General features: G+C 62.8%; 39 protein-coding genes and 1 tRNA gene. 21 read left to right on the top strand and 19 right to left on the bottom strand.

Annotated features, from left to right (window positions below):
* From AB4Z20_RS06740 to AB4Z20_RS06750, 3 genes are all read left to right on the top strand, one after another.
* The coding region (locus tag AB4Z20_RS06740; protein ID WP_442089583.1) for a condensation domain-containing protein at positions 1-3,882 on the top strand (3,882 nt) is incomplete at its 5' end.
* Entirely contained in the window at positions 3,879-7,103 is a 3,225-nt protein-coding gene (locus tag AB4Z20_RS06745) for a non-ribosomal peptide synthetase (RefSeq protein ID WP_442089584.1), read from the top strand. The genes AB4Z20_RS06740 and AB4Z20_RS06745, both read left to right, overlap by 4 nt.
* Positions 7,104-7,435: 332 nt before the next feature.
* Positions 7,436-9,907 carry a TonB-dependent siderophore receptor gene (locus AB4Z20_RS06750; RefSeq protein ID WP_442089585.1) on the top strand — a complete coding sequence of 824 codons (2,472 nt, stop codon included), beginning with the start codon at positions 7,436-7,438 and terminating at the stop codon, positions 9,905-9,907.
* A gap of 1,421 nt (positions 9,908-11,328) precedes the next feature.
* Here AB4Z20_RS06750 and AB4Z20_RS06755 read toward each other — a convergent pair.
* From AB4Z20_RS06755 to pvdM, 5 genes are all read right to left on the bottom strand, one after another.
* Positions 11,329-15,474, bottom strand: coding sequence for an amino acid adenylation domain-containing protein (locus AB4Z20_RS06755; RefSeq protein ID WP_442089586.1), 4,146 nt, complete (start codon positions 15,472-15,474; stop codon positions 11,329-11,331).
* A gap of 35 nt (positions 15,475-15,509) precedes the next feature.
* Complete coding sequence (locus tag AB4Z20_RS06760) at positions 15,510-17,168, bottom strand: cyclic peptide export ABC transporter (protein WP_253476644.1); 1,659 nt, start codon at positions 17,166-17,168, stop codon at positions 15,510-15,512.
* A gap of 168 nt (positions 17,169-17,336) precedes the next feature.
* A complete protein-coding gene (pvdO, locus tag AB4Z20_RS06765; protein ID WP_442089587.1) occupies positions 17,337-18,212 on the bottom strand; it encodes a dihydropyoverdine dehydrogenase in 876 nt (291 codons plus the stop codon).
* 23 nt (positions 18,213-18,235) lie between these two features.
* Complete coding sequence (gene pvdN / locus AB4Z20_RS06770; protein ID WP_442089588.1) at positions 18,236-19,516, bottom strand: pyoverdine-tailoring periplasmic protein PvdN; 1,281 nt, start codon at positions 19,514-19,516, stop codon at positions 18,236-18,238.
* Positions 19,513-20,883: a pyoverdine-tailoring dipeptidase-like protein PvdM gene (pvdM, locus tag AB4Z20_RS06775; protein WP_442089589.1), complete on the bottom strand. Its 1,371-nt coding sequence runs from the start codon at positions 20,881-20,883 to the stop codon at positions 19,513-19,515. The genes pvdN and pvdM overlap by 4 nt, the downstream gene beginning before the upstream one ends.
* Positions 20,884-21,268: 385 nt before the next feature.
* Between pvdM and pvdP the strand changes: the two genes are divergently transcribed.
* Complete coding sequence (pvdP, locus tag AB4Z20_RS06780) at positions 21,269-22,885, top strand: pyoverdine maturation tyrosinase PvdP (protein ID WP_442089590.1); 1,617 nt, start codon at positions 21,269-21,271, stop codon at positions 22,883-22,885.
* A gap of 424 nt (positions 22,886-23,309) precedes the next feature.
* Here the strand turns inward: pvdP and AB4Z20_RS06785 are convergent, their stop codons facing one another.
* The 4 genes from AB4Z20_RS06785 to AB4Z20_RS06800 form a co-directional block, all read right to left on the bottom strand.
* Positions 23,310-23,549 carry a DUF6124 family protein gene (locus AB4Z20_RS06785; protein WP_442089591.1) on the bottom strand — a complete coding sequence of 80 codons (240 nt, stop codon included), beginning with the start codon at positions 23,547-23,549 and terminating at the stop codon, positions 23,310-23,312.
* Between the two features lie 401 nt (positions 23,550-23,950).
* Complete coding sequence (locus AB4Z20_RS06790) at positions 23,951-25,345, bottom strand: efflux transporter outer membrane subunit (RefSeq protein ID WP_442089592.1); 1,395 nt, start codon at positions 25,343-25,345, stop codon at positions 23,951-23,953.
* A 10-nt stretch (positions 25,346-25,355) separates the two neighbouring features.
* Positions 25,356-27,326: a MacB family efflux pump subunit gene (locus AB4Z20_RS06795; RefSeq protein ID WP_442089593.1), complete on the bottom strand. Its 1,971-nt coding sequence runs from the start codon at positions 27,324-27,326 to the stop codon at positions 25,356-25,358.
* Entirely contained in the window at positions 27,327-28,475 is a 1,149-nt protein-coding gene (locus AB4Z20_RS06800) for an efflux RND transporter periplasmic adaptor subunit (protein WP_442089594.1), read from the bottom strand.
* Positions 28,476-28,902: 427 nt separating this feature from the next.
* Between AB4Z20_RS06800 and AB4Z20_RS06805 the strand changes: the two genes are divergently transcribed.
* From AB4Z20_RS06805 to AB4Z20_RS06840, 8 genes are all read left to right on the top strand, one after another.
* The gene (locus AB4Z20_RS06805; protein ID WP_309475791.1) at positions 28,903-29,385 is read left to right on the top strand and encodes a sigma-70 family RNA polymerase sigma factor; all 483 of its coding nucleotides are present in this window, start codon (positions 28,903-28,905) and stop codon (positions 29,383-29,385) included.
* 145 nt (positions 29,386-29,530) lie between these two features.
* A complete protein-coding gene (locus AB4Z20_RS06810; protein WP_442089595.1) occupies positions 29,531-30,865 on the top strand; it encodes a lysine N(6)-hydroxylase/L-ornithine N(5)-oxygenase family protein in 1,335 nt (444 codons plus the stop codon).
* A 311-nt stretch (positions 30,866-31,176) separates the two neighbouring features.
* A complete protein-coding gene (locus tag AB4Z20_RS06815) occupies positions 31,177-34,389 on the top strand; it encodes a transporter substrate-binding domain-containing protein (protein WP_442089596.1) in 3,213 nt (1,070 codons plus the stop codon).
* Positions 34,390-34,658: 269 nt separating this feature from the next.
* Positions 34,659-35,093, top strand: a complete 435-nt coding sequence (locus AB4Z20_RS06820) for a response regulator (RefSeq protein ID WP_442089597.1) — start codon at positions 34,659-34,661, stop codon at positions 35,091-35,093.
* 114 nt (positions 35,094-35,207) lie between these two features.
* Positions 35,208-35,822, top strand: a complete 615-nt coding sequence (locus AB4Z20_RS06825) for a response regulator (RefSeq protein WP_437180717.1) — start codon at positions 35,208-35,210, stop codon at positions 35,820-35,822.
* 222 nt (positions 35,823-36,044) lie between these two features.
* Positions 36,045-36,911: a pirin family protein gene (locus AB4Z20_RS06830; protein ID WP_442089598.1), complete on the top strand. Its 867-nt coding sequence runs from the start codon at positions 36,045-36,047 to the stop codon at positions 36,909-36,911.
* A 135-nt stretch (positions 36,912-37,046) separates the two neighbouring features.
* The gene (locus AB4Z20_RS06835; protein ID WP_253476621.1) at positions 37,047-38,489 is read left to right on the top strand and encodes a mechanosensitive ion channel family protein; all 1,443 of its coding nucleotides are present in this window, start codon (positions 37,047-37,049) and stop codon (positions 38,487-38,489) included.
* A gap of 314 nt (positions 38,490-38,803) precedes the next feature.
* Positions 38,804-39,244 carry a carboxymuconolactone decarboxylase family protein gene (locus AB4Z20_RS06840; RefSeq protein ID WP_003203930.1) on the top strand — a complete coding sequence of 147 codons (441 nt, stop codon included), beginning with the start codon at positions 38,804-38,806 and terminating at the stop codon, positions 39,242-39,244.
* Positions 39,245-39,301: 57 nt separating this feature from the next.
* Here AB4Z20_RS06840 and AB4Z20_RS06845 read toward each other — a convergent pair whose 3' ends face one another.
* The gene (locus tag AB4Z20_RS06845; protein WP_442089599.1) at positions 39,302-40,453 is read right to left on the bottom strand and encodes an MFS transporter; all 1,152 of its coding nucleotides are present in this window, start codon (positions 40,451-40,453) and stop codon (positions 39,302-39,304) included.
* A gap of 182 nt (positions 40,454-40,635) precedes the next feature.
* On the opposite strand from AB4Z20_RS06845, the gene AB4Z20_RS06850 reads away from it, so the two are divergent.
* Positions 40,636-41,628, top strand: coding sequence for a diaminopimelate epimerase (locus AB4Z20_RS06850; protein WP_442089600.1), 993 nt, complete (start codon positions 40,636-40,638; stop codon positions 41,626-41,628).
* Between the two features lie 209 nt (positions 41,629-41,837).
* On the opposite strand, the gene codA is transcribed toward AB4Z20_RS06850, so the two are convergent.
* The 5 genes from codA to AB4Z20_RS06875 all read right to left on the bottom strand — a co-directional run bounded on the left by codA (position 41,838) and on the right by AB4Z20_RS06875 (position 47,188).
* Positions 41,838-43,085 carry a cytosine deaminase gene (gene codA, locus AB4Z20_RS06855; RefSeq protein ID WP_214510490.1) on the bottom strand — a complete coding sequence of 416 codons (1,248 nt, stop codon included), beginning with the start codon at positions 43,083-43,085 and terminating at the stop codon, positions 41,838-41,840.
* A 12-nt stretch (positions 43,086-43,097) separates the two neighbouring features.
* Positions 43,098-44,369, bottom strand: a complete 1,272-nt coding sequence (gene codB / locus AB4Z20_RS06860) for a cytosine permease (protein WP_253476615.1) — start codon at positions 44,367-44,369, stop codon at positions 43,098-43,100.
* 278 nt (positions 44,370-44,647) lie between these two features.
* Positions 44,648-45,463 (bottom strand): alpha/beta fold hydrolase, encoded by an 816-nt coding sequence (locus AB4Z20_RS06865; protein WP_253476613.1) that lies wholly within the window; start codon positions 45,461-45,463, stop codon positions 44,648-44,650.
* Between the two features lie 206 nt (positions 45,464-45,669).
* A complete protein-coding gene (gene queD / locus AB4Z20_RS06870) occupies positions 45,670-46,026 on the bottom strand; it encodes a 6-carboxytetrahydropterin synthase QueD (RefSeq protein WP_003203918.1) in 357 nt (118 codons plus the stop codon).
* A gap of 82 nt (positions 46,027-46,108) precedes the next feature.
* Complete coding sequence (locus AB4Z20_RS06875; RefSeq protein ID WP_442089601.1) at positions 46,109-47,188, bottom strand: patatin-like phospholipase family protein; 1,080 nt, start codon at positions 47,186-47,188, stop codon at positions 46,109-46,111.
* Between the two features lie 227 nt (positions 47,189-47,415).
* Here AB4Z20_RS06875 and AB4Z20_RS06880 point away from each other — a divergent pair, with 227 nt between their 5' ends.
* The 6 genes from AB4Z20_RS06880 to AB4Z20_RS06905 all read left to right on the top strand — a co-directional run bounded on the left by AB4Z20_RS06880 (position 47,416) and on the right by AB4Z20_RS06905 (position 53,505).
* Positions 47,416-47,724: a PepSY domain-containing protein gene (locus AB4Z20_RS06880; protein WP_320389184.1), complete on the top strand. Its 309-nt coding sequence runs from the start codon at positions 47,416-47,418 to the stop codon at positions 47,722-47,724.
* On the top strand, positions 47,724-48,035 hold the full coding sequence (locus AB4Z20_RS06885; RefSeq protein WP_134925124.1) for a PepSY domain-containing protein: 312 nt from the start codon (positions 47,724-47,726) through the stop codon (positions 48,033-48,035). Before AB4Z20_RS06880 ends, AB4Z20_RS06885 begins: the two co-directional genes overlap by 1 nt.
* The gene (locus AB4Z20_RS06890; RefSeq protein ID WP_063320294.1) at positions 48,035-48,703 is read left to right on the top strand and encodes a response regulator transcription factor; all 669 of its coding nucleotides are present in this window, start codon (positions 48,035-48,037) and stop codon (positions 48,701-48,703) included. Before AB4Z20_RS06885 ends, AB4Z20_RS06890 begins: the two co-directional genes overlap by 1 nt.
* Positions 48,700-50,013 carry a sensor histidine kinase gene (locus AB4Z20_RS06895; protein WP_253476606.1) on the top strand — a complete coding sequence of 438 codons (1,314 nt, stop codon included), beginning with the start codon at positions 48,700-48,702 and terminating at the stop codon, positions 50,011-50,013. The genes AB4Z20_RS06890 and AB4Z20_RS06895 overlap by 4 nt, the downstream gene beginning before the upstream one ends.
* A 295-nt stretch (positions 50,014-50,308) precedes the next feature.
* On the top strand, positions 50,309-51,625 hold the full coding sequence (locus AB4Z20_RS06900) for a Na+/H+ antiporter family protein (RefSeq protein ID WP_442089676.1): 1,317 nt from the start codon (positions 50,309-50,311) through the stop codon (positions 51,623-51,625).
* 200 nt (positions 51,626-51,825) lie between these two features.
* Positions 51,826-53,505 carry a methyl-accepting chemotaxis protein gene (locus AB4Z20_RS06905; protein WP_253476604.1) on the top strand — a complete coding sequence of 560 codons (1,680 nt, stop codon included), beginning with the start codon at positions 51,826-51,828 and terminating at the stop codon, positions 53,503-53,505.
* A gap of 270 nt (positions 53,506-53,775) precedes the next feature.
* Here the strand turns inward: AB4Z20_RS06905 and trhP are convergent, their stop codons facing one another.
* Positions 53,776-55,101 (bottom strand): prephenate-dependent tRNA uridine(34) hydroxylase TrhP, encoded by a 1,326-nt coding sequence (gene trhP / locus AB4Z20_RS06910; RefSeq protein WP_253476602.1) that lies wholly within the window; start codon positions 55,099-55,101, stop codon positions 53,776-53,778.
* Between the two features lie 147 nt (positions 55,102-55,248).
* On the opposite strand from trhP, the gene AB4Z20_RS06915 reads away from it, so the two are divergent.
* Entirely contained in the window at positions 55,249-56,310 is a 1,062-nt protein-coding gene (locus AB4Z20_RS06915; protein ID WP_253476600.1) for an AI-2E family transporter, read from the top strand.
* On the opposite strand, the gene AB4Z20_RS06920 is transcribed toward AB4Z20_RS06915, so the two are convergent.
* From AB4Z20_RS06920 to AB4Z20_RS06930, 3 genes are all read right to left on the bottom strand, one after another.
* On the bottom strand, positions 56,307-56,489 hold the full coding sequence (locus AB4Z20_RS06920; protein ID WP_003203898.1) for a hypothetical protein: 183 nt from the start codon (positions 56,487-56,489) through the stop codon (positions 56,307-56,309). The two genes, AB4Z20_RS06915 and AB4Z20_RS06920, sit on opposite strands and share 4 nt — an antisense overlap.
* 89 nt (positions 56,490-56,578) lie before the next feature.
* Positions 56,579-56,773: a hypothetical protein gene (locus AB4Z20_RS06925; RefSeq protein WP_003203896.1), complete on the bottom strand. Its 195-nt coding sequence runs from the start codon at positions 56,771-56,773 to the stop codon at positions 56,579-56,581.
* Positions 56,774-57,021: 248 nt separating this feature from the next.
* A tRNA-Asn gene (locus tag AB4Z20_RS06930) sits at positions 57,022-57,097 on the bottom strand.
* Between the two features lie 235 nt (positions 57,098-57,332).
* Between AB4Z20_RS06930 and AB4Z20_RS06935 the strand changes: the two genes are divergently transcribed.
* Entirely contained in the window at positions 57,333-57,560 is a 228-nt protein-coding gene (locus tag AB4Z20_RS06935) for a hypothetical protein (protein ID WP_018612405.1), read from the top strand.
* Positions 57,561-57,671: the final 111 nt, after the last annotated feature.

A 57,671-nucleotide genomic window follows, 5' to 3' on the forward strand; every position in this document is an offset into this window, starting at 1 on the left:
TCGGTCTACAGCCGCGACGACATCCAGGGGGTATTGGCCTCCACGTCGGTGTGTTTCGATCTGTCGGTGTGGGAGCTGTTCGTGACCCTGGCCAACGGCGGCTCGCTGATCATCGCCCGCAATGCCCTGGAATTGCCGCAACTGCCGGCCCGCGATCAGGTACGCCTGATCAACACCGTGCCCTCGGCGATTGCTGCGTTGCAGCGCAGCGACGAGATCCCGGCCAGCGTGCGCATCATCAACCTGGCCGGTGAGCCACTGAAGCAAAGCCTGGTGGACGCGCTTTATCAGCACCCCCTCTGTGGGATTGGGCCGGTGCAAGCTAAGCCTCTAGAATCAGAATCTGTGGGAGCAAAGCCTGTGGGAGCAAAGCTTGCTCGCGATAGCACCCTATCGGCTGGCCCATGTGTGACTGATCCACCGCCATCGCGAGCAAGCTTTGCTCCCACAGGCTCACTCCCACAAGGGGTTGAGCATGTGTACGACCTTTATGGCCCTTCGGAAGACACGACTTACTCAACCTGGACCCGCCGCACCCCCGGCGGCACGGCGAACATCGGCCGGCCCCTCAAGCACACTGCCAGCTACCTGCTCGACGCCGACCTGCAACCAGTCCCCCAAGGCGTTTCGGCAGAGCTGTACCTGAGCGGTGCGGGCATCACCCGAGGCTACCTTGGCCGCGCCGCGATGACCGCCGAAAAATACGTGCCCAACCCGTTCTCCACCACCGGCGAACGCCTCTACCGCACCGGGGACTTGAGCCGTTACCGCGTCGATGGCGTGCTCGAATACCAGGGCCGCATCGACCATCAAGTGAAGATCCGCGGCTTCCGTATCGAACTGGGGGAAATCGAAGCGCGGCTGTTGCAACAGCCTGAGGTGCGTGACGTGGCGGTCCTGGCCCAGGACGCCCCGGGCGGTCAGCAACTGGTGGCCTACGTGGTCGCTGCGGCGTTGCAAATGGACGAAAGCAACCTGCGCGCCCAGCTCAAGGCAGGCCTCAAGGAACACCTGCCGGACTACATGATCCCGGCGCACCTGTTGTTCCTCGAACAATTGCCCCTGACCCCCAACGGCAAGCTCGACCGCAAGGCCCTGCCGGCCGTGGAGACCGGGTTGTCGCAAAGCGGTTACGAGGCGCCCGTCAGCGAACTGGAGCAACAGATCGCCGGTATCTGGCAAGAGGTGCTGGAAGTGGAACAGGTCGGTCGCAATGACCATTTCTTCGAGCGCGGCGGCCACTCCTTGCTGGCAACCCAGGCGGTCTCGCGTTTGCGCAAGCTGACGGGTTATCCGCTGAGCCTGCGTGACTTGTTCAATCATCCGCAGCTCAAGGCGCTGGCGGTCCTGATGGCCGGCACTGCCGATGGGCCGGTCCGGGCGGGCGATTCCCATGAGGTCCGGCTCAAGGCCCATGGGCCGCGACGTTCGGCACCGCTGTCGTTGGTGCAGCGACGTTTGTGGATCGCCGAACAATTGTCCGGTGGCACGTCGGCCTATGGCATGCCCATGGCGCTGCGCCTGTGCGGCGAGTTGTCGCTGGTGCACCTGATGAGCAGCTTTGCCGATGTGGCTCGCCGTCATGACGTACTGCGCACCGCGTATGTCCAGGACGAAGAAGGCGATCCGCTGGCGCTGATTGCTGATGAGGTGCAACTGGACTTCCCGGTGATCGACCTCTCCGGCCTGTCGCCCAGTGCCCAGCAGGAACAAGTGGCCCGGGCGACGCTGGAAAACGCGCGCATCCCCATCGACCTGGAACAGGCACCGCTGTTGCGCGGGCGGATCCTGCGCCTGGGGCCGACCGAGCACGTGTTGTTGTATGCCATGCACCACATCATCTCCGATGGCTGGTCGATGGGGCTGTTGATCAACGAACTGGTGCAGGTCTACGAGGCATCCCTCAAGGGCGAACCGATGCCGCTGCCGCCCCTGGAGGTTCAGTACCATGACTTCGCGCTGTGGCAACAGGCGCTGGAGGAGCAGGGCGTACTGGCGCGACAGGCCGAGTACTGGAAGCACCGGCTCGGCGGCTACGAAGGGCGCCTGGACTTGCCGCTGAGCAGCCCCCGGGGCCAGACGGCGTCCTACGACGGCGATGCGTTGCAGTTCCAGCTTTCCACCGCGCTGAGCGGGGCCTTGCGCCGGTTAGCCAGCGAGGCCGGTGTCACGCTGTACAGCACGCTGCTGGCGTCCTTCCAGGTGTTGTTGCATCGGCTCTGCGACGCGCAAGACCTGGTGGTCGGGGCCGACGTGGCGGGTCGTGAACAGCCTGAGCTGGAGCGGCTGATCGGTTTCTTCGTCAACGTACTGCCCCTGCGTTCGCGTTTCGACGCCGCGGCCACGTTCTCGCGCTTCCTGGGGCAGACCCAGGACAATCTGCTCGGCGCCCTGGAGCATCAGGATTTGCCGTTCGACCAGATTGTCGAAGCCGCGGGCGTACCACGACACAAGGGCATGAACCCGTTGCTCCAGGTGTTGTTCGTGATGAACAACGTGCCGGTGCGCACCCGCTCCATGACGGGGTTGAGCGTGGAATTGCTGCCGGCGCTCGAGACCCATTCTAAATTCGATATGGCGTTGTTCGTTGACGAAGAAGAAGGGCAATTGCGCGGTAATTGGCAATTCGCCACAACCTTGTTCGGACATGAGCGCATTCAGCACCTGATTCAGGCCTGGACAGCCCTGTTGGAACAGATCGTCGCTGATCAGGACATTCAATTGGGAGCTATCAGCATGCCAGTCGACAACATGGCGGCGGCCGTCACGCCTGCCACCGTCCCGGGGCCCAAGGCCGACAAATTGGGCAAGTTTCTCAAGCGTTCCGTGACACCGCTCGCCAAGCCTCGTGCGGCGCGGGTGCGTGAATCACTGGTGGCTGCACCGCAGCGCTTTCCCTTGATGCTGGAGCCGGGCGAGCCCCATCTGGATGTCATCGAGTGGATCCACCAGAACCGGCCGCTGCTCGAGCAGAAGCTGGCCGAACATGCGGGCATTCTGTTTCGCGGTTTCGCGCTGGACGGTATCCAGGGTTTTGAAGCCTTCGCCGAAGCGGTACAGCCAGGGCTTTATGGTCAGTACGGCGACCTGCCGAAGAAAGAAGGCGGCAAGAACACCTACCGTTCCACGCCGTACCCCGAGCGCAAGATGATCCTGTTCCACAACGAAAGCTCCCATCAGGACCGCTGGCCGCGCAAGCAGATGTTCTATTGCGAGCAAGCCGCACCCGTAGGCGGCGCGACCCCGGTGGTGGATTGCCGGTTGATGTATGAACGACTGCCGGCGGACCTTCGCGAGAAGTTCGAAGACAAAGGGTTGCTGTACGTACGCACCTTCACCGACAAACTCGACGTGTCGTGGCAGCACTTCTTCAAGACCGAAGACCGCCTTGAAGTGGAGGCCCGCTGTCGGGCGGGCGGCATCCAATGGCGCTGGCTCGATAACGACGAGTTGCAGACCCGCACACCGGGGCCCGCGATCATCACGCACCCGATCACTGGAGAGAAGTCGTTCTTCAACCAGGTGCAATTGCATCACATTTATTGGTTGGACCCGGACGTGCGGGAGGACCTGTTGTCGATGTTCGGCCTGGAGCGCATGCCTCGGCATGTGTATTACGGCGACGGCACACCGATTGAAGACGAGGTGATGGCGCGTATCGGTGAGCTGTATGAAGCCTGCGCGGTGCGTTTCGACTGGCAAAAAGGCGATGTGATCCTGCTGGACAACATGCTGGTGGCCCACGCCCGCGACCCGTTCGAGGGCCCGCGCAAGATCGTGGTAGCCATGGGCGATATGTACGACCGTAGCGCTCTGGACAACCCGGCCAGTGCCGGGCACGCGATTCAGGGCCGGCGCAATCTGGAGGAAACCGGAGCATGAGCGAAGTAAGGATGGATCAACAGGCCCCAAGTTTCCCCCTGACGCCCGAGCAACAAACGCTGCTCGAACAACTGTCGCCCACGGCGACCTGTGGCGAGGCGTTGCGCTGGCTGAACGTGGTGATCGACGGCGATCTCGATCCGCAGCGCTTGCAGGTCGCGTTCGATACGCTGCTGGCGCAACAGCCGATGCTGTTGGCGCGGCTGGGCAAAGTCGCCGGTTTCCACGGTTGGCGCCAGGCCGCCGCCAGCGCCGCTCGCTTCCCACTGACAGTACAGGCCAGCGAGCAACAGGCCGAGGACATCCAGGCGCAGATCAAGGATTCGATGGGTCGCGCTTTTGTGCTCGGCGAATCGGAAAGCCTCCAGGCCGGGCTTTATCGTCTGGCGCCACGGCAATGGCAACTGGTGCTGGGTATCGCCCGCTGCAGTGCCGATGGGCAATCCCTGAATCTGCTGCTTGAGCAGGTGCAGCAAGCCTACGCCGGGATCCAGGGGGCGGAAGACGACGCGCCGGGCGAGTTCACCCAATACCTGGAATGGCGCAGCGAGGTGGTGCTGGATGAAGATGCCGCCACCGGACGCAGCTACTGGCAGCAACACCTGCACGGTGTGCAGACGGACATCGCCACGCCGTGGTTGGCCGCACGCAGCGCCGGCGGTGAGGCCGGTGCAGGCGACAGGTGCGTGTCGTTGACGCTGGAACCTGCCCAGCGTGACGCTTTGTACCGTCTGGCCGAGCAGCTCGGCCAGCCGCTTGCCACGCTGCTGCAAGGCGCGTGGTGGGTGTTGCTGGGACGTTTGAGCGGGCTTGAGCAGGCGCTGGTCGGCGTGCGCCATGACAGCCGTGGTGACTATGAATACTTCGCCAATGCCGTGGGCGTGTTCGAGAAAACCCTGCCGCTTTGCGTTTCGTTGCCCGCCAGCGTGGCGTTCAGTGAGTGGTTGAGCGAACTGGCGGCGGGCCTCGAAGCCCATCGTACCTGGCAGGAATACTGGACCCCGGACCTGGCGCCTGACGCACGCCCGGCCTATGGCTTTACCCTGGGGCAGGCGAGCGGCGCAAGGAACCGTGACGGCTTGAACTGGGCGCCGGAGCCAACGCTTGTGCAGGCCGATGCGTTCGAGTTGCTGCTACAGGTTCAATTGGACGATGCCCAGCGGCTTGCCGCGGTCAATCTGTCTTACGCCGGTTCGCGTTATTCGCCCGCATCGGCCGGCGTCGTGCTGGAACAGTACGGCGTGCTGTTGGCGTCGATCCTTGCCGCCCCGCAAACCGCACTGGCGCAGCTCAATGTGCTCAGTCGCAGCGAGGAGCAGCGCCTGCGGGCGATCAATCCGCCGATGCAGGCATTGACGGATGGCCGTTATCTACCGCAGCGCATCGCTGAGCTGGCGATTCGTACGCCGGACGCCATCGCCCTGACCGACGCCCATCAGCACTTGAGCTATGGCCAGTTGCAAGCCCGGGTCGACCGTGTGGCGCAGGGCCTCAAGGACCAAGGTCTGGGCCAGGGTTCGATTGTCGCGCTGGCGTTGCCGCGCTCGGCGGAGCTGGTGATTGCGATGCTGGCGAGCTGGCGCATAGGGGCGGCGTACCTGCCCCTGGATGTGCAGTGGCCCCAGGCGCGCCAGGCGTTGATGCTGGAACAGGCCGACGCGGCGGTGTTGCTCACCGATGCGACGCATCTGCCGGCCTGGCACGGGCAGCCGTACAAGGCGCTGACATTGGCTGAACTCAGTCAGTCGGCAGCGCCATTACCGGTGCTCGCCACCCAGGGCAACGACATCGCCTACGTGTTGTTTACATCCGGCTCCACCGGGGTGCCCAAAGGCGTGGTGATCGAGCATCGGCAATTGCTCAACTACACCGCCCAGGCCAGCCAGGCCCTGGGGCTGGCACAGTGCAAAAACGTCGGTTTCAGTTCCACCGTGGCGGCGGACCTGGGCAACACGGCGTTGTTTGGCGCGTTGTTCAATGGCGCCACCCTGCATGTGGCCAGCGATGAGCAGATGCAGGACGGCGCGTTGTTTGCGGGGTACCTGCAGCAGCAACGGATCGACTGCCTGAAAATCGTGCCGTCGCACCTTGCGGCGCTGCTCGACAGTGAGCAGGCGACACTGCCGCTTACGCTGATTCTGGGCGGCGAGCCGATCCCCGCGACGCTGATCGAGCGCATCGCCCGGTTGCGCAGCGATTGCCGCGTGTTCAACCACTATGGGCCGACCGAAGCCACGGTGGGGGTAATGATTCATCCGTTGTCGCTGCACGGCGCGGTCGGCGATTGTTCGGCGCTGACTCAGGTGCTGGGCAACAACCAGGTTTACGTGCTGGACGCCGATCTGCGCTTGGCGCCGGTGGGCGTGCTGGGTGAGGTGTACCTGGGCGGCGCGCAGTTGTGCCGGGGCTATCTGAATGCCGAGGCCGATGAGCAGACGTTCATCCAGAGTCCGTTTGATCCGGCGCAGCGTTTGTATCGCACCGGCGACCTGGCGCGTTATCGCACGGATGGGGCGATCCAGCTGTACGGTCGGCGTGATCAGCAGGTCAAGGTGCGCGGGTTCCGTATTGAACTGGCGGAGATCGAGGCGGTGCTTCTGCGCATGCCGCAGGTGGCCGAAGCCCTGGTGCTGCCGGCGGCGTCGGTCGAGCAGGGACTGTTGGCCTTTATCGTGGCGCAGCCGGGTAGCGCCACGGGCGTGTTGGACGCCGCCCGTGCCGGGTTGAGCGCCCGCCTGCCCAGCGTGATGGTGCCCCAGCACATGCAGCTGATCGAAGCGTTCCCGCGACTGGTCAACGGCAAGATCGATCGCAAGGCATTGCAGCAGTTGGCGGGTGCGGCAACGGATGACAAAGACGCCGCGCCGCGCGATGCGCTGGAGCAATTGCTCGCCACACGCATGGCGCAATTGCTGGGGCTGGAGCGATTGGGCATCGATCGTGACTTCTTCGCCGCCGGAGGTCATTCGCTGCTGGTGATCAAGTTGGTGGCCGGTATTCGCAAGTTGTTGCAGTGCGAAATTCACCCGGGCCTGGTCTTCGATCATCCGACCGTGGCGTCGCTGGCACTGGCCTTGCGGGCGCTAGAGAGCAGTCCGGGGCAACTGGAAAAAATGGCCCAGGTCCGCTTGCGCATGGAAGCGATGAGCCCCGAGGAAAAGCTCCGCCTGACCGAACAGGCTCGGCAGCTGCAAGCCGCCAGGGCTGCGCAAAGCAACTGACATCACACGAAACAAAAGGCCGTCGCCCAACAGCGCCGGCCTTTTTTTTAATCTTTTTCGCGAATGATAAATAAACTCATTCCGGTTTTTGGCAGGTGCTGCGTCTTACTTAGGTATGTGGGCAAATCGGGTCGGGCAGGACGTCCAGGCACCGGGCTTGTTCAGAAAAAATTTCGCCGTCTTCCAGCCAGATGACCGTGCCCGGGGAGGGGCCGGTCGGCCACGCACTGACATTGCCTTGGGGCAATCGACCGTGCGGGTTCACGTGTGCTGGCGAGCGGCGGGCCCTTCGGCCCCATGGACTTTTACTTCTACCCATAATAGAGAGCACGATGTCATCCATTCATGAGTTGAAACCTCTGTTCAAGGCACTCGTCATGTCCCGCGGCCTGCGTTCGCGGCGGGTGTTGGCCGGTCTGGGGTTGGTCTGCGTACTGCCCCTCAGCGCTCAGGTGATGGCAGAAGACGTCAGCATCAACATTCCTGCGCAACCGCTGCCGCAGGCACTGCAAGCGTTCGGTCAGCAGACCAACCAGCAAGTGATCTACAACGCTGCAGATATGGCCGACCTGAAGAGCACCCGCGTCAGCGGCAAGATGAGCCCGCAGGCGGCCATTGCCGAGTTGCTCAAGGGCACGGGGGTGCGTTACAGCGTTGAGGGCAATACCCTGATGCTGGTGCGCGGTTCTGCCACGGGAGGCCTTGAGCTGGGTGCGACCACCATCAGTGCACAAGCGTTGGACGCGACAACCGAAGGCAGTAACACCTACACCAGTCACGCCGTGACCATTGGCAAGGGCACCCACACCCTCAAGGAAATTCCCCAGTCGATCACCGTGATGACGCGCAAGCAGATGGATGACCAGAACCTGGTCAGCCTCAAGGACGCCGTCAACCAGACCACCGGCATCGTCGGCCTGCAGGGCGTCGGCCAAGGCATGATCCTGTCGTCCCGCGGTTTCCAGATCGACGATTGGCAATACGATGGTGTGCCGATCCTGCGTAACAACTATTCGCTGGGCAACTGGGCGACCCAGGACCTGATCTTCTTCGACCGCCTGGAAATCATGCGCGGCGCGGCCGGCCTGCTGCAAGGCACTGGCAGCCCCGGTGGTGCCGTCAACCTGGTGCGCAAGCGTGGCCAGAGCGCACCGACCGTGACCCTGACCGGCAAGGCCGGCTCCTGGGATCACTACGGTCTGCAACTGGACGCCGGCGGCCCGCTGAACCAGGCCGGCAACATTCGCGGCCGCGTCGTCGTCGACGAAGACCAGAGCAATTCGTTCGTCGACCATGCGTGGACAAAGACTCACTCGCTGTACGGTGCGTTGGACGTCGACCTGAGCGAAGACACCACCCTGGGCTTCGCCGTCAGCCAATCCAACGGCGAATCGCGCGGCAACATCCGTGGCCTGCCTCGTTATGCCGACGGTTCGATGCCGGACGTGTCGCGTTCGACCTACACGGGTGCGCGTTGGAACCGTTCTGAAATCGATGTCACCACCTACTACACCGACCTGGAGCATCACTTCAACGAGGACTGGGCGTTCAAGGTGGGTGCTGTGTACATGACTGAAGATAACCAGGCGAAGAACCAGCGAACGCAAAATGGCGGTGTCGGTCTCAACCCTGATGGCACAGGTGTGCAATATGCTGACTTCGTTACCGATTTCCAGTCCACAAAGTCTGGTCTCGACATGAACCTGAACGGCAAGTTCGAAGCCTTGTCGATGGAGCAGGAAGTCATGCTTGGCGGCAACTTCTCGCAGTTGGAGACGGATGATAAATTCGCCCGGACATTCAACAACAGCAGCGACACAATCTTCGACTTGAACAACAACCGTCCAGACATCAGCTACGAGGGCCTGATCAACAGCCCGGGCGGGCGAGGCACCCTCAGCAAATACGATATCCGTCAGAAGGGTGTGTATGGCACCTGGCGTGTCAAGCCGGTCGACGACCTGACGCTGGTGCTGGGTTCCCGGGTCAGTTGGTATGACTTCAGCTACAAGTCGAAAACCGAAACCGCGGCCAACGGTATTACTCGCAACCAGCCAAGCACCGGAACTGAAACCGGAGTGGTCACGCCTTACGGCGGTATCATCTATGACCTGAGCCGTGAGTGGGCGGTTTACGCCAGCTACACCGACGTGTTCCAGCCCCAGACCGAGGTCGATCCCAGCGGTTCGGTGCTCAAGCCCATCGTTGGCACCAACTACGAAGTCGGCCTCAAGGGTGAGCTGATGGACGGTCGGGTCAATACCTCCCTGGCCGTCTTCCGTTATGACCACGAGAACCGTGCCGTCTCCATCGCCGGTTGTACTGACGTGAACTGCTCCTCTGCCTCGGGGAAAGTGCGCAGCCAGGGTTTCGATGCTGAAATCAGTGGTGAAGTGATAGACAACCTTCAGTTGTTCGCGGGCTACACCTTCAACACCACCAAGTACCTGGAGGACCCGGACAATGAAGGCCGCATCTACAGTACCTGGACGCCGAAACACATGCTGCGCGTGTGGGGCAACTACCAGTTCACCGGCGACTGGAGCCGTGTCAGCACCGGCTTGGGCTTCACTACCCAAAGCCACACGATGGTTTACGACTATGACCGTGAAATCCCGGGTTACACCGTATGGAACGCTCGCGTCGGCTATCAACTGACGCCGGAAATCGCTTTGGCGGTCAACGCTAACAACCTGTTTGACAAGACGTACCTAACGTCTGCTTACAATCAGCTTAATGGCAACAACAACTTCGGTGATCCGCGCAACTTGATGTTCTCGGTGAAGTACACCCCGGAGTTCTGATTCTTGCGGGAATGAAATAGACCCGCCTTGTGGGTAGTGTTGGTCACTAAAAAACGGTGCTTCTTCAGAAATGGGAAGCGCCGTTTTTTTTGGGCTTTTTTTGGGTGGGGTGGTGTGTATATCCGTTGCTGCGGTAACGGCCACTTATGGTTCCGCTCTTACAGCGGCTCACTTTTGAGAAGCCCGGGAGCCGGCCCAGTCAAAAGTAAGCAAAACGCTTCTGCCCCACCACTCGGCACCTCGCCTAGGCTCGGTGTGCCCTCACTCCGGCATTGCTCCGTGGGCCGCCGCGAAGGGCCATCCATGGCCCAGCGCGGCTATCCCGGCATCCATGCCGGGATGCCCACTCCACAATGCCTGCGTTCGGCCAGCGTGGTTAACGGGGCGCCGAGATCAACGTCCACCGCGAGGCGGCCTTATAGCCGACCTGGTTCTTGGTGGGACCGTGTTTTTCCTGTGGGAGCGAGCTTGCTCGCGATAGCGGAGGGTCAGTTTACGGTGATGTTGGATGTGCCGGCGTTATCGCGAGCAGGCTCGCTCCCACAGAAGGACCCCGGGTGCACACGGATGTTGTGGCTGCTGAAGCTCCAATGTGGGAGCGAGCCTGCTGGCGAAGGCGGCGTTCCAGTCGATGAAGATGTTGGATGTGCTGGCCTCATCGCGAGTAGGCTCGCTCCCACAGAAGGACTCTGTATGCATACGGATATTGTGTCTGCTGAAGATCCAATGTGGGAGCGAGCCTGCTCGCGAAGGCGGTGTCACAGTCGATGAAGATGTTGAATGGACTGGCCTCATCGCGAGCAGGCTCGCTCCCACAGAAGGACCCCGGGTACATACGGATGTTGTGGCTGCTGAAGATCCAATGTGGGAGCGAGCTTGCTCGCGAAGGCGGGGCTACAGTCGATGAAGATGGTGGATGTGCTAGCCTCATCGCGCGCAAGCCCCACAGGGGAAACGCGGTCCCACCAAGAACCAGGTCGGCTGTTAGGCCGCCTCTCGGTGGACGTTGATCTCGGCGCCCCGTTAACCACGCTGGCCGAACGCAGGCATTGTGGAGTGGGCATCCCGGCATGGATGCCGGGTTAGCCGCGCTGGGCCATGGATGGCCCTTCGCGGCGGGCCCACGGAGCAATGCCGGAGTGAGGGCATGCCGAGCCTAGGCGAGGCACCGAGTGGTGGGGCAGAAGCGTTTTGCTTACTTTTGACTGGGCCGGCTCCCGGGCTTCTCAAAAGTGACCCGCCGTCAGGGCGGAACCCTAAGCCGCCGTTACCGAAGAAACGGATATACACACCACCCCTGAAATCCGGCAACCCAGTGTGTCAGGCAAATTGAGTTCGCGCCTTTGGGTCTGCTGCGCAGCCCAGCGGGAGCAAGCTCCCTCGCCACAAAAGCGACCTTGCCACCGTATCGTCTATTGGCGCTATTTCCCTTCCACCGTACTGGCCAGAAAAACCTCGACCAGTGAATCCAGCAACACATCATCAAAAATCATACTGCGATGACGCAACGGGGAATGCATCGAGCATTGCAGCTCACCCGTCAGGCTATAGCCCTTGATCAAGGCTTCGCAGAATGCCAGTTCCCCAGGGGTTTTTTCCGCCTGTGTCCACCAGCAACTGGGACGTACCTGGACTGGTTTGAAGGTGAACCCGTCAAAGGCTTCGAGCAACCGGTCATGCACCGAGAACGCCTGGGCGTTCATGACTTCATCCTTGACGCTCTGCACGATCGACAGCAAGTCGCCCCGGCCCGGCTCGGTCTGGCTGGCGGCCCACTCATGGAAGGCCTGGACCGTGCTGGCGGGGTGTTCTTGCCGGTATGCCGCCGTGCGTTCGGTGAGGGTTGGAAACAGCAGGTCGAAGTATTCGATGGCCTCGAGCAGATCCTGGGAGGCCGGGTCGGCTTGCTCCGCGCCTGGCAAATGCCGATGACGCGACAAGGTTGCCGGGTACAGATGTTCAGGAATCGTGGCGTCCACCAGGCCGAGGAAGCTGACGGTGTGGCCCTGGTTTTCCAGCGACGCGGCGATGTCCAGCGCGATGGTCCCGCCCAGGGACCAGCCCATCAGGTAATACGGGCCTTGGGGTTGGGCGCTGACGATTTCCCGGTTGTAATCGGCAATCATCTCGCGCCAGGCCTCAGGGCTCGCATGGGGTTCGCTGAAGCCGCGGTGCATGACGCCGCTGACGCTTGCCCGATGTTTGAGTTTGCGCGCCAAGGGTTGGTAGCAGAACACGATGCCACCGCTGGGATGCAGGCAAAACAACTGCGGCGCATTGGTGGGAGCGGTGTTCAAGGGAACAAGACACTGAGTCTGCTGCCGATGCTCCTGGGAAATGAACAGTGCCAGCTCCGCGATGCTCGGGTTGGCCAGCAGCGCCTGCAGACGCACGGTGATGTTCAGGCGTGCCTTGAGGTTGGCGATCAGCTCAATCGCCAGGATCGAATGCCCACCCAGTTCAAAGAAGCTGTCGTTGATCCCCACGCGCTCAACCCTGAGGGATGCTTGCCAGAGCTGCGCCAGTGCCTGTTCCAATTGAGTACGCGGCGCCACGTAATCGGTCTGCCGAAGACGCGCGTCCGGTTCCGGCAAGGCCTTGCGGTCGAGCTTGCCATTGGCATTGAGCGGCAAGTGATCGATGAACACCAGGTGACTGGGCACCATGTAGTCCGGCAACTGCGCTTTGAGGGCGGCCAACAGACCTTCGCGTAACCCACTCATGAACGCTTGCGTGGCAATCACATAAGCGACCAGTTGCAGGCCGGCCGGGCCTTCATGGGTCAATACGACACAATCCCGGACCGCCGGCAGCGCTTGCAAACGTGCCTGGATTTCGCCCAATTCAATGCGGAATCCGCGGATCTTGACCTGGTGATCCAGGCGCCCGATGTATTCGATGCTGCCGTCGCTGCCATAACGTGCCAGGTCGCCGGTGCGATACAGGCGACCACCCGGCAGCGGATCGAACGGGTCGGGGATAAAGCGGCTGGCGGTCAGGTCGGCGCGTTGGTGGTAACCACGGGCCAGGCCGGCCCGACCGACATGCAGCTCACCGATGCAGCCCTTGGGGACCGGGTTCAGGTGCGCGTCGAGCACATACCAGGACAGGTCGACGATGGGCTGGCCGATTGGGCTCGCGGTCTCGCTGTTCAAGTCGTCGATCGACAGCGGTCGCCAGGTGACATGGACGGTCGTTTCCGTGATGCCATACATGTTGATCAATCGAGGCGACTGGTCGCCGAAACGTTCGAACCAGGGGCGCAAACTCTGCACATCGATGGCTTCGCCGCCAAAAATGACCTGGCGCAGCCGGTGACCAAGCGGCTGATGAGGCTCGCAGGCGACTTGTAGCAACGACCTGAACGCCGAGGGCGTCTGGTTGAGGACGCTGACGTGTTCCTGGCAAACCAGGGCGTAGAACTCCTGCGGCGAACGACTCACGGCGTGGGGCACGATGACCAGTCGGCCGCCGTGCAGCAGCGCACCGAAAATCTCCCACACGGAAAAGTCGAAGGCATAGGAATGGAACAGGCACCAGACGTCCTGGTGATCGAAGCTGAACCAGTGATCGGTGGCCCGGAACAATCGGCTGACGTTGTGGTGCGTCAGCAATGCGCCTTTGGGCTGGCCGGTCGAGCCGGAGGTGTAAATCACATACGCCAGGTTATCCGGGTGCATCGGCACATCCGGATTGTGTTCGGGATAGTCGCCCTCGATCTCGACGGGGTCGAGCGACAAACAGTTCATGTCGGCTGGCAACGCCAACGATTCACGCAGATGAGCCTGGGTCAGGATCTGCGTCACGCCACTGTCCTGGATCATGTAGGCCAGGCGATCGGCCGGGTAGGCTGGGTCCAGCGGCACGTAGGCGCCACCGGCCTTGAGAATTGCCAACAGGCCAATGATCATTTGCGGCGTACGCTCGGCGGCGATGCCGACCAGCACGTCGGGCCCGACGCCTTGCTCGATCAGCCGATGGGCCAGTTGATTGGCCTGTCGATTGAGCTCGGCATAGCTCATGTGCTGCCCTTCAAAGGTCAGTGCCGTGGCGTCACCCGTGGCGGCGGCATGGGCCTCGATCAACTGGTGCAGGCACTGTTCGCGGGGCAGCCGGGTGGGCTGGCGGTTCCAGTCGTGCAGGGTGTTCTGCCGTTCCTCAGCGCTCAGAAATTGCAATTCGCCGAGGGCGCGTTCAGGGGTTTCGATCAGGTCCTGCAACAGGTTTTGCCAGTGGCCGGCCATGCGCTCGATGGTTTCAGTGCGGTAGAGATCACGGCTGTATTCGAACGTCGCCAGAATCTGCTGCTGTGAATAATCGACATCCAGCGACAAGTCGAACTTGGCCTGGCTGTCGCCTGTATCGAGAAACTCCAGGGCCAGTTCGCCGTTGGGCGAGATCGTCAGGGGCGGTGAGCCGGTGCGCCAGTTGAACAAGACCTGGAACAAGCCCTGTGCGCCGGGACGTTGCAGTTGATCAAGGATCAGCTCCAGCGGGTAGTCGGCATGTTCCAGCGCGGCGAGGGACTGGGCGCGCAAACTGCGCAGGAAATCCGACACGCTGTGGGTCGAGTCGATCCGCGTCCGATACACCTGGCTACTGACAAAGAACCCCACCAGGTCCTGGCATTCATGGCTGTTGCGGTTGGCGTTGGGCACGCCGACGGTGAAATCGTCCTGGTTGCTGTACCGGCCCAGCAACAGCTGCCAGGCAGCCAGTGCCACCACGAAAGGCGAAAGGCCCTGGTGTTGGCAGAACGCGTCCAGGGCCCGGGTCACTGCGGGGGCAAGTGTTACGTGCACACGTCCGGCCCTATGCTGCTGGCCGGCGGCTCGGGGGAAATCCAGGGGCAGTTCCAGCGTGGGCAGGTCGCGACCCAGGTAGTGGCGCCAGTATTCACCGCTGCGCTGGCAGGCCGTGCCCTGCAAATACTCGCCTCGCTGGTGGGTGGCGTAGTCGGCGTATTGCAGGGACAACGGTGGCAGCGGTGACGGATCACCGAGCAAGGCCTGAGCGTAGGCCTGGGTCATGTCCTGCATGAGGATCGTGTTGGACCAGGCATCGGAGACAATGTGATGCATGTTGAGCAGCAGTACATGTTCGTCGCTGCCCAGCCGCAGAAGCGTCGCCCGCATCAGCGGCGCGTGGCTGAGATCGAACGGTTGCCGGGCGTGCAACTCGATGCGCTGTGAGAGTGCCATGGCTCGTGCCTGGGGGGCGAGCGCGCCGAGGTCCTCCCGGTGCAGGATGAGGCAGGCGTTGCGCTCGACGACCTGGACTGCCGCACCGTCGAGGTCATTGAACGCGGTGCGCAGGATGTCGTGTCGGTCGATGACCCGATTCAGCGCCTGTTCCAGGGCGTCGGCATCGAGTCTGCCGGTCAGGCGCAGCGCCCGCGGCAAGTTGTAGGCCGAACGGGCCGGGTCTCGCTGGTGCTCCAGCCACAAGCGTTGCTGGGCGAAAGACAACGGCGCGCGGTCCAGCCGGCGGCTGGCGCTGGCGTGCATGTCGCCGGCGACATCGTCGAGCAGCAGCATCAGCAGATCATCATCTAGCAGTTCGTTCATGGTGTTCTCGATAAACAGCATTGCGTCGGACGGGTTCAGGCAAAAGCCGCCGCAGATTTTTCACTGACCACCTGACCGGCCTGCATGCGGACCAGTTGATCGGCGATGTCGAAATAACGGTCGTCATGGGAGATGACGATGATGGTTTTGCCCAGCGCCTTCAGTTCCGGCAGCAGTTCGGTATAGAACACGCGCCGGAACACCGGATCCTGGTCGGCGGCCCATTCGTCGAACACCAGCACTGGGCGCTCCTCAAGCCAGGCGTTGAGCAAAGCCAGGCGTTTGCGTTGGCCGGTGGAGAGGTCGGTGGTGCTGAAGGCGCCGTCCTGAATGCTGACCTTATGAGCGATTTCCAGGCGCTCCAGGTAGCGGTTGGCGTCTTTGGGCACCTGTTGATCGCCCTGGACCAGCTCGTCGAACAGGTAGTAGTCGGCAAAAATCGTCGTGAACAACTGGCGATAATCGTCCCGTTGAGCGGCCCCTACCGGCGCGCCGTCGAGGAGGATTTCGCCGCCCTGGGGGAAGTAGAGGCCCAGCAGCAGCTTGATCAGCGTGGTCTTGCCGCCACCGTTTTCACCGACGATGAACACGATGTCACCCTGGGCGATGGACAGGTTGACCGGTCCCAGGGCGAAGGGTTGGCTGCCTTCGACCACGGGGAAGGCGTAGTGCACATCGCGCAACTCAAGGTGCTGGATCGTTGGTTTGCATAGGTGCTTGTCGTTGAGCAGCAGATGCGGTTCCGGTGAGGAAAACTGCTCGGCCAGTTCGGCAATGCGCTTGAACGCAACGTTCGCCCGGCTGATCACCGGCAACGTCATCACCAGGTATTCCAGCGGGCCCTTCATGTACAACAGCACCAGCACGAAACCGCTGAGCACCACCCGGTCCGTGCCCAGCCACAGCGATTGCAGGGCCAGGACCAGGCCGATGACCACAAAAAACAGCATCGAGCCGAACGTCTTGGCCACCACGAATGTATTGACCGAGCGGATGTTGGTGTCGCAGATGTAGTCGGCGGTCGCTTCGATGCGCTGGCTGAACATGCGCTGGCGGCGTGGGCGATGGATGCGCAGTTCCTTGGCCCCGGCGGCGATAGCGCCGTAGTGTTTCTGCAGCGCGTCTTCGGCCTCACGGGCGTCTTCGAAACCCCTGATGCCACGGGCGCGAGCCAGGTATTGCACGACCGTGCCGATGACCAGTGCCACCAGCAACAGCAAAAACATCGGCACTGACAGGTAGGCCAGGTAGCCCAGGCAACCGAGGGTGACCGTGAAGGCGATGGCCAGCGGGGCGAAGGAAAACGCGAAGTCGCTGACGGTGTTGACGTCGTGGGTCAGTACCGGGATGAGCCGATGGCTGCGATAGCGTTCGATCTGCTCGATGGGGGCCAGCAAGACTTTCTTGCCCAGGGATTTACGCAGCTCGGCGATGATGTTCTGGCCGACATGGTTGGTGCCGATGTCTGAAAGAATCGAGGTCAGCAGAGCTGCCGCGCAAAGCCCCGCGAACGTCGCCAGCATCTGGAACGTGGGCGTTGTGGCGGCGTTCAGGGCGTCGTTGATGGTTGCCAGCAGGGCAGTGATGCTCAGGCCGCCCAACATGCCCAAGAGGATGGAGCCCACGACAATCAGCCGGAAGGGTTTGAGCAGGGTGAACAATTCAGTGATCACCCCGCGTTTTGGTTGGCTCATGGAGGTTTCCCTGCTAGATGAAAAAGGGCGAAGGCCATCGCGGGCGTTCACCGCATGGGCTGGAGGACGGCGGCACGCCGGTTGGGGCGCGCCCACCTGTAGAACGATTGGAGGGGAAGGGGATTTAGCGAGGAGCCGCCTGACACACATTATTGTGGCGAGGCGTCTTCACATATCCCGCGCCACCCGAAAACCGATCCAGTCGCCGCGATCGCCGGGCACCAGCGCGTTGCGGTTGCCGGAGCGGGAGAACACCGGCGCCTCGCCCCAATCATTGCCACGGATGCGTTTGAATTCGCACTTGCCGGTCAGCCACGCGCTGCCGTCGCTCGGGGCGCCCACATAGTTTTCGTTGTAGCAATCGGCGGTCCATTCGTAGATGTTGCCGTGCATGTCATACACGCCGAAGGCGTTGGGCGCGAAGCTGCCGGCCGGGGCGGTGAAGTTGTAGCCGTCGGCCGCGCCGTAGGTGTTGGCGTGCTGGGCGATGCTGTACTCCTTGCCTTCATCGAACGGGAAGGGGAACGGCCCGGTGCTGCCGCCGCGTGCCGCGTACTCGCGCAGGGATTCGCTGACCAGCCGGTAGTGTTTGCCGGTTTTTTTCGACAGCCACGCGGCGTAGGCATTGGCCTCGGCGAAATCCATGCACACCGCCGGGTGCCGGTCGGTGTATTGCTTGCGAGGGTCGCTGCCCTGGTAGTCCGGAATGCCGGCCTTGCAGGCGCGGCCGGGGCGCTCATCGCCGTCGGGCATCGTGTAGCCGGTGTCGCGCAGGTAGGCGAACCATTCGCCCTTGAGCACCTGGAAGCGACTGATCGCCAGCGGTTTGGCGAACGTCACCGGGTGCATCGGGCCTTCGTCGGGCTCGCGGCCTACTTCGTCTTCCGGGGTGCCCATCTGGAAGGTGCCGGTGGGCAGCACGACCATTTCCGGGCAGTCCTTGCAGTCACGAAAGACCTGGCCCGCTTGCGAGGCCTGGGCGCCGGAGGGCAGCAGGGCGGCGACGGCCAGTGTCGGGAGTAGCTTCAACAAAAAACTGTTCATCCATCTCTCTCGATAAGTCAGGTTCAGAGTGTCTTGCCCAGCAAGCCCATGAAGCGATCGATCTCGGCCTCGGTGTTGAGCAGCCCCGGCGCAGTACGGACCACCGGCCCCGCATCGCGGTGCACGGCATCGGCGATCACCCGGTTCCTCATCAGGTAGGCGGCGACCTCGTCGCTGTCGCGGCCCTTGACTCGGAAGAAGGTGAAACCGGCGGACAGGTCGGGGCTCAGCGGGGTGACCAGTTCGATCTGCGGCTGTGCCACCAGCTGTTTTTTCAAATAGCTGTTGAGGGCATGGATGCGCGCCTGCACCTCGGCCTTGCCCAGTTGCAGGTGCAACTTGAACGCCTCGTCCGCCGCCCAGCGATGCTCGAAGGCGTGGTAGCCACCCGGCGTCATGGTGGTGGAAAACGCCGTGGCCTCAGAGAACGTTGGAATGATCGGTGTGACGTACTTGAGCTCTTCGCTGCGGCTGCACACCAGGCCGGTGCCGCGTGGGCCGAACATCCACTTGTGGGTGCCGGCGATGAAAAAGTCGCAATTCATGGCGGGGAAGCTCAGGTCTTCGACGCCGAAACCGTGCACGCCGTCCACCACGTAAATGATCCGCTGTTCATCGCTGCGGCCCTGGTTGTGCTTGTCCACCAGGGCGCCGATCTTGTCGATCGGCAGCTTCACGCCGCTGCCCGAATGCACCCAGGTCATGCCCAGCACCCGGGTTTCGGGGCGGATGTTGCGGTCGATGGCCGTGAGGATCTGTTCGTGGCTGGCGTCGTGAGCGTTGTCGAACAGCTTGATCTTGCGCACCCGTGTGCCAGTCCGTTGGGTGCGCAACTCGAGAATGGTGTGGGTGGCGTAGTGTTCGTGGACGGTGGTGAGGATTTCCTGGTCGGCCGCCACGTGGACGCCGCCGTAGATCATCGACAGGCCTTCGGTGGTGCTGCCGGTGAGAGCGATCTGTTTCGGGCTCGCTTGCAGGTAGCGGCCGGCCCAGCTGCGGACGTTTTCCTCGCGTTCTTCGGTGACGCCCAGGTCCCAGTCCATCAACAGCCCCGGGTTTTTATCCAGGGCGGCGCGGTGCCGGTCGATGGCCTCGCGCACCGGGCGCGGATGGGTGGTGACCAGGAAGTTGGAGAAATGCAGATAGTCCGGGTCCTGGTTGAACAGCGAGCGCAACTGCGCCCATTTGTCCTTCGGCAGCGGTGGCAGTGGAGCGGCGCTGGCCGTGGCGGGCAGGCTGGCAGCGAGCGGCAGGCCGGCGGCGAGGATCCCGGCCTGCTTCAGGAAGGTGCGACGTTCATTCATGGCTGGACGGTCTTCTGGGTCGAGGCGAGGGCGGGGCGGGCGGCTTTCTGGACCTGGTCCCAGACCCGCAGGAAATTGCCGCCCCACAGTTTGGCGATGTCGGCTTCGGAGTAGCCGCGGGTCAGCAGCTCGGCGGTGACGTTGCGGATGTCGCCGACGTTCTCCCAGCCCTTCACACCGCCGCCTTCGTTGAAGTCCGAGCTGATGCCGACGTGGTCGATGCCGATCTTGCGCACGGTGTAGTCGATGGCATCGCCCAGGTCCTTGAGGCTGGCCTTGGGTTCTTCTTCGAGGATGCCGTAGAGCTGGCCGGCGTATTCGCCGAATTTCTGTTCCGGCCAGGCGGCGATGATCGGGTCGCCGGGCATCAGCGCCATCGCCAGGTTGGGCAGCGGCGACAGGTCGAAGCGTTCGCGCAGGGCGTTGAGCTTGTCCTGGGTCTTTTGCGTCAGCGGCCGCAGGTATTGGGAGAAACCGACGATCTGCACCACGCCGCCGCTGGCCTTGATCAGTTGCATTTCCTTGTCGCTGAGGTTGCGTGGAATGTCGACCATCGCCCGTGGCGCCGAATGGGACGCCACCAGCGGCGTGCGGCTCAGTTGCGCGACTTGCTCCAGGGCCGGGGTCGACATTTGCGACACGTCGATGATCACGCCCAGGTCGTTCAGGCGCGTCACCGCTTGCTTGCCGATGTCCGACAGGCCGCCGAGGGCGTCGGGCGAATCGTTGAAGAACGGCAGCGGACGGGAGGAGTCGGCCCAGTCGTTGTTGCCGATGTAGCTGAAGCCGAACATGCGCATGCCTCGCGCGGTCCACAGGTCCAGCAGGCTCAGGTCATGGCCGAGGGGATAGGCGTTGAGCATGCTGATGAAGATCGCGAACTTGCCTTCGCCGTGCAGGCGGCGGAAATCATCCGGGGTGTAGGCGATGGCGACCTGGTTGGGAAAGTCCCGGACCAGGCCGGTGATGATTTTGTAGCGCACCTCCTGCTGGTTGCGCGCTTCCTCGACGAAGCCGGCGGTGGGCTTGTGCGGGGCGTTGGGTCCGTTCCACAACTCCGGCCAGCCGAAGATCGTCAGGGCCGCGCCGGACAATTGCCCGCGGTTGGCTTTCACCAGGTCGAACTGGCCGCTGCCGTCCTTGTCGGCTTCGTTGCCGGCGGTGCCGAAGTCCAGTGGCACGGTGATGTGGCTGTCGAAGGACAGCAGGCGCTCGTGCAGTTCCCTGGCCTCTTTCATCACCTTGACTGGGTAGCCGGGGTTATCCCGCCACCAGTGGTCCCAAGCCGCGACGCCCGCACCCACGGTCAACGCCAGGGCCAGGGGCAGGCCGATGAAAAGAGCCTTTTTCGAACGTGGTGTTGTCATTGCCGATCTCAGTCAGGTTCGCCTTGGAAGGACAGGCGCGGGGGCCTTTGCTATCTGGGGAGAACGAGTGATCGGCGGGGAAATTTAGGTGTTCTCGGGGCCGCCATCGCGAGCAAGCTCGCTCCCACAGGGGACCGCATCCAATTCCACTGTGGGAGCAAAGCTTGCTCGCGAGGCGACCTTGCAGTTGACCTGTTTCTCCTGAATGTACCCAGCCCCCCTATGGGAGCGAGCTTGCTCGCGATAGCGGCCTAAATGTACTCAGATCCATTGTGGGAGCGAGCCTGCTCGCGATGAGGCCCTCACAACTGCCTATAAATTTGTCAGCCCACCCATCGTTCTAGCTTGGATAAAGCCCGCTCCAGGGCTGGACACAGGTAAGGCAATGACGATTTCTCGACGATGGTTCATGGCAGGCCTGGCGCTGACCGGTGCCGCCGTGCCTGCGGTGTATTACGGGCATCGCGAACTGACCCGGCCGGACCCGACCATCACCCCCGGCGAGGCCTCGTTCGACGTGGCTGACGTAGCGGGCCAGCGCCGCGCCGATACGTTGCGGGGCATCTGGACGCTCCGTTTCACCGGCCGTGACGCCGGTCTCGAAGGCTTGCCGCGGGACGATTTGCAACTATTCCTCGATATCGGCCACAGGGGCCGTGGCCTGGTGGGCTACCTCGACACCGCCGAACGCTTGCGTGGCGCCGAAGAGCCGCGTTACCGAGTGTTAGGCGACCTGGCCGGCACCGACCCGAAGCAACTGAGCTGGCGGCTGATGAGTGCCCGACAGGACGCGCCCGACTATGAATGCATCATGACCCTGGACGAAGTCTGGGCCGGTTTCGGCAATGCCGGCAGCGCCACCCTTAGCGGTCGCGTGTTGCGCCTGGATCGTCCCTTGGCGCTGCCTGAACAGGACAATCATTTCATCGCCCTCAAGCAACGCTTCCCCGAAGCCCGGGAGCGCACGCCGCTGAGCCCGCCGTTGCTGGCCTGGCTGGTGTCGCCCGAGCATCGGCTGTTCCACCAGCTCTGGCATGCCACGCGGGACAAATGGCACACCCTGGACGAGGGCAAGCGCAATGCCCTGCGCGGCATCGGCTGGCAGCCCGGGCCTCGGGACCAGGAGCGTGATGCCCGCGGCCCGCGCAAGGATCGCAATGGCTCGGGCGTGGACTTTTTTTTCATGCACCGGCACATGCTCGGCACGGCCCGTTCGTTCCAGCCGCTGCCGTCGTGGCCGCGCTTTCCCTTGCCGCAACCGGAGCTGGAACGCGATCGCCTTGGGTTCGCCCGCTACCTCGATAACCACGATGGCACGGCCTTGCCGCCGACCTGGCTGGCCGATGACGACGCGCAGTACGCCCAGTGGGTCAGCGACATCAAGACCGCCGAGACCTACCACAGCAATTTCCAGGTTTGGGAATCGCGCTACCGCGACCCGCGCTACCTGTCGAAACTGACCCTGGGCCAATTCGGTTCGGAAGTGGAATTGGGCCTGCACGACTGGTTGCACATGCGCTGGGCCTCGGTGCCGCGTGACCCTTCCAACGGTCACCCGGTGCCGTTCGCCCGCGACCCAGACGACTTCGCCCAGCGCTGGTTCGCCGCGGAAAACGACTTCCTCGGTGATCCGTTTTCCTCCCACGTGAGCCCGGTGTTCTGGGCCTTCCACGGCTGGATCGATGACCGCCTCGAAGACTGGTTCCGTGCCCACGAACGTTTCCACCCGGGCGAAGTGAGCCGGCTCGACGTCAACGGCGTGCCTTGGTACGCCCCGGGCCGCTGGGTCGAAATCGCCGACCCCTGGCTGGGCCCGGACACCCACGGTTGCAGCACCACGCCGGGGCTGCAGGTTGGACGTTCGGTGGAGATGGACCCGGAAACCATGAAACTGGCCCTGCGCATCACCTTCGGCAGCGATGACAAAAAGCTCTCCGACCTGTTCCGCCGCGTGCCGCAGCGGCCGTGGTATGCGCGTAATCTAAAATCCAAACCGGTGTGAACCCTGGCCCGTACTGACCGAACCTGGGCTGTGTAAAAGACTGCTTTTGTGGCGAGGGAGCTTGCTCCCGCTGGGCTGCGAAGCAGCCCCAATGGCCAGCACCTCAGTGGGTCAGATATTACTGATCATTCCCACGCTCTGCGTGGGAATGCAGCCAGGGACGCTCCGCGTCCCAAAGGGCCGAACGCAGAGCGTCCGTAGAGGCATTCCCACGCGGAGCGTGGGAACGATCGAACCTGGGCTATATGGATGGCTGCTTTTGTGGCGAGGACGCTTGCTCCCGCTGGGCTGCACCCTGTAGGAGCTGCCGAAGGCTGCGATCTTTTGATCTTTCTCTTGGGACTCAAGCGTCAGGGGAAAGATCGCAGCCTCGTTGCACTCGTCAGCTCCTACGGGACGTAGCCCAGCACAATGACTCGGGCGCTTATCGCGGCGCGGCGATGTCCAGTGCGCGGTTCGCCAGCAGCTCACTCAGCTCGACCATCTGCTGGATCCCGAGGGCAAAACTCCGGCGTGCGCCTTCCAAATCAAAGACCAGTTCGTTGGCCATGGCATTGACCGAGGCGAGGGCGCGGTCGGCGGCTTCGTTGAGTTTTTTGGACTCGTCACCCTCGCTACCAAACGATTGGGTGGTGGCCGTACGCGGGTTGGTAGACCGGAGCACTAGGAACCCGGCGCGCCCGAAGACGCCCTGCGCACGGCCACCATGACACAGACGCGAGAGAGCATCTGTAGAAGGTGGCGCTTGCGCCTAGTTGACTCGCGGGCTACCAAACCCGATCGCTGAAATCAGCGACCTGGGAACAGTAAAAGCCACAAGCCAAGCGCACAAGCCGGCGGATTCTGGCGTAGTTGTAGGCAATGACGCAAGGCAACGTAGCCTCGCTCGGGACTCCTGCATGGCCGGATAAACAGAGCCAAAGCCGAACACCATTACTGATCGTTCCCACGCTCCGCGTGGGAACGCAGCCGGGGACGCTCGGCGTCCCAGAGAGCCGAACGCAGAGCGTCCGTAGAGGCATTCCCACGCGGAGCGTGGGAACGATCAAAAGATGAGCCTGGGGCCTACATCACCCGCCAACCCCCACCCAACGCCCTGTACAGCGCTACGCTCGCCTGCACCCGCGCCAATCGCAATTGCACGTTCATGTCCTGGGCGGCGAAGAGGGTGCGTTGGGTTTCCAGTACGGTGAGCAGGTCTTCGGCGCCGGCCTGGTAGCGGCGTTGGGCGAGGTCGAAGGCGGTCTGGGCCTGGTGCAGTTCTTCGCTTTGCCATTGCCGTTGGCGGTCCAGGCCGTTGATGCCGTTCAGGGCTTTCTCGACGTCGGCGAAGCCGTTGATGATGGCGGCGCGGTACAGCTCGAGTAGTTCCTCCTGGCGCGCGGTGGCTCGGTCGCGTTCGGCGCTCAGGCGGCTGTTGTTGAAGATTGGCGCGGCCAAACCGGCGCTGAGGTTGTAGAAGTTGTTGCGCAGCAATTGGTCGGCGATGTCGGCGCCAGTGCCCAGGCTCAGGCCCAGGGTCACGCTGGGCAGCATGGCGGCGCGAGCGACGGTGATGTCGGCCTGGGCGGCGGCGAGGCGGGCTTCGGCGGCGGCGATGTCCGGGCGGCGGCTCAGCAATTGGCTGGGCACGCCAGCGTCGATGGCCGGCCAGTGCAGGCGGTCGAAACTGTCGTCGTCGAGTGTGACCGACTGCACCGGTTGCCCCAGCAGCGTCGCCAGGGTGATCAACGCTTCCCGGGCTTGTTGCTGCACCTGAGGCAAGCGGCGTTGCTGGGCCGCCACCAGGCTTTTTTGCTGGGACAGTTCCAGGGCTGTGGCACTGCCGGCGTCGTAGCGGGTCTGCACCAGGTCGAGCACGCGTTGGGCATTGCCCAGGTTCTGTTCGGCGATGCGCTGTTGCTCGCGCAGGGACAAGGCCTGGGTGTAGCTGTTGGCGACGCCGCTGAGCAGGGTCAACTCCACCGTCGCGCGGTCGAACTGGCTGGCCGACAACGTCTTCAGCGCACTGTCCCGGGCCGCCCGTTTGCCGCCCCAGAAATCCAGCTCATAAGTGGCACTGAGGTTGGCGTCGTAGTAATCGATGGTGCGGTTGTTCCGATCCACATCCAGCTGGTTGTAGCCCTTGCCCCGTAGCAATTCCTGGCGATTGCCGTTGAGCCCGGCCGTGACCGCTGGCAGCAATGGCGCGCCGGCGATCACGGCGCTGGCCTCGGCCTGGCGCACCCGGGCCATGGCGGCGGCCAGGTCGTGGCTGTCCAGGCGCGCTTGCTCGATCAAGCGGTTCAATTGCGGGCTGCCAAAGTGTGTCCACCACTGCTGGTTATCCGCCCGGGCGCTGGGTGTATCGAGGTTCTGCCAGGCCGGTGGCGGTTGGAGGCCGCTGTCCGGGGCCGACGCAGGGGTGGCGCAGGCCGCCAGCAACAGGCTGGCGGCCAGGAGGGTCAGGTGGACTTTCATAGCGTGGGGTTCATTCACTGGTAAGGGCCGCGACCGGGTCGAGGCGGGCGGCCTTGCGGGCCGGCATGAAACCGAAGACAACGCCGGTGACCAGCGCGCAACCGAAGGCGCCGAACACCGCCAACCATTCGAAGGCCACGGCGATCTTGCCCAGCAGCAACGCGCCGCCCACCAGCAGGGCCAGGCCGATACCGGTGACCCCACCGACCACCGAGAGCATCACCGCTTCGGTCAGGAACTGGCGCAGGATGTCGCGCTGGCGGGCGCCGGTGGCCATGCGGATGCCGATCTCGCGGGTCCGTTCACGCACGGTCATGAGCATGATGTTCATCACGCCGATGCCGCCCACCAGCAGCGAAATCGCCGCGATGGCGCCGAGCATCAGCGACAGCGTGCCCTGGGTGCGTGCTTCGGCCTGGATCATCGCGGCGTTGTTGGTCAGTTCGAAATCCTGCTTGCCGTCGTGCAGGCGCAACAGCGTCCGCGAGACGGCTTGCTCGGCCTGCTTGACCTTGCCCGCGTCCTTGGCGGCAATCACCACGTACTCGGGATGACGCGTGCCGAACAGCCGCACGCTGGCGGCGGAGTAGGGCACCGCGACGCGGTTGTCGGCGTCTGAGTCCCCGGAGCTGGCGCCTTTTTCGGCCAGTACGCCGACCACTTGGAACGGTACGTTCTCGATCAGGATGTAGCGACCGATGGGGTCGGCGACATCCTTGAGCAGTTTCTGCCGGACCCTGTGGCCGATCACCGCCACCGCCGCCGCGCTGCGCTCGTCGGCCTCGCTGAAGTAGCTGCCCTGGGCCACCGGCCAATTGAAGATGATCGGGAAATTGGTGTCGTTGCCGCCGACGTAGCTGGTGTGGTCGAGGTTGCCGAAACGCACGCTGGCCTCGGCACCGTTGACCGGCATGATTCGCTGCACCTCGGGCAACGCGGCGAGGGCGGCCAGGTCGTATTCGCTGATAATGCCCTTGGTAGCGCGCGGTGTGGGCGCGATGCCGTTGAGGTAGATGATGTTCGAGCCGAAGGCGCCCATCTGGGCCATGACCTGGCGCTTGCTGCCTTCGCCCACGGCCAGCATGACCACTACCGAGGCCACGCCGATGACGATGCCCAGTAACGTCAGGGCGGTGCGAAAACGATTGATCCACATCACCCGCCACGCCGCCTGTACCGCGTCCACCAGCTCACCTTTCCAGGCGCCGTTGTGTTCGCTACCGGCACTCAGGCGCTGGCGCAGGTCCACGGCTTGCAGTGCCTTTGGATTGGCTTGCACGTCAGTTGGCAAAGAAGTGGCGCTGTCGCTGATGATCAGCCCGTCGCGGATCTCGATGATGCGCTTGGCCCGGGCCGCCACTTCGCGGTCGTGGGTGATCAGGATGACCACGTGGCCCTGGCTCGCCAGTTCGTCGAGCAAGGCCATGACCTCGATGCCGCTCTGGCTGTCGAGGGCGCCAGTGGGTTCGTCGGCGAGGATGATGTGGCCGCCGTTCATCAAGGCCCGGGCAATCGACACGCGTTGCTGCTGGCCGCCGGACAATTGATGGGGGCGGTTGCCGGTGCGGCTGGCCAGGCCCAGGCGCTCGAGCAGGGCGCTGGCCCGGGTATGGCGCTCGGCGGCCGAGGTGCCGGCGTAGATGGCCGGCATCTCGACGTTTTCCTGGGCGGTGCCGGAGGGGATCAGGTGATAGCCCTGGAACACGAAGCCGAACGCTTCGCGCCGCAGCCAGGCCAGCTCATCACTGCCCAGGCCGGCGACGTCTTCGCCGGCGAAACGGTACTCGCCGCTGGTGGGGCGGTCGAGGCAGCCGAGGATGTTCATCAAGGTCGATTTGCCGGAGCCGGACGCGCCGACAATCGCCAGGAATTCCCCGGCGTGAATGGCCAAGTCGATGCCGCGCAGCACCTCCACCCGAGGACTGTCGCCACCGCCGTAGGCCTTGCGAATGTCCCGCAGTTCGATCAGGGGCGTGTTCATTCAGCCTCCGCTGCCGGTGGCCGGGCCGATCAGCACCCGGTCGCCTTCGCTCAGGCCGTCGACAATCTCGGTACGCAGTCGATCGCTGACGCCAGTGCGAACGGTGCGTGGCTGGACATCGCCATTGTCGGCCAGCACCCGTACCTGGCCGGCGTCCTGCAAGGCGGCGATGGGCACGGTCAGCACGTCCTTGGCTTGGGCGGCGACGAAAAACACCTGGGCGGTCATGTCGGTCATCAGCGTGCGGTCGGCGTTGTCGACGTCGAGCAACACGGTGTAGAGCACCACCCGCTCGCTGCCGCTGCGACCGCCCGTGGGGCTGCCGCCCTGGCTGGCTTCCAGCGGGCGTGGCGGCACCGGGAGGATCTGGCGAACGGTGCTGCTCCAGCGTCGGCTGCCGCCAGCCAAGGTGGTGAAGTAAGCGCTCATGCCCGGTTTGACGTGGCCAATGTCGGCTTCCGAGACTTCGGCCCAGACGGTCATCGGCGACAGGCGCGCGATGCGCAGGATCAATGGGGTTTGCTGCTGGGCGTTGAGGGTCTGGCCTTCCCGGGCACCGACGGCGACCACGGTGCCGCTCATCGGCGCATAGATGCGCGTATAGCCCAGCTCGGCCTCGTCGCTGCGCAGGCTGGCCTGGGCCTGGCGGATCTGGGCCTGGAACATGTCGATGCGCGCCTGGGTCGCCCGCACTTCGGCCTGGGCAGTCTGCACGTCTTCCTCGCGGGTGGCACCGCCGGCCTTGAGCTGTTGCTGGCGGCGGGATTTCTGCTGCGCCAAGTCATGTTGGGCGCGCTGTTCCTGGAGCTGGGCCTTGAGGTTCTCGATTGAAAAACGCCCGGCGTCGAGCCGGGCTTTTTGCGTGGACGGGTCGATTTCCACCAGCAACTGGCCTTCGCGCACCTCGTCGCCGGCTTCCACATGAATCTTCTGGATCTGCCCGGACGCCTGGGCGCCGACGTCGACATAACGCCGCGGTTGCAGGGTGCCCAGGGCGGTGACGCTGTTTTCGATATCGCCACGGGTGACGGGCGCGGTGACCAGGGGCGCACGGCTTGGCGCCACCGCTTGCCACGCGGCGAAGGCCACGGCCGGAAGCAGGGCGAAGGTGAGAAGCCAGGCGCGTCGGGTAGGGCGGGGACGTTTCATGCAGGGTTCCGGCCGGTGATATCGGACCCGTCCGAGGAAGGGCAGGGACGGGAGGCTGTTCTGGTAAACGAGCGTTCCGGGCGGGAATTTACTGCTGTGAAACACTTACTGTAGGAGCTGCCGAGCGAAGCGAGGCTGCGATCTTTTGATCTTTCGCTTTGAACTCAATTGGCAGCGGAAAGATCGCAGCCTCGCTTCGCTCGACAGCTCCTACAGAGTCCAGCGGGAGCAAGCTCCCTCGCCACAAAAGCGGCCCTGGCACCCCATTTATCTGAACGAATCAGTCCTGATACAAACCAAAGCTTTAAATCTATATGAGAATTACTATAAATTACGCGATCGAATCTGCCACTATCGTGCCATTGCCTGTCCCGGGCATGCCGAGTGGGCACAGGGATAGCGGTCGCAGCCATTGCGCACGGGAGTCATGTTGGAAAACTACTATCGCGAGCTGGTGTGTTTCCTGAACGCCAGGCTAGGCAACCGCCAGGCGGCCGAGGATGTGGTGCATGACGCCTATGTGCGGGTGCTGGAGCGTGCCAGCGACGTCCCCATCGAGCAACCGCGGGCGTTTCTCTACCGCACGGCGCTGAACCTGGTGATCGACGGGCATCGGCGCAATACCCTGCGCCAGGTCGAATCCCTGGAGGTGCTGGACAGCGAAGAGCGCTTCTTCACCCCGTCGCCCCATTCCAGCCTCGACCATGGCCAGCGCCTGGATATGCTCCAGCGCGCCCTGGCCGAGCTGCCACCGCTGTGCCGCGAGAGCTTCCTGCTGCGCAAGCTCGAAGGCTTGTCCCACCCGCAAATCGCCGAGCGCCTGGGCATTTCCCGGGCGCTGGTGGAAAAACACATCGTCAACGCCATGAAGCACTGCCGCGTTCGCGTGCGGCAGTGGGACGCGCATTAATCTGCCCACGCCGGTCGCCTCGCGGTAAATTTTTTTTCATTGTCCTCGTTCCTCTCAACACACGACTTGTTGGCCCCTTAAACGCTGGGCAGGTCACCCCAGGCTTTTTGCGCCCTGTTGAGGGCTTTTCCAGAGGACACTGGACATGACACAGGCAATTGCATCGCCCATCGTTCACGACTTGATCGGCATCGGTTTCGGCCCCTCGAACCTGGCGCTGGCCATCGCGCTGCAGGAGCGCGGGCCGGTCCAGGGCGAGCTGGATGTGCTGTTCCTCGACAAGCAGGCCGACTACCGCTGGCACGGCAACACCCTGGTGACCCAGAGCGAATTGCAGATTTCCTTCCTCAAGGACCTGGTGACCCTGCGCAACCCCACCAGCCCGTATTCGTTCGTCAATTACCTCAAGCACCACGGTCGCCTGGTGGATTTCATCAACCTAGGTACCTTCTACCCGTGCCGCATGGAGTACAACGACTACCTGCGCTGGGTGGCCGCACAGTTCGCTGAACAGAGTCGCTACGGTGAAGAAGTGCTGCGCATCGAGCCGGTGTTGCACAACCAGCAGGTCGAAGCGCTGCGGGTGATTTCCCGCGATGCCCAGGGCGAAGAGTTCGTCCGCACCACCCGTGCGCTGGTGGTCAGTGCCGGCGGTACGGCGCGCATCCCCGAGGCGTTCAAGGCCTTCAAGGATGACGCGCGGGTGTTCCACCATTCCCAGTACCTGGAACGCATGGCCGGCCAACCATGCGTGAAGGGCCAGCCGATGAACATCGCCATCATCGGCGGTGGGCAGAGCGCGGCGGAGGCCTTCATTGACCTCAACGACAGCTTCCCTTCGGTGCAGGTCGACATGATCCTGCGCGGCTCGGCCCTCAAGCCGGCGGACGACAGCCCATTCGTCAACGAAGTGTTCTCGCCGGAGTTCACCGACCTGGTGTTCCAGCAACCCCACAGCGAGCGCGAGCGCCTGGTCAACGAATACCACAACACCAACTATTCGGTGGTGGACATCGACCTGATCGAACGCATCTACGGGATTTTCTATCGCCAGAAAGTCTCTGGCATCGCCCGTCATGCGTTCCGCACCCTCACGACGGTGGAGAAGGCCACGGCCACCGCCGCCGGCGTGGAACTGGCGGTGCGCAACAACGCCACGGGCGAATTGACTGTGCGCCGCTATGACGCCGTGGTGCTGGCCACCGGTTACGAGCGGCAGATGCACCGCACCCTGCTGGAGCCGCTGGCGCAATACCTGGGGGATTTCGAGGTGGATCGCAACTACAAGCTGATCACCGACGAGCGCTGCAAGGCGGCGATCTACATGCAGGGCTTCTGCCAGGCCAGCCATGGCCTGAGCGACACCTTGCTGTCGATCCTGCCGGTGCGTGCCGATGAAATCGCCGGCTCGCTGTATGAACACGGGAACCATCGCGGGCAGGCGCGTCTGGTGCCTGATTTGCGGTTGGCCGCTGTGTAGGAGCTGTGTAGGAGCTGTCGAGCGAAGCGAGGCTGCGATCTTTCCCCAAACACTTGAGTCCCAAGTGAAAGATCAAAAGATCAAAAGATCGCAGCCTCGCTTCGCTCGACAGCTCCTACAAAACAACCGCAAGCCAGTCAGGAAATTCTTCAGAAATTTCCTACACTCACTTCACAGCCTCCTGCTGTTTGAAAGGCTTGGTTCGCTGTTCCCTCGTATTGGCAGTCTGAACCCCTCAGCCGGTCCACCCTGACTGAACGTGCAGTCGGTGTGCGCCGGGCCGACTACGCCAAGCGAAACACCCTGACCAGATGATTTTGCTTTTACGCACAGGCCTGGTGGCGCTGTTGCTGGGCTCATTGAGTGTGGTGCCACCGGTGGACGCGGCCCCCGAGGCGCTGCAGGTGCTCGGGCGCTCCAATGTGAGCGATTATTCGGTGTCCCTGGACGATGCCGACTGGACCTGGCTGCGCCAAAAGGGCACGTTGCAGCTGGGTGCCTCGGCGCCGGACTACGCGCCGTTCAGCATCACTGGCAATGGTCGCGACTATGAAGGCCTGACCGCCGACTATGCGCAATTGCTCGGGCAACTCCTGCACGTCAAGGTGCAGGTCCAGCGCTACCCATCCCGTGCCGAATCGCTCCAGGCCCTGCGCGGCGGCGAGATCGATATGCTCGGCACCGCCAACGGCTTCGAAGCCGCCGATCCGGACCTGGCGATGTCCCAGGCCTATGCCGATGACCTGCCCACCCTCGTGGCCCGCATCGACGACAGCCAGGACTTGCCCAGCGACCTGGCGGGCAAGCGCGTGGCGATGCTGTATCACTACTTGCCGCCGGAGACGGTCGAGGCGTTTTATCCCGAGGCTTCCTTGCAGCTGTTCCCCTCGACCTTGAGCGCCATCGGCGCCGTGGCGTTTGGTCAGGCCGACGTTTATCTGGGGGATTCGATCAGTTCCAACTACCTGATCAGCAAGAATTACCTGAACAATATTCAACTGGCCGATTTCTCGCGCATGGAAGTGCAGCCGTTCGCCTTCGCGGTCAGCCGCGACAACGCGCGCCTGTTGCGCATTATCAACGCCGCGCTGCAAGCCATTCCCGCCAGCGAACACATGAGCATCCTGAGGCGCTGGAGTGCCGGCGGCGCGAGCATGCCGGGTCAGCAGGCGCTGCACTTCAGCGTCAAGGAGCAGCGCTGGCTGGATGCCCACCCACGGATCAAGGTCGCCGCCAACGAAAACTTCCTGCCGCTGACGTTCTTCGATGAACAAGGCCATTTGCGCGGCATCGGCGCCGATGTCCTGGCGAGGATCAGCTTGCGCACCGGTTTGAAATTCGATGTGCAGCGTGGCGGTTCGGTTGACGATTTGATCGGGCAGATCAAGAGCGGCAAGGCCGATGTCCTGGCGACCGCCATACCCAGTACCGAACTTGAAGACGAGTTGCGCTTTACCCGACCGTACCTGACGAATCCGTTCGTGCTGGTGGTGCCCGCTCGGGCCAAGGGCCCGCTAACCCTGGACCAGATGGCCGGCAAGCGCCTGGCGCTGGTGCGCGGCAACGTGTTGCGCGAGTTCCTGCTGGAGCAGTTCCCCCGCGTGCAGTTGGTGACGGCACAAAACACCGCCGACGCCATGGCCATGGTCGCCGCCGGCACGGCGGACGCTGCGGTCAATCCGCTGATCAGTGCCCGCTACATGATCTCCCGCCAGTACCGCGACAAGCTGCAGGTCACCAGTACCGTCGGCACCTTGCCCGCGCGCGTTGCGTTGGCAACGAACCGGGGCGCATTGGAGCTCTACTCGATTCTCGACAAGGCGCTGTTGAGCATTTCTCCCGAAGAGATGGACGAGTTGACCAACCGCTGGCGCAGCGAGGTGGTGATCGACGACAGTTACTGGCTGCGCAACCGCACCACGATTCTCCAGGGGTTCACCGTCGCTGCGCTGCTGTTGCTGGTGGCCTTGGGCTGGGTCATTTACTTGCGGCGCCTGCTGGAGCAATTGCGCGTCGCCAAGGAAAGCGCCGACGACGCCAACCGGGCCAAGACCACCTTCGTGGCGACCATGAGCCATGAGATCCGCACACCGATGAACGCGGTGATCGGCCTGCTGGAACTGGCCCTGAAAAAAGCCGACCAAGGCATCGTGGACCGGTTCGCCATCGAGGTCGCGTCGGGGGCCGCCCATGGCATGCTGGACTTGATCGGCGACATCCTCGACATCGCCCGCATCGAGTCGGGCAAGCTGTCGCTGGTACCGCAACGGGCCAATCTGCGCGAATTGACCGAGTCGGTGGCGCGGATTTTCGAGGGCCTGGCCCGGCAGAAACACCTGCGCCTGCAACGGGCAGTGGACGCCGAGGTCAATCGTGACGTGTTGATCGACCCGTTGCGCTTCAAGCAGATCGTCTCGAACCTGTTGAGCAACGCCATCAAGTTCACCGACCAGGGCGAGGTGCGCCTGAGTGTGCGCGGCGAGCCGGACATTGAACACGAACGCCTGGGCCTTTGCCTGCGAGTCGAGGACACCGGCTGCGGGATTTCGCCTGAGGACCAGCGCCGCCTGTTCAGCCCCTTTACCCAGGCCAGCCACACGACCCAGTCGGCGCGCAGCGGTTCCGGGCTGGGGCTGGTCATCAGCCGCACCTTGTGCGAAATGATGGGCGGCACCCTGACGTTGCGCAGCGTGGCGGGGGCGGGCACGCAGGTCGAGATCCTGCTGGACCTGCCCCTGCTCGATGCCTTGCCGACCGCGCCACCTGTCGAGGCCGAGGCGCTGGTACCAGGCCGGGCGCTGAGTATCCTGGTGGTCGATGACTACCCGGCCAATCGCTTGCTGCTGTCCAAGCAACTGGGCTACCTGGGCCATCGTGTCCAGGAGGCACAGAACGGTGTCGAAGGTCTGCACGCCTGGCGCAACGAACACTTCGATGTGGTCATCACCGACTGCAACATGCCCTTGATGAGCGGCTACGAACTCGCGCGGGCCATTCGCGACGAAGAGCGTGCGCAAAACCTGTCGCCCGGGGTGATCCTGGGGTTCACGGCCAACGCCCAGCCTGAGGAAAAGGACCGCTGTGCCGAGGCCGGGATGGACGATTGCCTGTTCAAACCCCTCAGCCTTCGGGAGCTTAACGCGTGCCTGGCTTCGGTCACGCCGGACGTGGGGGCGCCTCAGCCCGACGATGAAATCGACTTGACTAGCCTGGAACAACTGACCGGCGGCGACACGACCGCCATCAGGGCACTGCTGGAGGAACTGGTCAGCAGCAATGCCGACGATCAAGCGCGACTGTTGCACCTGTCCAGTCGACAAGACTTGCCGGGCCTGGCGGACCTGGCGCACCGGATCAAGGGTGGGGCGCGGATCGTCCAGGCGCAACGCCTGATCGCCGCCTGCGAGGCGCTGGAAAGCGCTTGTCGGGGCGGCGATACGTTGCTGCTCGCCCAAGCCGTGGAAGATATTCGCCAAGCCATCGAGCACCTGGCGGAACAACTGAAGACCTACATGGAGGAGTAGGAGCTGTAGGAGCTGACGAGTGCAACGAGGCTGCGATCTTTCCCCAGACACTTGAGTCCCAAGCGAAAGATCAAAGATCAAAAGATCGCAGGCTTCGCCAGCTCCTACAAAAGCGTCGAGCGTAGGGTGAATTCCCTCGTCGCAGGGGCTTCGTCTGGCTTCATTTTAGGAATAATCCTACATCGTCTTTCAAACGCTTCCTCTAGCCTGACGGCCCTTAATGTTCTGAGCCGGTTTCTACCTGGCGCGTTGCTATTGGAAAGCTTGCCATGCCGAACAAAGCACTCCGTATCCTGATTGCCGACCCACACCATGCTTATCGAATCGTGCTGGAGCGCCTGTTCAACCAACAGGGCTATTTCCGGATTGTCCCCGTGAGCCATGTGCAAGAGTTGCTGACGCTGGTGGAGTACGGCAGCGAGCCGTTCGACCTGATCGTCGTCAATGCCGGGCTGCCAAGCGGGGCGTTGGACTTGCACGATTTTGTTATCTATAACCCACAGGTTCGTCACGGGATGATTTACAACGCGCAACCGGCCAGCCTGTCGCCGGTGCCGGTCGCGCGCCGATCGAGCATGCACCTGAGCCAGGCACCACTGCCTGACCTTGCCTCCCTGCGGTGCCTGATGGAGCGGGTCGACCCTCAAGCCAGTGAGTCGCTGCAACCGTGGACGCGTGCCCTCAGGCAGGGCCATGGACGCTGAGGAAGACCGCTGGTCTGCACTGTCGGATCTGACAGGTGGCAGGGCCTGGCGCTTGTGCGAGAGTCCGGCGCAGTCATGGCGCCGGTGCCGTTTGTAATGACCTGGGGAGTTGCCTTGAAAGACGTGTTGATCGTGGATGACCACCCTGTCATACGAGGGGCGCTGCGGCTTATTTGCCAGAATGAGGCGTTCACCCACATCCGGGACGCCAGCGGCGCGGCCGATGCCAGGGCCCTCATCAAGGCGTGCGTGCCAGACCTGGTGATCCTCGACCTGGTGATGAACGGTTTCGATGGCCTGGACCTGCTGGTCTGGATCATGGCCCAGTTCCCTGAGTGCAGCGTGCTGGTGTTCACTTCCCAGGATGCGCAGCACTTCTGCAACCGCTGCATCTCGGCCGGGGCCCGGGGTTTTGTGACCAAGAAAAGCGATCTCAAGGAACTGACCAAGGCCATCCAGGCCTTGAAGTCCGGTTATGCCTATTTTCCACAGATGTCCGTCAGGCTGGATTTTCAGCAGCGCAGCGAACAGCAGGCGCTGGAAAGCCTCTCTACCCGTGAGCTGTCCATCCTGCGCATGCTGGCCATGGGCATGCGCGGCAAGGACATCGCCGAAAGCCTGTTCCTGAGCCCAAAAACCGTCAGCACCTACAAGACTCGCCTGTTGGAAAAGCTTGGCCTGCAATCCTTGGTGGGGCTGTCGGAGTTTGCCAAGCGCAATCACCTTTGAATGACACCAGAACCTGTGGGAGCGAGCTTGCTCGCGATAGCGGTCTGCCCGTCGATGCATCTTCGGCTGATACAGCGCTATCGCGAGCAAGCTCGCTCCCACAGGTTTTTCAGTCGTTCTCTAAATAGAACGCTAAAGCCGATTTTTGCAGTCTAGTGCTGCAAAGGTGTCGGTTCTAAGCTGTGTCCATTGAATCGCAGTACCTGATTTTGGAGACACAGCATGAAAAACATCATCGGCCTCTACACCAGCCCACGGCCCCATTGGGTTGGCGATGGCTTCCAGGTTCGCACGCTGTTTTCCTATGACAACCTGGGCAAGCACGTCAGCCCGTTCCTGCTGCTGGACCACGCCGCCCCGACTGAATTCACGCCCACCACCGAGCGTCGTGGTGTCGGCCAGCACCCGCATCGCGGTTTCGAAACCGTGACAATCGTCTACCAGGGCGAACTGGAGCACCGTGACTCCAGCGGCAGCGGCGGCAAGATCGGTCCCGGCGACGTGCAATGGATGACCGCCGCGTCCGGCATCATCCACGAAGAGTTCCACTCCGAAGCCTTCGCCCGGCAGGGTGGGTTCATGGAGATGGTCCAGTTGTGGGTCAACCTGCCCGCCAAGGACAAGATGGCCCCGGCCGGCTACCAGACGATCCTCAAGGGCGACATTCCGAACATCGCCCTGAAGGACAACGCCGGCAGCCTGCGCCTGATCGCCGGGCGCTTCGAAGGGCATCAAGGCCCCGCCAGGACCTTCACGCCTATCGATGTCTGGGACATTCGCTTGAATGCCGGGAAAAACCTCATTCTTGACCTGCACGAAGGTCACAACACCGCCTTGGTGGTGCTGCGAGGCTCGGTCCAGGCCAATGGCCGCGAGCGCGTCGAGGCCGGGCAGATGGCCCTGTTCGACCGGGCCGGCGACCAATTGAGCCTGCAAGCCAATAACGATGCCGTGGTGCTGTTGCTCAGTGGCGAGCCGATCGACGAACCCATCGTCGGCCATGGTCCGTTCGTGATGAACAGCGAGCAGGAAATCCACCAGGCCTTCAACGATTTCCACTCGGGGCGTTTTGGCCGGATGGACGATTGAGGCGAAACAACAGCCACGCTGAACCCATTGTGGGAGCGAGCAAGCTCGCTCCCACAATGGGGATCTGCATGGGGATCTCTACAGAGTATTCATTCTGTGCCAATCTTCGCCAATCGCCTTCCTGGAGCTGTCCCGATGCTGTCTCTGATCTCCGAGCACCCGCTGCTCTGTTCCCTGGCGCTGCTGGTGCTCGACCTGTTGATGTGGCGCCTGGTCAGTGCGGATCGGATCTATTGGAAAGTCGGCGCAAGGCTGGTGATTTTTTCGCTGTTCAGCGTGCTGCTGTTCAACGAAGGCCTCAACCCCATGGAGCCGGCGCAGTGGGTTGACGATGTGCCGCGGCACCTGGCCGCGACCGGCCTGCAGATCGCCTGGTGGCTGTTCGCCGCGCGAACCCTGACGGTGCTGATCGGTGCGGCGATGATGCAACGGGTCGGCCATACCGGGCGGTTGCTGCAGGATTTGCTCGGCGCGGTGATTTTCCTGATCGCCGTCATCGCGGCAATGGCCTACGTGCTGGATTTGCCGGTCAAAGGCGTGTTGGCGACGTCCGGCGCGATGGCGATCATCGTCGGCTTGGCCTTGCAGAGCACCCTCAGCGACGTGTTCTCCGGGATCGTGCTCAACACCACCAAGCCTTATCAGCTCGATGACTGGATTTCCATCGACGGCACCGAAGGCCGGGTCACTGACATCGACTGGCGGGCCACGCGCTTGCAGACCGCCCAGGGCAGCATGGCGGTGATCCCCAACTCGCTGGCGGCAAAGGCCAAGGTCATCAACTTCAGTCGACCCAGCGACGTCCATGGCTTGTCCATCAGTATCCAGGTCAGCCCTCATGCGCGGCCACAAACCGTGATCGACGCGCTGGAGCGGGCGATGATCGGCTGTCGTTCCCTGCTCGCCAGCCCGCCCCCCTGCGTGACGCTCAAAAGCAGCGGCAGTGGCGGCGCGGAGTACGAGATCAGCGGGTTCGTTGCCTCCATGGCCCAGAAACGCACGGTGCGCAACCAGCTGTTCGACCTGGCGTTCCGGCATTTGCAGGCGTCGGGCGTGAGCCTGTTGTCCACCAGTGAAAGCGCGGTGCCGCAGGAGGTGTCGCGACCCCGGGCCCTGCTGGAAAGCTCGAACATTTTCTCTACCTTGCGCCAGGACGAGAAAGACACCTTCAGCCAGAACATGACCCTGCAGACCTTCCGTGCGGGTGATGTGATCCTGGCGGCCGGGGAGGTCAGCGATCATCTGTTCATCATCGAGTCCGGGGTGGTCAGCGTGAGCCTCATGCGCAACGGCCAGCCACTCGAGGGCGGGCGCATGGGGCCGGGGGAGGTGATCGGCGAAGCCGGGATCGTCGCCGAACAGGCAGCGCTGGCGAACTTTAACGCCAAGACCTTCTGCACCCTGTACCGCATCGAGAACAGCTACCTCAAGCCGTGCCTCGAGGCCCGTCGCGACATCAACGACGCGATGAAAAACCTGCTGGACGTGCGCATGCACCTGGCCCAGAACCTGACCCGCGAAGCCCCCAAGCCGATCGTCAAGAAGCGTTTTTTGCAGTGGTTGCGCAGCCGGGCCTGACTGAAGTGCTCATGGCCCTGTGGCGAGGGAGCTTGCTCCCGCTGGGTCGTAGGAGCTGTCGAGTGCAACGAGGCTGCGATCTTTCCCCAGTCACTTGAGTCCCGAGCGAAAGATCAAAAGATCGCAGCCTTCGGCAGCTCCTACAGCGCAGCCGAGCGGGAGCAAGCTCCCTCGCCACAGAGAAGCCTCTCTCCCTTTGATAGGTTGTTCCCACCGCCTGCCATTGGCCACCCGAACTTCCCAACAATTGGCTATTTGTACCGCGCCACCGCACGGCTAACGTAGCGCTACACCCAATTGTCCTGGAGTTCACCATGCAACCGCGTATCGATTTCTACACCGCTTCCCCCGACGCTTTCAAAGCCATGCTGGCCCTGGAAACCGCCGTCTCGAAGCTGGGCCTGGAGAAGTCCCTGCTGGAGCTGGTCAAGCTGCGCTCCTCGCAAATCAATGGCTGTGCTTTCTGCATCGACATGCACACCGCCGATGCCCGCAAGGACGGCGAGACCGAACGTCGCCTGTACGCCGTGACCGCTTGGCGCGAAGCACCGTTCTTCACCGGCCGTGAGCGCGCGGCCCTGGCCTGGACCGAAGCCCTGACCCGCCTGAGCGACACCCACGCGCCGGACGCCGACTATGCCTTGCTGAGCGAGCATTTCAGCCCCAAGGAAATGGTCGACCTGACCGTGGCGATCAACGCCATCAATGGCTGGAACCGCTTGGCAGTGGGCTTTCGCAAGATGCCTGAAGCGTAATCAGAAGAAAAAATACCTGTGGGGGCAAGCCTTGCTCCCACAAGGTCTGTAGAGAACTCAGACCTTCAACACCTTCCCACTGGCCGCCACCGCCACCAGCGATAGCGCAATCAGCCCAAAGGCAATGCTCAAGCTGCTGCCATGGGCGACGAAGCCGATCAGCGCCGGGCCGGCAAGGATGCCGGCATAGCCGATGGTGGTGATGGCCGGCACAGCGATGGCCTCTGGCATCAAGGTCTGTTTGCCGACCGCGGTGTACAGCACCGGCACGATGTTCGAACACCCGGCGCCCACCAACGCATAGCCCAGTAGCGCGGCTTGCCACATCGGTGCGAGGGTCGCCAGCAGGAACCCGGTTGCCGCGATCGATCCGCCATAGATGATCACGCGTTTGGCCCCCAGGCGATGCACCACTGAATCGCCGGTCAGCCGGCCGACGGTCATGGTCAGCGCGAAAGCGGCATAACCCAACCCGGCATAGGCGGTATCCACTGCGCGTTCGGTGGTCAGGAACACGGCGCTCCAGTCCAGCACCGCGCCTTCGGCCAGGAACACGATAAAACACAGGATGCCGATAAACAGCACCACGCCGTGGGGAATGGCGAACGCCGGTCCCGAGCTCTCACTGCCGTAGGGCAGCAGGTGCGGCGCAGCCTTGAACAACGCCACCAGCAGCACCCCATTGACCACCAGCGTCGCCCCCAGCGGCGAAAGCCCCAGGCCAAGCAGGGCACTTACACCCGCCGCGCCAATAATCCCGCCGAGGCTGAACATGCCATGGAAACCCGACATCATGGTCTTGCCGCTGGCCCGCTCGACGATCACCGCTTGCAGGTTCACGGTCGAGTCCACGGTGCCGAGCCCGGCGCCAAACAGGAACAAGGCGGCCACCAGCCAGGGCAGGGAGGTCATTGTCGCCAGCAACGGCAACGCCAGGCAGATCAGAATCGTGCCGCCGCTGAGCACCCGTCGGCAGCCGAACCGCGCCGCCAGCGCACCGGAAATCGGCATCGCCAGGATCGACCCGACCCCCAGGCACAACAGCAGCAACCCGAGGGTGCCTTCATCCAGGTTCGCCCGCACCTTGGCGTACGGCACCAGCGGCGCCCAGGCGGCGATGCCGATGCCGGCGATGAGATAGGCGATGCGGGTGGACATCTGTTCCAGGCGTCCGGGGATAAAGGTGGGCGGGGGCGTAATGGCAGTCATGAAACGTCCTTGGCTGTCGTGCGGTGTGGTGCGGCGGGCAGGGGCCTATGCTTGCACATCCACTGACCGCACCGCGAGCCCAAGGTGCCGACGCGAATATCCGGGTCGCCAGCAGGCTTTGCTCCCCCAGCCTTTGCCGGCATAAAGTACTGCCCCTTGCTGGCTGATACCGGGTTTGGTCCATGACGCAGTTTTATGACGCACGCGGCAATATCTATGGAGTCGTTTCACCTCGACAGGTCCGTGACCAGGGCATTGATCTGCCACCGTCGGCTGCCGAGGCTGCACGCACACGCGAATCCTGGACAAAGGCTGCCGTGCAGGCCTTCTGCAGTCGGGCTCCGGGCGAAGCGCCGCCGGACGCCAAGGCCCATCGCAGTGACGGTCTGTTGATCGGCCCGTTCCAGAGCGAACCGCCTTTTGATCTGTTGATCGTCAACACCGACGGCACCCTGGCCGAGCGCAGCGGCAACGGCCTGACGATTTTCTCCCAGGCGTTGCAAGCGCAAGGCTTGATGCCGAGCGCGGGTGAGTGTGTGCTGCAGGTTCATCACGATAAACCCGACGGCTTGTCACCGCTGCACACCTCGGTTCGTGCCGCTGAATTCGACGGTGTCCAAGGCTTCTGGCTGGACCTGGGCAAACCGCTGTTCGGGCCCCAGGCTGTTGGCGCCCAGGAGGTCGAGAGCGTGCTGTTCAACCAGTGCGATGTCAGCCGTGTGGCGGCGCTTTACCGGTTGAACCCGGCGTGGGGCCACAGCCAGTTTGTGAGCCTCGGCAATCCTCATTGCGTGACGCTGGTGGCGGGTGTCGAGGCGTTGCCGGGCAATTCGCAGATGCGTGTGGCGGCGCTCTCGCAAAGCCTGACCCAAATTGCTTATGCGGCGCCTGGTGGGGCCGGTGTTCCGTGCCCGAGGGGTGTGAATCTGCAATGGGCTTGGCGCGAAGCCGAAGGGCGAATCGCGGCCCGGGTGTTTGAGCGGGGCGAGGGGCCCACGGCTTCCTCGGGCACCAGCGCCAGTGCCGTGGCCAGTGCCGCATGGCGGGTGGGTTGGGTGCAGGCGGGGGCGGTGAGTGTGGTGATGCCGGGGGGGACTGCGCCGATTTTGCTGGAAGAAGAGGCGGGTGAGTTGGTGCGGGTCAGGTTGTTTGGGACGGCGCGGTCTGTGCCGTAGAGCTTTCTGGAAGTTTTGCGGTGTGGCTGATGCCGCTATCGCGAGCGAGCTCGCTCCCACAGGGGGGCTTCAGTGGATAGAAATGGTGTATCCGACACAGATCCATTGTGGGAGCGAGCTTGCTCGCGATAGCGGCGGGTCAGTCACATCCATATCAACGGGTAGACCGCCATCGCGAGCGAGCTCGCTCCCACAAGGGGTTGTGGGAATCAGCCTGGCTGCTGCGCAAATTCCACCACCGGCATCTGGCGCTTCATCAGCACTTCACCGTTGCGAATCGAATAGAGTGGCAAGCCCTGGCTACGGATCACTTCGTAGTCACTGTCCGCCGACAGGATCAGCAGGTTCGCCGGGCGCCCGGGTTCCAGGCCGTAGCGCTCGCCCAGGGCCATGGCCTTGGCGCTGTTGTCGGTGACCAGGTCCAGGGCGCTTTGCAGGTTGCGGTAGCCGAGCATGTGGCAGATGTGCAGGCCGGCTTCGAGGACCCGCAAGATGTTGCCGTTGCCCAGCGGGTACCACGGGTCGACGATGGAGTCCTGGCCGAAGCACACATTCATCCCGGCCTCGAGCAGTTCATTGACCCGGGTGACACCGCGGCGTTTGGGGAAGTTATCGAAGCGCCCTTGCAGGTGAATGCTTTCGGTTGGGCAAGAGACAAAGCTGATGCCTGAGTGCCCGAGCAGGCGGAACAGCTTGGCGCAGTAGGCGTTGTCGTAGGAGCCCATGGCCGTGGTGTGGCTGGCCGTGACCCGCGCGCCCATGTCGCGGCTGCGGGCTTCTTCGGCGAGCACTTCGAGGAAACGTGAGTGCGGGTCATCGGTTTCGTCGCAATGCACATCTACCAGGCAGCCGGTGCGTTCGGCCAGGTCCATGAGGAATTTCACCGAGCTGACACCCTGGTCGCGGGTGTACTCGAAGTGGGGAATGCCGCCCACCACGTCGGCGCCCATGCGGATCGCTTCTTCCATCAGCTCGCGGCCGTTGCGATAGGACTCGATGCCCTCCTGGGGAAACGCGACGATTTGCATGTCGATCAGGTGACGGCTTTCCTCGCGAACCTCCAGCAGCGCCTTGAGCGCCGTAAGCTGGGGGTCGGTCACGTCGACGTGGGTGCGCACATGCTGGATGCCATGGGCGGCGAGGGCCTGGATGGTTTTCTTGGCGCGGGTCTTGGTGTCTTCTTCGGTGATGGTGGCCTTGCGTTCGCCCCAGCACTCAATGCCTTCGAACAGTGTGCCGCTCATGTTCCAGCGCGGCTCGCCCGCAGTGAGGGTCGCGTCCAGGTGAATGTGCGGTTCGACGAAGGGCGGGACCACCAGGTTGCCGCCGGCATCGAGGTCTTCCGGGCCGAGGCTGGGGGCCTCGGTCTGGCGGGCGATGTTGGCGATCAGGCCGTTTTCCAGGTGCAGTTCATGCAAGCCTTCACGGTTACGCAGACGGGCGTTGATGATGTGCATCAAGCGAATCCTTTAGAGGTCTTGTAGGGGCGCATCAGCGGTGCGAGTACCCATTACGCTGATCAATAGCACATACGTTAGCGCGCCGGCAGCGATTCCTACCAGTGGCGCGATCCATGGCGAATTGAACGCCGCGACGGTGCCAACCCCATAGGCCAACAGCCCGGGCCAGTTGAACGCCGGCAGTTGCGCCTCGGCCAGGCGCGGGTAACGACCACGCCAGCGGAAGAAGAAATCGGCCATGATCACCCCGCCGATGGGTGGGATCACCGTGCCCAGCAGGATCAGGTACGGCACCAGCAAATCGTACATGCCCAGCAGCGCCAGCAGCGTGCCGATCACCGCGCCGCCCAGGGTCACGGTTTTGCGCCGGCGGGTGCGCAGCAGGTTGCAACCTGCCACGGCGAAATTGTAGATGGTGTTGTCCTGGGTGCTCCAGATGTTGAGCAGCAACATGGCCATCGCCGCCATGGCGAAGCCCTGCAGCAGCAACACTTCGACCACGTCCGGTTGTTGATAGACGATGGCTCCGTAGGCGCCGATCAGCACCATCAGGCCGTTACCCAGGAAGAAGCCGATCAGGCTCGCCAGCACCGCGACCTTCGCCGAGCGGGAAAACCGCGTCCAGTTGGTCGCCTGGGTCGCGCCGCTGACGAAGGTGCCGAACACCAACGTGATGGCAGTGGACCAGTCGAGACTGCCCGTCGGCACCACCGCCAACAAGCCCTCGAGACCGCCGACCTTCACCGTCGCGACCCACATCGACAACATCAGCAGCAACATCATGGCCGGCACGGCGAGGTACGAGAGGATTTCCAGCCCGCGATAACCAACATAGGCCGTGGCACAGAACCCCAGGCCGAACAGCACCATCAATCCCAGCACGGTGCCTTCGCTCAATTGGAAATACTTGCCCAGCACCACCGCGGCGGTCGCTGTGCCCCAGGCGTACCAGCCGATCTGGGTGAACCCCAGGATCAAGTCGCTGAGCTTGCTGCCCACCTCGCCGAAACAGAAGCGGCCCATCAGCACCGAATTGAGCCCGCTCTTGAAGGCGATGTAGCCCAGGCCGGCGGCGTAGAGACCCAGCAGCAGATTGCCGATGACGATGACCGTGAGCATTTCGGCAAAACCGAACGCTACCCCCAGCTTGCCGCCGGCAAACATGGTGGCGGTGAAAAAGGTGAAACCCAGCAGCACCATGGCCGTGGAGGCCAGGCCCTTGCGAGCGTGCATCGGGACTTCGCTCAAGGGGTAGTCATTGCCCGGATCGTTCTGAGTCATGTGGCGGTCCTTGCGGATGAGGGGTATATCGCAAGCGTGCAGCGGCCGTGCCAAGCGAGTGATCGCGAGGTTATTTATAGACAATCCTGGGGATCGGGTGGGCGAAGGGATCGAAAGCGGTGCGGCGGTGATTCAAGTTGGAACACAGTTCTCACTGCCTATCCGGTTTCCCTGTGGGAGCGAGCTTGCTCGCGATAGCGGTAGATCAGTTGACGGCGATGTGGCTGACCTGACGCTATCGCGAGCAAGCTCGCTCCCACAATGGAATGCAGGGTTCTTCATGCCAGGAACCGCAATACCGCCGCCACGACGGCCTCCGGCGCGTCTTCCTGGACCAGGTGCCCGGCGTTCGGAACAGGGTGGAACTGTGCACCTGGAATCAGCTGGTGCAGGGCCCGCCCGCGCTCGATGGGGATCCACTGGTCATCCTCGCCCCACAGTATCTGCGTCGGGCAGCGCACGGTCGGGTACAAGCCCTCGGCTTCGCGGGTATAACGCTCGTCCATCTGCGCAATCTGCCGGTAGAACGCCGCCTGGCCGGGCTCGCCAAGCCACGGCTGCACGTAGGGCGCCAGTTCGGCGTCCGGGATGTCCCGTTTGATCGCACCGCGGATATAGGTCGGCACGATCGCCCGCTGGATGTAGTCGGGCAGGCCGCTGAACGCCGCTTCATGCTGGCGTACATGCTGGACAAAGGGTGAACCCCAGGGCGACAGGGCCACCGGGTCGATCAGGGTCAGGCTGCGGTAGTCCTTGCCATTGAGCAGGTGCGTGCGCAGGGCCGTGGCGCCGCCAAAGTCATGGGCCACCACATCCGGGCAGTCCAGGCCCCAGTGCTCCAGCAGTTGCGCGAGTAGCTGGTTTTGCACGCCCAGGGACACATCGGCATCCGGTTGCGCGGACTGGCCATACCCCAGCAGGTCGAAGTAATGCACCGTGTGGGTGGCGAAGAACAGCGGGGCGATGCGGTGCCACACGTAGGAAGAGAAGGGAGTGCCGTGGACAAACACCAGCGGCGGGCCGTCGCCGTGGATGGCGTAGCGGATGGGGTGTCCGTTGAAGTCGTATGTGTGATCCAGCGGCCAGTGGGTCATGCTCGATACTCCCCTGAAAATGGCTCAGGGGGTAGAGCATAGGCCAATGCTGACGGGACAGGGAAACCCCAATGGTGGCGCCAGATTTTGTGGGAGCAAGGCTTGCCCGCGATACAGGCGCCTCGGTTCCGAAGAGACCGTGCAATCTTTATCGCGAGCAAGCTTTGCTCCCACAGGTGGGACCCTACAGGCGGATCCCACAGGTTTTATTCGCCGTGGTAGATGCAACCGCTGGTGCAGGTCTCATGGATGCGGATGGCGCTGAGTTCCGGCAGCAATGGCTTCAATTCATTCCAGATCCACTTGGCCAACACTTCGCTGGTGGGGTTTTCCAGGCCAGGAATGTCGTTGAGGTAGTTGTGGTCCAGGCGCTCGTAGAGCGGCTTGAAGATCGCCTTGATTTCCGAGAAGTCGCGAATCCAGCCGGTGTGCGGGTCGATGTCGCCGCTCAGGTGAATCGCCACCTTGAACGAGTGGCCGTGAAGGCGGCCGCACTTGTGGCCGTCCGGCACGTGGGGCAGGCGGTGGGCGGATTCGAAGGTAAACTCTTTGAAAATTTCCACAGGTTCGGGCTCTTTAGATATCGGTCGCGAGGCAGGCGGCGCAGTTTATCAGTTTGATAACGGCGTTGCGCGACCGTGCTGACTAAAGGGTCAGCAAACGCTCGCCCAACCCGCCGTTGGCCGCCAGTTCCAGGAACTCATCACCGAGCCGGCGGCTCTCGTCCATCGCCGTGCGCCAGTACTGGCGGCGGCTCGGGTCATCGCCCATGAAACGCTTGAAGTCGTTGCGGTCTGGCAGTTTGCCGTAGGGCAGGCGCGCCAGGTATTCACGCGACGGCGCCAGCAACAGCACGTCTTGCAGGCGGTCGACGTTGCCCCGGCGCCACGGCAGGCCCTTGTCGAACCAGCCGGGAATGACCCGGTCGGTGAAGTGCGGATAGAGCACGATGTCTTCGCCGCTGTACGGCAGGTCGAGGTGGTAGTCCAGCAGACCGCCGTCGCGGTAGGTGCCAGCCCCGGCACCCGGCAGGTCGCGCACGCCTTCCATGACCATCGGGATCGAGCCCGAGGCCAGCAGGGCCTGGCGCAGGTTGCCGGCCGCCAGCGGAACGAAGCGTGACGGAAAGTCATTCAACGGATGCAGGGGCGGGGCCAGGCGCGGGTCATGAATGATCAGCCGTTCGAAATGCCGCGACAGCCGTGCGCGGCTTCGCAGGTTGTCGGCGATCACCGACGACAAGCCCAGGCCCAGTCGGCCGCGATGATCCTGGGCCAGCAGGCCGTGGCTCTTGACCACCATGATGTTGAGCCGGTATCGCGGGTTATCGAGGATCGAAGCGTCGCGGCCGTCGAGCAAATCATCGAGCATGCGTTGCGAGCTCTGGCTGACCCCGGCCATGGTCACGCCTTTGGCAAAGCTTTGTTCGTTGTACAGCGTGCCCAGGCGCCGGATTCCCTCGGCGGCATTCGGCAGGCAGGCGCTGGCGAAGCGCCAGGCACCCACCGAGGCCCCGATCAGCGAGCGCTCCCGGGGCTCGGCGGGCAGCCATTCGCCGAACAGCGCCAGGTCCAGCCCCTGGATGCCCAGGGCCTTGGGACCACCGGCAGCGCCCGGCAGGATGCCGACGTCGGCAGCGTTCAAGCCGGCCTGGCGAATCCGCCCGAACGCACGGGGGCCGGCCTTGAGGGTGAGGGCGGGAAACTTGATGTGGATGGCGGTCATACCGGTCTCGAATACGGGTAAGCGGCTGATTATAACGACACAAAACCCTGTGGGAGCGAGCTCGCTCGCGATAGCGTCAGTTCTGTCACATCGATATCAACGGATAGACCGCCATCGCGAGCAAGCTCGCTCCCACATTGATGTGGGTTCCATGATGGCCATTCAGTTTCAGTTAAGTTCACCCCGATACAGTCCCCCCGGTAAAGATTATAAGAAGGAGATAACCCATGAACCGCCTGACTGCCTTTTTCATCGCGACCCTCATGGCACTGGGAACCAGCCTGGTTCACGCACGAGACCTGGACACGGACGAAGCCCGCAAACTGCAAGACGCTGGTACCATCCTGTCCTTTGAAAAACTCAACGCCGCTGCCCTGGCCGAACACCCTGGCGCCACCTTGACCGATACCGAGCTGGACGAAGAGTACGGCAAGTACATTTACCAAGTGGAACTGCGCGATACGAAGGGCATTGAGTGGGATCTGGAATTGGACGCCACCAACGGCAAGGTGCTCAAGAATCATCAGGATACGTAATGAAGCTTAATCTGCGCGCCCATAGTCGATGGGCGCTGGCGCTGCTGGCGTTTTGTTCGCTGGCCGTGGCCCGGGACCTGGATCAGGACGAGGCCCTGCAACTGCGCCAGCAGGGTGTGATCTTGCCGCTGGAGCACCTGCTGCAACAGGCGCTGGACTTGCATCCCGGCGCCAAACTGCTGGAAGCCGAGCTGGAGGAAAAGCACGGCGTCTATATTTATGAGGTCGAATTACTGGACACCGACGGCGTCGTGCGCGAATTGGACCTGGAGGCCGCGACCGGCCGCCTACTCAAAGATAAGGAAGACTGATGCGCCTGCTTCTGGTGGAAGATCATGTGCCCCTGGCCGACGAACTGATGGCCGGGCTTGCACGCCAGGGCTACGCTGTCGACTGGCTCGCCGATGGTCGCGACGCGGTGTACCAGGGCAGCAGCGAACCCTACGACCTGATCATCCTCGATCTCGGCCTGCCGGGCGTGCCGGGGCTCGAGGTGCTCGCCCAATGGCGTGCCGGTGGCCTGAGCACGCCGGTGTTGATCCTTACCGCACGTGGGTCCTGGGCCGAGCGCATCGAAGGCCTCAAGGCCGGGGCCGACGATTACCTGACCAAACCTTTTCATCCTGAGGAGCTGCAGTTGCGGATCCAGGCGTTGCTGCGCCGCTCCCACGGCCAGGTCAACCAGCCGACGCTGAAATCGGCCGGGTTGCACCTGGATGAGAGTCGCCAGTGCGTGGTCCGCGACGGCACCGACATCCAGCTCACGGCGGCCGAGTTCCGCCTGTTGCGCTATTTCATGCTGCATCCCGAGCAGATCCTTTCCAAAAGCCATCTCGCCGAACACCTGTATGACGGTGAGACCGAGCGCGATTCCAACGTGCTCGAAGTCCACGTCAATCACCTGCGGCGCAAGCTGGGACGCAGTGTGATCGAAACCCGTCGCGGCCAGGGTTACCTGTTCGGCGGGCAGGCGCAGTGAGATCCATCCAGCGGTGCCTGAGCCTGGGGTTGATCGGTGTGATGGTGGTGGTCGGCCTGGTCCTGGCACAGACCAGTCTGTGGCTGTTCGAGCTGGGCTTGCAGCGTTACCTGGAAGCCGGGCTGCGCAACGACAGCGAAAACCTGCTGGTGGCCCTGGTGCGCGGCCCACAGGGGTTGCAACTGGATGAACGACGTTTGTCGCCGGCCTATCAGCGGCCGTTTTCCGGGCATTATTTCCGCATCGACTTTGCCGATGTGCACTGGCGCTCCCGCTCCCTGTGGGACCAGGAATTGCCCCGGCTCGACCACCCGGGCCTGCACAGCAACCTGCAGCTGGGGCCTGAGGGCCAGAAGCTGCTGGTGCTGCGTACCGACTATCGACGGCTGGGCCAGGCGATCTCCATCAGCGTGGCCCAGGATTACACGCCGGTGCGTGACAGCTTCCGCCGAATGCAGCAGATCGGCCTCGGGCTGGGGTTGGCGGGGCTGCTGTTGATTCTGTTGCTGCACCGCATCACCGTGCGCCGCGCCTTGCGTCCGCTGGACCGGGCGCGGGAGCAGATTGCCCAGTTGCAGCGCGGGCAGCGTTCGCAACTCGACGAACAGGTGCCGCGGGAACTGGAGCCGCTGGTGGCGCAAATCAACCATCTGCTGGCCCACACCGAGGACAGCCTCAAGCGTTCGCGCAACGCCCTGGGCAACCTTGGCCATGCCTTGAAGACCCCGCTGGCGGTGCTGCAAAGCCTGGCTTCGAACGAGAAGCTCGATCCGTATCCCGAGTTGCGCAAACTGTTGCTCGAGCAACTGGAGCAGGTCCGCCAGCGCCTGAACCGCGAACTCAACCGCGCCCGCTTGTCCGGTGATGCCTTGCCCGGCGCGCACCTGGACTGCGACGCCGAGCTGCCGGGGTTGCTGGCCACGCTGAACATGATCCACGGCGAACACCTGCACCTGAGCTACGTCGCCCCGTCTGGCCTGCACCTGCCGTGGGATCGTGAAGACCTGCTGGAACTGCTGGGCAACCTGCTGGACAACGCCTGCAAATGGGCCGACGCCGAAGTGCGACTGACCATGATCGAGACAGCCGACGGGTTCAGCCTGGCCGTGGAAGACGACGGCCCCGGCATTCCCAGGGATCGCCGCGACCAGGTGTTCAGCCGCGGCACGCGACTGGATGAACAGACCGATGGACACGGCCTGGGCCTGGGCATCGTGCGGGACATCGTCGACACCTGGGGCGGCCTGCTGGCGTTGGACGACAGCGAGTGGGGCGGGTTGAAGGTGGTGATCGAATTGCCCAAGCGCTGACAGCTATTTCATGGCACCCCATCCCTGTGGGTGAGCCTGTGGGTGGGGTGAGCCTGTGGGAGCAAAGCTTGCTCGCGATAGCATTTTTAAAGCCGGCACAGATGTTGTAGGTGACGATGTCATCGCGAGCAAGCTTTGCTCCCACAGGCTCGCTCCCACAGGGGGCAGTGGTGACTGCAAATATTGCGAGACTTGAAAACCCGCCCCACGGCCCTTGCAGCTTGCCGCCGCTTGCTGCAAAGTCGCGACCTTTTTGTCCGGTGGCTTTCCATCGCTGTGCTTTGAGGTAATGATGATAAATGCAGTAATTGCCGCGGTTGGCGTCATGCTGGTGCTCAGCCTGTCCCGCGTGCATGTGGTGATCGCGCTGATTATCGGCGCGTTGGTGGGTGGCCTCACGGGCGGCCTGGGGATCGAGGCGACGCTCAAGGCGTTCAATGCCGGCCTGGGTGGCGGTGCGACAGTGGCGTTGTCCTACGCCTTGCTCGGTGCCTTCGCCGTGGCGATTGCCAAGTCCGGCATGGCCCACGCCCTGGCGGACAAAGCCCTGGCCCTGGTGGATCGCCAGGACGCTGCCGGCGGCACGGGCGTCAAATGGGTGCTGATCGGTCTGCTGGGAACGGTCGCGGTCGCCTCCCAGAACATTTTGCCGATCCACATCGCTTTCATCCCGCTGCTGGTGCCGCCGCTGCTCTACGTACTGACCAAGCTGCAGTTGGACCGCCGGTTGATCGCCTGCGTCATGACCTTCGGCCTGATCACGCCCTACATGTTCCTGCCAGTGGGTTTCGGCAATATCTTCCTCAACGAAATCCTCCTGGCCAACATCGCCCGCAGCGGTGTGGACGTCAGCGGCATCAATGTCACCCATGCCATGGGCATTCCGGCGCTGGGCATGGTGTTTGGCTTGCTGTTGTCGTTGTTCTCCTACCGCAAGAAGCGCGTCTACGACCTGAAGAAAATTGCCCGGGTCGAGCAGGTGAAGGTGAACTACAACCCGCTGAGCCTGATGGTGGCCGGGTTTGCGGTGGCGGCGGCGTTCGCGGTGCAACTGCTGGTGGACTCGATGATCATCGGCGCCCTGGTCGGGTTCCTGATTTTCTCGCTGTCGGGGGTGGTGCGCTGGCGCGAGACTGACGACCTGTTCACCGAAGGCATGAAGATGATGGCGATGATCGGCTTCATCATGATCGCGGCCTCAGGCTTCGCCGAAGTGATGAAGGCCACCGGTGAAGTCCAGAGCCTGGTGGAGTCTTCGGCGGCCTGGATCGGCCACAACAAGGGCATCGGCGCGCTGATGATGTTGCTGGTGGGGCTGCTGGTGACCATGGGCATCGGCTCGTCGTTTTCCACGGTGCCGATCCTGGCGACGATTTTCGTGCCACTGTGCCTGCAACTGGGCTTCAGCCCGCTGGCGATCGTCTGCATCGTCGGCACCGCCGGCGCCCTGGGCGATGCCGGCTCGCCCGCCTCGGACTCGACCCTGGGCCCGACCTCCGGCCTGAACATCGACGGCCAGCACCATCACATCTGGGACACCGTGGTCCCGACCTTCATCCACTACAACCTGCCGCTGCTGGTGTTTGGTTGGGTGGCGGCGATGATGTTGTAGCCTCAATACCGAGTTGCCTCAATCGCGAGCAAGCTCGCTCCCACATTGGAATGCGTTCCCCTGTGGGAGCGAGCTTGCTCGCGATGAGGTCCTGAATCCAACGACCCTGCCGACGGACCGTTCACCTTGCCCTACAGTTTTGCCGTGCGATGCCGTTAATACAGCTAACCACGCCAATAACACCTACAAGAGTGAACAGCATGCGCCTGAGCCTGAAGGCTAAAGTCCTGTCCCTTGCGATACTGCCGGTATTGCTGTCCGCCGTGATCATCAGCCTGACCACGGCTTTCATCTTGAAGGAGCAAGCTAGCAAAGAGGTCCAGCAGACCCGCGAGCGCCTGCTCAGCGAGGCCAAGGCCACGCTGCAGAACTACGTGGCGGTGGGCCTGACCGCCATCAAGCCGCTCTACGATGCCGCCGCGCCTGGCGATAACGAGGCGCGTGCCCAGGCGATCAAGCTGCTGTCGAACATCAGCTACGGCAAGGACGGCTATTTCTTCGGCTACGACTCCGAGACCATTCGTCTGTTCAAGGCCAACAGCCCCGATGGCGTGGGCAAGAGTTTCAAGGACAACCGCGACCCGAACGGTGTCTACGTCAACCGCGACCTGGTGAAAGTCGCCAAGGACGGGACTCACTACCTGGAATACAGCTCGCCGCTGCCCAACAGCAAAGACCTGGTGCCCAAGCTCGGCTACACCGAATACCTGTCCAAGTGGGACCTGGCAGTCGGCAGCTCGGTCAACCTGGACGGCATCGAAGGCCAGGTGGCGTTGGTGCAAGCCACGGTCCATGAACGTCTGCAAGGTGTGATCTTGAGCATCGTCGGGATCGCCGCGGTGGTGTTGCTGGTGATTGCGGTGGTGGGCCTGGTGCTCGCCAACACGATCCTGCGTCCCTTGAACCTGATGAAGGACAACCTCGACGACATCGCCGCGGGTGAGGGCGACCTGACCCGCCGCCTGGCTATCACCAGCCAGGACGAGCTTGGCCAGTTGGCCGGTTCGTTCAACCGCTTCGTCGACAAGATCCACGGCCTGGTGCGGCAGATCACCGACATGACCTCGCAACTGACCGGGCTGGTGACGCAAGTCTCCGAGCAGGCCCAGCGCTCCGAGCAGGCGATGGAACGTCAGCGCCACGAAACCGATCAAGTCGCCACGGCGATCAACGAAATGTCCTCGGCGGCCCAGGAAGTCGCCCGCAGTGCCCAAGGCGCCGCCGTCGCGGCCCAGCAGACCGACGAGGAAGGACAGTCGGCCAAGCGCGTGGTGGCCGGCAGCATCCAGCAGATTCATGCGTTGGTGAACGATATCCGCAGCAGTGGCGTGTCCCTGGATAGCCTGCAGCAGGACGTGGCCTCGATTGTCAGCGTGCTCGGGGTGATTCGTTCGATTGCCGAGCAGACCAACCTGCTGGCCCTCAACGCCGCTATCGAGGCCGCGCGTGCTGGCGAGGCCGGGCGTGGTTTTGCGGTGGTGGCCGATGAAGTGCGGGCCCTGGCCAGCCGGACCCAGCAGAGCACCCAGGAAATCCAGGGCATGATCGATCGCCTGCAATCAGGCACCCACGCGGCGGTGGAAGCGATGCGCCGTTCCAGTGAGGCCGGTGACGGCACCTCGGAACGGGCCAACGAGGCCGGCGCCTCCCTGGACACCATGGCGCAACTGATCGGCACCATCAACTCGATGAACGCCCAGATCGCCAGCGCTGCCGAAGAACAGACCGCGGTGGCCGAGGAAATCAACCGCAGCGTGCATCAGATCGCCGTGGCCGTGGACAGCGTCGCCGACGAGACCCAACTCGGCGCCCAGACTTCCCGCAGCCTGGCCGACCTGGGCCAGCGCCTGGGCAAGCTGGTGGGGCAGTTCCGGATCTGATCCCATCGCAGCAGGAGCTGCCGAAGGCTGCGATCTTTTGCTCTCGATCCAGATGTTTTCACCTGGGCAACCGGGTCTTATAGAGAAAGACGGATCGCAGCCTTCGGCAGTTCTTGCCGTGCACGGCAGACCGTCCCAAACCTGTGGGAGCGAGCTTGCTCGCGATAGCGGTGTGTCAGTCAAATGAATATTGGCTGATCCGACGCCATCGCGAGCAAGCTCGCTCCCACAGTGTTCTGCGGCGCCTGCATTATTGGATCGGTGCCAGTGCTAAGGCTCGCGCACATCGCGCATCAACAACCCGAACCGCAGATCCACCGCATCCGGGATGGGCACGTACACCACGTGCCCATCCCCCGGTGCCACCTCGATGCCCTGGCCTTTGGCGTTCTGCAAGTGATGCAGGTCGAAGTGGAAATTGCCCTTGGGGGTCATCAGTTCCATGTGATCGCCAAGGCCAAAGCGGTTCTTCACCTTTACTTCGGCCAGGCGTTCGCGCCGTTCGCCGGTCAGTTCGCCGACGAACTGCTGGCGCTCCGACACTGAGCTGCCGTTCTGGTAGTTCTGGTATTCGTCGTGCACGTGGCGCCTTAGAAAACCTTCGGTGTAGCCGCGCTGGGCCAGGGACTCCAGGTCGGTCATCAGGCCACGATCAAATTCCCGGCCGGCCACCGCGTCATCGATGGCCTGGCGATACACCTGGGTGGTGCGCGCGCAATAGAAGTGCGACTTGGTCCGGCCTTCGATCTTCAGCGAATGCACACCCATGCGCGCCAGGCGCTCGACGTGTTGTACGGCGCGCAGGTCCTTGGCATTCATGATGTAGGTGCCGTGCTCGTCCTCGAAGGCCGGCATGGATTCTTCCGGGCGATTGGCTTCCTGAAGCAAAAACACCTGGTCGGTGGGCGCGCCGAGGCCCAGGGTCGGCTCGGGCTGATAGCTCTGCACAATGTCGCCCACGGCGTTTTCCACCGCCGGTTGGGCCGAATATTTCCAGCGACAGGCGTTGGTGCAACTGCCCTGGTTGGCGTCGCGCTTGTTCAAATAGCCGGACAGCAGGCAGCGCCCGGAATAGGCCATGCACAGCGCGCCGTGGACGAATACTTCCAGCTCCATGGCCGGCACCTGCTCGCGGATCTCGGCGATTTCCTCCAGGGACAGTTCCCGGGACAGGATGATCCGGCTCAAGCCCTGCTGCTGCCAGAACTCGACGCTCGCCCAGTTCACCGTGTTGGCCTGCACCGACAGGTGAATCGGCATCTGTGGGAAGTGCCGGCGCACCAGCATGATCAGCCCCGGGTCGGACATGATCAGCGCGTCCGGCGCCATGGCAATCACCGGTTCAAGGTCTTTGAGGAAGGTGCGCAGCTTGGCGTTGTGCGGGGCGATGTTCACCACCACGTAGAAGCGCTTGCCCATGGCCTGGGCCTCGGCAATGCCCAAGGCCAGGTTCGCATGGTCGAACTCGTTGTTGCGCACTCGCAGGCTGTAGCGCGGCTGGCCGGCGTACACCGCATCGGCACCGTAGGCGAAGGCATAGCGCATGTTTTTCAGGGTGCCGGCGGGGGCCAGTAGTTCGGGGGCGGCGAGGGTCATGATGGCGTCGGATCGCAAAAGGCGGCGAGGGTAGCCCATGGTCGGCCAGGCCCTATTGATCTGAATCAATGCACGGCGCAAACGAGAAGGCACTCCCACGAGTCCTGGCTGACTAATGTTTATCCCGCCTTTGGACATGGAAAGCTGATGAATCGAAAGATGCTGCAAAACAAAGCCCAGATGTTGCTCCTGGTGCTGGTCACCATTGCGTTCATCTGGATTCTGCTGCCGTTTTACGGCGCGGTGTTCTGGGCGGTGATCCTGGGCATCGTCTTTGCGCCGATGCAGCGCCGCCTGCAGTTGAAATTCGGCTGGCACCGCAATGTCACCTCGCTGTTCACGTTGAGCATCTGCGTGGTCAGCGCGATCTTGCCGGTGATCATCATCAGTACGTTGTTGGTCCAGGAAGGCGCGGCGCTGTACAAGAGCCTGGAAAGCGGAGAACTGGACATTGCCGATTACCTGGCCCGTTTCAAGGATGCCTTGCCGCCGTACTTTCAGCATCTGTTGGACCGCTTCGGCCTGGGCAACCTGAACGGCTTGCGCGACAAGATCGTCAAAAGCGCGATGCAGGGCAGCGAGTTCTTCGCCACCCAGGCCTTCAGTTTCGGGCAGGGGACCTTTCAGTTCCTGGTCAGCTTCTTCGTGATGATCTACCTGCTGTTCTTCTTTCTGCGCGACGGCGCGGAGCTGGTGCGCAAGGTGCGCACGGCCGTTCCCTTGGCCGAACACCAAAAGCGCCGCCTGCAGTTGAAATTCAATCGGGTGGTGCGCGCCACGGTAAAAGGCAACCTGCTGGTCGCCATCAGCCAGGGGGCGCTGGGTGGGCTGATCTTCTGGGTCCTGGGGATTCCAACGGTGTTGCCCTGGGCGGTGCTGATGGCGTTCCTGTCGTTGTTGCCGGCGGTGGGGGCGGGCCTCGTCTGGGCGCCGGTGGCGGTGTATTTCCTGCTTTCGGGGGCGATCTGGCAGGGCGTGGTGCTGACGCTGTTCGGGGTGTTCGTGATCGGCCTGGTGGACAACTTCCTGCGTCCGATCCTGGTGGGCAAGGACACCAAGATGCCCGACTACATGGTGCTGGTCTCGACACTGGGCGGGCTGGCGGTGTTCGGGCTCAATGGCTTCGTGATCGGGCCGCTGATCGCCGCGCTGTTCATGTCGAGTTGGGCCCTGTTCGTCGAAACCACACCGCGGGTGCAGTTGCCTTAGGCGCTCAGCAGGTAGGGGCCAATACGTTGCGACAGGGCCTGGGCGGCGGGCAGTGAAGTCAGCGGGCCGCTGATGGTTACGCCGTCTTGCACCAGATACCAGCAGGCCAGCAACCCGAGCTCCCGGAGTGGGGCGGGGACGGCGCTGCCAATGACAGACATGATTTGAACCTTGGGCATGGGAAACCTCCATCAATCGATGGGGTTACCTTACGACTCAGTGGGGGTAACGAAAAATCAACCGGCTCAATAGTAGGAATCGATGCCGCTCAATCGACGACCAGATCGAGCATGTGCACCACTTCCTGCTCGTTGAGCAGGCCCTTGCGCACCAGGTTTTCCGCCAGCAGGGAAAGGAACTTGGCGCTGCGGTGGCCTTCCAGTTGCTTGAGTTCGGTCAGCACGTTGTACACCTTGCTGGAGGTGCACAGGCCGACGATGCGATGGGGGTTTTGTGTGGGCATACCTTCGTCCTTGTTTTTATGAAGCTGTTGTTGGCGGACAGAGCCAGTTTGCGGCCCGGTCATGACGCTCACGTGACAGCTTGGGTTGTTGGAGAAAAGAAAGCAGGATCCGGACCATAATGCCTTTTTGGCGCCGGATTATTGTTCCGGTAGCGACCTCGGCCAGGCATATACGGCCATTAGTCTATTTTTTACCCACAAAAAAGCCCCTGGATCTTTCGATTCAGGGGCTTTTGTTTGTTGCTGTCTGGCTCCACGACCTGGACTCGAACCAGGGACCCAGTGATTAACAGTCACTTGCTCTACCAACTGAGCTATCGCGGAATGGCGCGTATGTTACTGATTGGCAAAGAGAAGTCAAGCGTCCATTGCCGGACGGCGCATTCCTGGTGCCCTTTGACGGTCAATCAACGATTGGCAGTTACCGCCAGGGCAGGAGAGGACTACCATGGTCGCCCGGAAGTGGCAGGACGCGCTGCCGGCCATTCGCCGACATTAAGGTACGCGCCATGAACCACCTGTTACCCCTTCTCTGTGTCCGCCGCGCCGAGGTGCTCTTGTGAGTACCGCTCAGATCAGCTTACCCAAGGGCGTGGGGCCTCATGCCGAGAAACTGTACGACGCCATCACCCAGGCCAGCACCGCTGAAGAACTGAACCGCGCCGGCGGCAAGGCCGAGGGCTTTGTCCTGGGGCTGGAAAGCACCAAGGCGATCAAGAGCCAGGTGGCCGAGTCGTTGTATGTCATTTATGACGATGCGGCGAGCCAGCGGGCGACGGAGTTGTAGCCTCACCGAGAGTCGTGCCAGATGCTTTTGTGGCCTTGCTTTGGTGGTTTTGCTTTGGTGGTTTTGCTTTTGTGGCGAGGGAGCTTGCTCCCGCTGGGCTGCGAAGCAGCC

Origin of the sequence: Pseudomonas sp. KB_12, assembly GCF_052114545.1 — a bacterium.
Classification (GTDB): Bacteria; Pseudomonadota; Gammaproteobacteria; order Pseudomonadales; family Pseudomonadaceae; genus Aquipseudomonas; species Aquipseudomonas brassicacearum.

Coding starts and splice junctions, on each gene's coding strand:
- pvdO (WP_442089587.1), bottom strand. CDS start 18,212: ATGAACAGTTTTTTGTTGAAGCTACTCCCGACACTGGCCGTCGCCGCC.
- codB (WP_253476615.1), bottom strand. CDS start 44,369: ATGACTCAGAACGATCCGGGCAATGACTACCCCTTGAGCGAAGTCCCG.
- AB4Z20_RS06850 (WP_442089600.1), top strand. CDS start 40,636: ATGACGCAGTTTTATGACGCACGCGGCAATATCTATGGAGTCGTTTCA.
- AB4Z20_RS06750 (WP_442089585.1), top strand. CDS start 7,436: ATGTCATCCATTCATGAGTTGAAACCTCTGTTCAAGGCACTCGTCATG.
- AB4Z20_RS06845 (WP_442089599.1), bottom strand. CDS start 40,453: ATGACTGCCATTACGCCCCCGCCCACCTTTATCCCCGGACGCCTGGAA.
- AB4Z20_RS06835 (WP_253476621.1), top strand. CDS start 37,047: ATGCTGTCTCTGATCTCCGAGCACCCGCTGCTCTGTTCCCTGGCGCTG.
- AB4Z20_RS06915 (WP_253476600.1), top strand. CDS start 55,249: ATGAATCGAAAGATGCTGCAAAACAAAGCCCAGATGTTGCTCCTGGTG.
- AB4Z20_RS06885 (WP_134925124.1), top strand. CDS start 47,724: ATGAAGCTTAATCTGCGCGCCCATAGTCGATGGGCGCTGGCGCTGCTG.
- codA (WP_214510490.1), bottom strand. CDS start 43,085: ATGCACATCATCAACGCCCGTCTGCGTAACCGTGAAGGCTTGCATGAA.
- AB4Z20_RS06865 (WP_253476613.1), bottom strand. CDS start 45,463: ATGACCCACTGGCCGCTGGATCACACATACGACTTCAACGGACACCCC.
- AB4Z20_RS06905 (WP_253476604.1), top strand. CDS start 51,826: ATGCGCCTGAGCCTGAAGGCTAAAGTCCTGTCCCTTGCGATACTGCCG.
- pvdP (WP_442089590.1), top strand. CDS start 21,269: ATGACGATTTCTCGACGATGGTTCATGGCAGGCCTGGCGCTGACCGGT.
- AB4Z20_RS06800 (WP_442089594.1), bottom strand. CDS start 28,475: ATGAAACGTCCCCGCCCTACCCGACGCGCCTGGCTTCTCACCTTCGCC.
- AB4Z20_RS06745 (WP_442089584.1), top strand. CDS start 3,879: ATGAGCGAAGTAAGGATGGATCAACAGGCCCCAAGTTTCCCCCTGACG.
- AB4Z20_RS06810 (WP_442089595.1), top strand. CDS start 29,531: ATGACACAGGCAATTGCATCGCCCATCGTTCACGACTTGATCGGCATC.
- AB4Z20_RS06820 (WP_442089597.1), top strand. CDS start 34,659: ATGCCGAACAAAGCACTCCGTATCCTGATTGCCGACCCACACCATGCT.
- AB4Z20_RS06805 (WP_309475791.1), top strand. CDS start 28,903: ATGTTGGAAAACTACTATCGCGAGCTGGTGTGTTTCCTGAACGCCAGG.
- AB4Z20_RS06795 (WP_442089593.1), bottom strand. CDS start 27,326: ATGAACACGCCCCTGATCGAACTGCGGGACATTCGCAAGGCCTACGGC.
- AB4Z20_RS06875 (WP_442089601.1), bottom strand. CDS start 47,188: ATGACCGCCATCCACATCAAGTTTCCCGCCCTCACCCTCAAGGCCGGC.
- AB4Z20_RS06790 (WP_442089592.1), bottom strand. CDS start 25,345: ATGAAAGTCCACCTGACCCTCCTGGCCGCCAGCCTGTTGCTGGCGGCC.
- trhP (WP_253476602.1), bottom strand. CDS start 55,101: ATGACCCTCGCCGCCCCCGAACTACTGGCCCCCGCCGGCACCCTGAAA.
- pvdN (WP_442089588.1), bottom strand. CDS start 19,516: ATGAATGAACGTCGCACCTTCCTGAAGCAGGCCGGGATCCTCGCCGCC.
- AB4Z20_RS06920 (WP_003203898.1), bottom strand. CDS start 56,489: ATGCCCAAGGTTCAAATCATGTCTGTCATTGGCAGCGCCGTCCCCGCC.
- AB4Z20_RS06890 (WP_063320294.1), top strand. CDS start 48,035: ATGCGCCTGCTTCTGGTGGAAGATCATGTGCCCCTGGCCGACGAACTG.
- AB4Z20_RS06815 (WP_442089596.1), top strand. CDS start 31,177: ATGATTTTGCTTTTACGCACAGGCCTGGTGGCGCTGTTGCTGGGCTCA.
- AB4Z20_RS06840 (WP_003203930.1), top strand. CDS start 38,804: ATGCAACCGCGTATCGATTTCTACACCGCTTCCCCCGACGCTTTCAAA.
- AB4Z20_RS06925 (WP_003203896.1), bottom strand. CDS start 56,773: ATGCCCACACAAAACCCCCATCGCATCGTCGGCCTGTGCACCTCCAGC.
- AB4Z20_RS06830 (WP_442089598.1), top strand. CDS start 36,045: ATGAAAAACATCATCGGCCTCTACACCAGCCCACGGCCCCATTGGGTT.
- AB4Z20_RS06880 (WP_320389184.1), top strand. CDS start 47,416: ATGAACCGCCTGACTGCCTTTTTCATCGCGACCCTCATGGCACTGGGA.
- AB4Z20_RS06755 (WP_442089586.1), bottom strand. CDS start 15,474: ATGAACGAACTGCTAGATGATGATCTGCTGATGCTGCTGCTCGACGAT.
- pvdM (WP_442089589.1), bottom strand. CDS start 20,883: ATGACAACACCACGTTCGAAAAAGGCTCTTTTCATCGGCCTGCCCCTG.
- AB4Z20_RS06760 (WP_253476644.1), bottom strand. CDS start 17,168: ATGAGCCAACCAAAACGCGGGGTGATCACTGAATTGTTCACCCTGCTC.